43 protein-coding genes and 4 pseudogenes (1 of these 47 only partly in view) are annotated in these 57671 nt (G+C 58.9%); 15 read left to right on the top strand and 32 right to left on the bottom strand.

Annotated elements, in window-relative coordinates:
- A protein-coding gene (locus RBH10_RS04645; protein ID WP_281038691.1) for an alpha/beta fold hydrolase crosses the window boundary here: on the bottom strand, nucleotides 1–630 show its 5' portion. It extends 312 nt beyond the left edge of the window; only the first 630 of its 942 coding nucleotides appear in the window; its start codon is at nucleotides 628–630; its stop codon lies off the left edge, out of view.
- A 385-nt stretch (nucleotides 631–1015) separates the two neighbouring features.
- Between RBH10_RS04645 and hspL the strand changes: the two are divergent.
- Nucleotides 1016–1499, top strand: a pseudogene (hspL, locus tag RBH10_RS04640) (heat shock protein HspL).
- Between the two features lie 68 nt (nucleotides 1500–1567).
- On the opposite strand, the gene RBH10_RS04635 reads toward hspL, so the two are convergent.
- Nucleotides 1568–2587 carry a bile acid:sodium symporter family protein gene (locus RBH10_RS04635; RefSeq protein ID WP_281038690.1) on the bottom strand — a complete coding sequence of 340 codons (1020 nt, stop codon included), beginning with the start codon at nucleotides 2585–2587 and terminating at the stop codon, nucleotides 1568–1570.
- A gap of 99 nt (nucleotides 2588–2686) precedes the next feature.
- Here RBH10_RS04635 and RBH10_RS04630 point away from each other — a divergent pair, with 99 nt between their 5' ends.
- Complete coding sequence (locus RBH10_RS04630) at nucleotides 2687–3547, top strand: LysR family transcriptional regulator (protein WP_281038689.1); 861 nt, start codon at nucleotides 2687–2689, stop codon at nucleotides 3545–3547.
- A 55-nt stretch (nucleotides 3548–3602) separates the two neighbouring features.
- Here RBH10_RS04630 and glpK read toward each other — a convergent pair whose 3' ends face one another.
- From glpK to RBH10_RS04535, 19 genes and pseudogenes are all read right to left on the bottom strand, one after another.
- Nucleotides 3603–5102: a glycerol kinase GlpK gene (glpK, locus tag RBH10_RS04625; RefSeq protein WP_281038688.1), complete on the bottom strand. Its 1500-nt coding sequence runs from the start codon at nucleotides 5100–5102 to the stop codon at nucleotides 3603–3605.
- Between the two features lie 70 nt (nucleotides 5103–5172).
- Nucleotides 5173–6894: an ABC transporter substrate-binding protein gene (locus RBH10_RS04620; RefSeq protein WP_281038687.1), complete on the bottom strand. Its 1722-nt coding sequence runs from the start codon at nucleotides 6892–6894 to the stop codon at nucleotides 5173–5175.
- A gap of 76 nt (nucleotides 6895–6970) precedes the next feature.
- Nucleotides 6971–7264, bottom strand: coding sequence for a DUF2160 domain-containing protein (locus RBH10_RS04615; RefSeq protein ID WP_281038686.1), 294 nt, complete (start codon nucleotides 7262–7264; stop codon nucleotides 6971–6973).
- A gap of 2 nt (nucleotides 7265–7266) precedes the next feature.
- A complete protein-coding gene (locus RBH10_RS04610) occupies nucleotides 7267–8112 on the bottom strand; it encodes a carbohydrate ABC transporter permease (RefSeq protein ID WP_370953854.1) in 846 nt (281 codons plus the stop codon).
- Between the two features lie 81 nt (nucleotides 8113–8193).
- A complete protein-coding gene (locus tag RBH10_RS04605) occupies nucleotides 8194–9060 on the bottom strand; it encodes a carbohydrate ABC transporter permease (protein ID WP_045016205.1) in 867 nt (288 codons plus the stop codon).
- Between the two features lie 2 nt (nucleotides 9061–9062).
- Nucleotides 9063–10133 (bottom strand): ABC transporter ATP-binding protein, encoded by a 1071-nt coding sequence (locus RBH10_RS04600; protein WP_281038685.1) that lies wholly within the window; start codon nucleotides 10131–10133, stop codon nucleotides 9063–9065.
- A 12-nt stretch (nucleotides 10134–10145) separates the two neighbouring features.
- Nucleotides 10146–11216, bottom strand: a complete 1071-nt coding sequence (locus RBH10_RS04595; RefSeq protein ID WP_281038684.1) for an ABC transporter ATP-binding protein — start codon at nucleotides 11214–11216, stop codon at nucleotides 10146–10148.
- A 37-nt stretch (nucleotides 11217–11253) separates the two neighbouring features.
- The gene (gene glpD / locus RBH10_RS04590) at nucleotides 11254–12777 is read right to left on the bottom strand and encodes a glycerol-3-phosphate dehydrogenase (RefSeq protein ID WP_281038683.1); all 1524 of its coding nucleotides are present in this window, start codon (nucleotides 12775–12777) and stop codon (nucleotides 11254–11256) included.
- Nucleotides 12778–12885: 108 nt separating this feature from the next.
- Nucleotides 12886–13659 carry a DeoR/GlpR family DNA-binding transcription regulator gene (locus tag RBH10_RS04585; RefSeq protein ID WP_045019829.1) on the bottom strand — a complete coding sequence of 258 codons (774 nt, stop codon included), beginning with the start codon at nucleotides 13657–13659 and terminating at the stop codon, nucleotides 12886–12888.
- Nucleotides 13660–13801: 142 nt separating this feature from the next.
- A pseudogene (gene cysG / locus RBH10_RS04580) lies at nucleotides 13802–15281 on the bottom strand (siroheme synthase CysG).
- The gene (locus tag RBH10_RS04575; protein WP_281038681.1) at nucleotides 15253–17901 is read right to left on the bottom strand and encodes a nitrate reductase; all 2649 of its coding nucleotides are present in this window, start codon (nucleotides 17899–17901) and stop codon (nucleotides 15253–15255) included. The pseudogene cysG and the gene RBH10_RS04575 overlap by 29 nt, the downstream one beginning before the upstream one ends.
- Before the next feature lie 212 nt (nucleotides 17902–18113).
- Nucleotides 18114–18449 (bottom strand): nitrite reductase small subunit NirD, encoded by a 336-nt coding sequence (gene nirD, locus RBH10_RS04570; protein WP_003519747.1) that lies wholly within the window; start codon nucleotides 18447–18449, stop codon nucleotides 18114–18116.
- 5 nt (nucleotides 18450–18454) lie between these two features.
- Complete coding sequence (gene nirB, locus RBH10_RS04565) at nucleotides 18455–20902, bottom strand: nitrite reductase large subunit NirB (RefSeq protein WP_281038680.1); 2448 nt, start codon at nucleotides 20900–20902, stop codon at nucleotides 18455–18457.
- 5 nt (nucleotides 20903–20907) lie between these two features.
- On the bottom strand, nucleotides 20908–21705 hold the full coding sequence (locus tag RBH10_RS04560) for an ABC transporter ATP-binding protein (protein WP_281038679.1): 798 nt from the start codon (nucleotides 21703–21705) through the stop codon (nucleotides 20908–20910).
- A 13-nt stretch (nucleotides 21706–21718) separates the two neighbouring features.
- Entirely contained in the window at nucleotides 21719–22612 is an 894-nt protein-coding gene (gene ntrB, locus RBH10_RS04555) for a nitrate ABC transporter permease (RefSeq protein WP_281038678.1), read from the bottom strand.
- Nucleotides 22613–22727: 115 nt separating this feature from the next.
- Nucleotides 22728–24020 (bottom strand): CmpA/NrtA family ABC transporter substrate-binding protein, encoded by a 1293-nt coding sequence (locus tag RBH10_RS04550; protein WP_281038677.1) that lies wholly within the window; start codon nucleotides 24018–24020, stop codon nucleotides 22728–22730.
- Nucleotides 24021–24399: 379 nt separating this feature from the next.
- Nucleotides 24400–25695, bottom strand: a complete 1296-nt coding sequence (locus RBH10_RS04545) for a CmpA/NrtA family ABC transporter substrate-binding protein (protein ID WP_281038676.1) — start codon at nucleotides 25693–25695, stop codon at nucleotides 24400–24402.
- Between the two features lie 36 nt (nucleotides 25696–25731).
- Nucleotides 25732–26319, bottom strand: coding sequence for an ANTAR domain-containing response regulator (locus RBH10_RS04540; protein WP_045019816.1), 588 nt, complete (start codon nucleotides 26317–26319; stop codon nucleotides 25732–25734).
- Nucleotides 26320–26421: 102 nt separating this feature from the next.
- Nucleotides 26422–27076 (bottom strand): annotated as a pseudogene (locus tag RBH10_RS04535) (GntR family transcriptional regulator).
- 281 nt (nucleotides 27077–27357) lie between these two features.
- Here RBH10_RS04535 and RBH10_RS04530 point away from each other — a divergent pair.
- From RBH10_RS04530 to amyA, 6 genes are all read left to right on the top strand, one after another.
- Nucleotides 27358–28596, top strand: coding sequence for an NRAMP family divalent metal transporter (locus RBH10_RS04530; RefSeq protein ID WP_372339780.1), 1239 nt, complete (start codon nucleotides 27358–27360; stop codon nucleotides 28594–28596).
- A 20-nt stretch (nucleotides 28597–28616) separates the two neighbouring features.
- Nucleotides 28617–29384: a LamB/YcsF family protein gene (locus RBH10_RS04525; protein WP_281038673.1), complete on the top strand. Its 768-nt coding sequence runs from the start codon at nucleotides 28617–28619 to the stop codon at nucleotides 29382–29384.
- Nucleotides 29385–29396: 12 nt separating this feature from the next.
- Nucleotides 29397–30206, top strand: a complete 810-nt coding sequence (locus RBH10_RS04520; RefSeq protein ID WP_281038672.1) for a putative hydro-lyase — start codon at nucleotides 29397–29399, stop codon at nucleotides 30204–30206.
- A gap of 7 nt (nucleotides 30207–30213) precedes the next feature.
- Entirely contained in the window at nucleotides 30214–31812 is a 1599-nt protein-coding gene (locus RBH10_RS04515; RefSeq protein WP_281038671.1) for a 5-oxoprolinase/urea amidolyase family protein, read from the top strand.
- An 11-nt stretch (nucleotides 31813–31823) separates the two neighbouring features.
- A complete protein-coding gene (locus RBH10_RS04510) occupies nucleotides 31824–33554 on the top strand; it encodes a biotin carboxylase N-terminal domain-containing protein (protein WP_281038670.1) in 1731 nt (576 codons plus the stop codon).
- 132 nt (nucleotides 33555–33686) lie between these two features.
- Nucleotides 33687–35174: an alpha-amylase gene (gene amyA / locus RBH10_RS04505; RefSeq protein WP_281038669.1), complete on the top strand. Its 1488-nt coding sequence runs from the start codon at nucleotides 33687–33689 to the stop codon at nucleotides 35172–35174.
- Between the two features lie 39 nt (nucleotides 35175–35213).
- Here the strand turns inward: amyA and soxR are convergent, their stop codons facing one another.
- Nucleotides 35214–35669: a redox-sensitive transcriptional activator SoxR gene (gene soxR / locus RBH10_RS04500; protein WP_281038668.1), complete on the bottom strand. Its 456-nt coding sequence runs from the start codon at nucleotides 35667–35669 to the stop codon at nucleotides 35214–35216.
- 149 nt (nucleotides 35670–35818) lie between these two features.
- A complete protein-coding gene (locus RBH10_RS04495; RefSeq protein ID WP_281038667.1) occupies nucleotides 35819–37927 on the bottom strand; it encodes a TonB-dependent siderophore receptor in 2109 nt (702 codons plus the stop codon).
- 147 nt (nucleotides 37928–38074) lie between these two features.
- Between RBH10_RS04495 and RBH10_RS04490 the strand changes: the two genes are divergently transcribed.
- Nucleotides 38075–39544: a glycosyl transferase family protein gene (locus RBH10_RS04490; RefSeq protein ID WP_281038666.1), complete on the top strand. Its 1470-nt coding sequence runs from the start codon at nucleotides 38075–38077 to the stop codon at nucleotides 39542–39544.
- An 11-nt stretch (nucleotides 39545–39555) separates the two neighbouring features.
- On the opposite strand, the gene RBH10_RS04485 is transcribed toward RBH10_RS04490, so the two are convergent.
- The 4 genes from RBH10_RS04485 to repA all read right to left on the bottom strand — a co-directional run bounded on the left by RBH10_RS04485 (nucleotide 39556) and on the right by repA (nucleotide 43944).
- Nucleotides 39556–39768: a hypothetical protein gene (locus RBH10_RS04485; protein WP_281038665.1), complete on the bottom strand. Its 213-nt coding sequence runs from the start codon at nucleotides 39766–39768 to the stop codon at nucleotides 39556–39558.
- Between the two features lie 491 nt (nucleotides 39769–40259).
- Entirely contained in the window at nucleotides 40260–41537 is a 1278-nt protein-coding gene (repC, locus tag RBH10_RS04480) for a plasmid replication protein RepC (RefSeq protein ID WP_281038664.1), read from the bottom strand.
- Nucleotides 41538–41722: 185 nt separating this feature from the next.
- Entirely contained in the window at nucleotides 41723–42733 is a 1011-nt protein-coding gene (repB, locus tag RBH10_RS04475) for a plasmid partitioning protein RepB (protein ID WP_281038663.1), read from the bottom strand.
- Complete coding sequence (gene repA / locus RBH10_RS04470) at nucleotides 42730–43944, bottom strand: plasmid partitioning protein RepA (RefSeq protein ID WP_281038662.1); 1215 nt, start codon at nucleotides 43942–43944, stop codon at nucleotides 42730–42732. The genes repB and repA overlap by 4 nt, the downstream gene beginning before the upstream one ends.
- 437 nt (nucleotides 43945–44381) lie before the next feature.
- Here repA and RBH10_RS04465 point away from each other — a divergent pair, with 437 nt between their 5' ends.
- The 4 genes from RBH10_RS04465 (at nucleotide 44382) to RBH10_RS04450 (ending at nucleotide 49246) form a co-directional block, all read left to right on the top strand.
- A complete protein-coding gene (locus RBH10_RS04465; protein WP_281038661.1) occupies nucleotides 44382–45767 on the top strand; it encodes an FAD/NAD(P)-binding protein in 1386 nt (461 codons plus the stop codon).
- Between the two features lie 413 nt (nucleotides 45768–46180).
- Nucleotides 46181–46576 (top strand): RidA family protein, encoded by a 396-nt coding sequence (locus tag RBH10_RS04460; protein ID WP_045019779.1) that lies wholly within the window; start codon nucleotides 46181–46183, stop codon nucleotides 46574–46576.
- 31 nt (nucleotides 46577–46607) lie between these two features.
- The gene (locus RBH10_RS04455; RefSeq protein WP_281038660.1) at nucleotides 46608–47696 is read left to right on the top strand and encodes a D-TA family PLP-dependent enzyme; all 1089 of its coding nucleotides are present in this window, start codon (nucleotides 46608–46610) and stop codon (nucleotides 47694–47696) included.
- Nucleotides 47697–47767: 71 nt separating this feature from the next.
- A complete protein-coding gene (locus RBH10_RS04450; RefSeq protein WP_281038659.1) occupies nucleotides 47768–49246 on the top strand; it encodes a M81 family metallopeptidase in 1479 nt (492 codons plus the stop codon).
- 13 nt (nucleotides 49247–49259) lie between these two features.
- On the opposite strand, the gene RBH10_RS04445 is transcribed toward RBH10_RS04450, so the two are convergent.
- The 5 genes from RBH10_RS04445 to hutI form a co-directional block, all read right to left on the bottom strand.
- Nucleotides 49260–49829: a HutD family protein gene (locus RBH10_RS04445; RefSeq protein WP_281038658.1), complete on the bottom strand. Its 570-nt coding sequence runs from the start codon at nucleotides 49827–49829 to the stop codon at nucleotides 49260–49262.
- 61 nt (nucleotides 49830–49890) lie between these two features.
- On the bottom strand, nucleotides 49891–51564 hold the full coding sequence (gene hutU / locus RBH10_RS04440) for a urocanate hydratase (RefSeq protein WP_281038657.1): 1674 nt from the start codon (nucleotides 51562–51564) through the stop codon (nucleotides 49891–49893).
- The gene (hutG, locus tag RBH10_RS04435) at nucleotides 51561–52379 is read right to left on the bottom strand and encodes an N-formylglutamate deformylase (RefSeq protein WP_281038656.1); all 819 of its coding nucleotides are present in this window, start codon (nucleotides 52377–52379) and stop codon (nucleotides 51561–51563) included. Before hutG ends, hutU begins: the two co-directional genes overlap by 4 nt.
- Before the next feature lies 1 nt (nucleotide 52380).
- Complete coding sequence (gene hutH, locus RBH10_RS04430) at nucleotides 52381–53916, bottom strand: histidine ammonia-lyase (RefSeq protein ID WP_372339768.1); 1536 nt, start codon at nucleotides 53914–53916, stop codon at nucleotides 52381–52383.
- Nucleotides 53913–55172 (bottom strand): imidazolonepropionase, encoded by a 1260-nt coding sequence (hutI, locus tag RBH10_RS04425; protein ID WP_281038654.1) that lies wholly within the window; start codon nucleotides 55170–55172, stop codon nucleotides 53913–53915. Before hutI ends, hutH begins: the two co-directional genes overlap by 4 nt.
- 115 nt (nucleotides 55173–55287) lie before the next feature.
- On the opposite strand from hutI, the pseudogene RBH10_RS04420 reads away from it, so the two are divergent.
- Together RBH10_RS04420 and hutC are read left to right on the top strand one after the other, a co-directional pair.
- A pseudogene (locus RBH10_RS04420) lies at nucleotides 55288–56635 on the top strand (formimidoylglutamate deiminase).
- A gap of 48 nt (nucleotides 56636–56683) precedes the next feature.
- Nucleotides 56684–57409: a histidine utilization repressor gene (gene hutC, locus RBH10_RS04415; protein WP_281038652.1), complete on the top strand. Its 726-nt coding sequence runs from the start codon at nucleotides 56684–56686 to the stop codon at nucleotides 57407–57409.
- The last annotated feature ends 262 nt before the right edge of the window (nucleotides 57410–57671 follow it).

Below are 57671 nucleotides of genomic sequence, written 5' to 3'. Positions count from 1 at the left end.
ATTCCTTGCAAAGCGTCTGGCATCCGAGGTCAACGGGTTGCCGTCAAAATCCCGTTCACGCTGGTCCTTGCCGAGCTGGATACTTCCAAGGCCAATGAGACTTAAAACAGTCGCGACCAGCCGGATGACGGGCGAAGGAACGGATTGCTGGCTGTCCAACTCGATAAAGGGCGAACAAAGCGCCAGACGGTCGATCCTGTTCGACAGGCCGGGTGCTGCGGCAAGTGCCGCAAGCGCGCCGGTGGAATGCGCGATCATGAAGAATGGTAGCCGCGTATCCGGCAGCACCACCTGTTCGAGAAAAAGGCTAATATCCCGCTGATAATCGGAAAACCGCCGCACATGCCCGGCGCCCGGCTTCTTCAGCAGCCTCTCGGAACCGCCCTGCCCGCGTGTATCGAAGGTCGCAACCCAGAAACCTAGAGCCGTCAGATCGCTGATCGTTTCGAAATATTTCTCGATACATTCGTTCCGGCCGTGCAGCAGAACCACGGTTCCGCGCGCGATGTGCCGACCAGAGCGGAAGATCGCATATCGAAGCTGTTTGCCACCATGGCCGGTGAAATAACCGACGGTATGGTTGCCGGGAACCGGGTTGTCTTCGCTCTCGCGCAATGTGGCTTCGATCATCGGTCTTTTCCGGCTTCTCTGCCTTTTCGGGATAGGTCGGCGGCGAGCGAAGGTCAAAGAAAAAATTGCCGGAACCGTCGGTTAAAGCAGTCGCGGTTCCGGCGAATAGGACAGAAGAAGAAGGGACGTTATTGCTTCTGCCACGGAGCATGTCTCCGATGACCGATGTTTATGGCTCTCAAACTGAACGATGCTGGAACCGGATGTTCAGCCATGGTTCATGTTGCTCTCGCCTTTTCCGCCTTGATGCGCCCCCTTGACGCGGCATCAAGCCATTCCCATCTCATTCATGCGGTCGCCAGAACGGGACCGCGCCATATGTCCGGCCGTCGCCAGAACGGGACGCCGGATTAACCGCAAACAGTCGCTTCATAAGGAGGACACCATGCGTCACGTCGATTTTTCTCCCCTCTATCGCTCCACCGTCGGTTTCGACCGCCTTTTTTCGATGCTCGACGGCCTCGGCCAGCCCGAACAGGCCCAGTCCTATCCGCCCTACAATATCGAGCGGACCGGTGAAAACACCTATCGTATCACCATGGCCGTCGCCGGTTTTGATGAAACCGAACTCAGCATCGAGATCCCGCGCCAATACGCTGACGGTGAAAGCCGAGAAGTCCGCAGATGAGAAGTCGTCCGAAGGCGAATTCCTGTATCGTGGCATCGCCACACGCGCGTTCGAACGCCGCTTCCAGCTTGCCGACCACGTCGAAGTCCAGACCGCTTCCTTGAAGAACGGCCTGCTTCACATCGATCTCGTCCGCAATATTCCGGAAGCCATGAAACCGCGCCGCATTGCGATCTCGTCCGACAGTGCCGACGCGCCAAAGACGATCGAAGCCCAGATCACGCCGGCCCAGGTCAACTAAGCTTTTCTAGAATGCAAAAAGAAACGGCCCCTTGCGGGGCCGTTTTTTTGTCTGGTGAAAATCGCTCCTTAGCGGGCGGACGCTGCAGCAGCCTCCGCACCAGCCAGTTTCGCTATCGCGGCTTTTTCATGGGCCTTGCGGGCGTAACGCTGAGCCAGCACCGCACAGACCATCAGCTGAACCTGATGGAAAAGCATGATCGGCAGGACAATCGCGCCGATGCTCTGGCCAGCGAAGATCGCGCCCGCCATGGGTACACCGCTGGCAAGGCTCTTTTTCGATCCGCAGAAGGTGATGGTGATTTCATCCGCCTTGTCGAAACCAAGCGCCCGGCTGCCAAACATTGTCACGCAGAGGACCAGCGCCAGAAGAACCGTGTTGATGACGATGACCACGCCGATGTCGCGTACGGAGAACGTCTGCCATATGCCTTCGATAACCGCCTCGGAAAAGGCGAGATAAACCACCATCAGGATGGAGCCACGATCAACCGGGGACAGCAATTTCTTGCGTGCCCTGATCCAGTCTCCGATCCAGGGCTGCAGCACCTGGCCTGCGATGAAGGGCAAGAGCAGTTGCAGGAAGATTTGCAGGAACGCATCCAGCGAAAATCCGCCGCCATGGCCACCGACCGTAAACAGCAGACCGACCAGCAGCGGGGTCAGCACCATCCCAAAAATATTCGATGCGGAGGCCGAACAGATTGCGGCAGGCACGTTTCCGCCCGCCATGGATGTGAAGGCGATGGAGGATTGCACGGTTGACGGCAGAACGCAGAGAAACAGCACGCCCATATAAAGCGGTGCGGGCAGAATACTTTCGGGAATGAAACCGATGGCCACGCCCAGCAACGGGAAAAGGCCGAAGGTGACGAGAAGGATCGCCAGATGCAGGCGCCAGTGCAAGATGCCCGCAATCACCACATCCCGCGAAAGTCGCGCGCCGTGGAGAAAAAACAGCAATGCGATTGCCAGTTTCGTCGCAAGACCAAAATATTCCGCTGGCTGGCCGCTGATCGGCAAGAAGGAAGCCAAAATAACGGTGGCCACCAGCATCATGGTGAAACGGTCGGGCAGGAAGCGGGTCATGGAAGGTCTTTCCGGCATCGGTTTTGCTTGAAATATCCGCCACTATCGCTCATCATGAATTCGGATGCAAAGACTAACAGTTATCACAAAGTTAGATAAATGCTGAACCTTCAACATCTTGCCAGCTTCGTGATGCTTCAGCAAACCGGCAGCTTTACGCTGGCGGCCGAACGGCTGGGCGTTGGCCAATCCACTGTCAGCCAGCATATTCAAAGGCTGGAGGCAACACTTGGCCGCCGGTTGATCGCGCGCAGCACCCATCAGGTGAAGCTGACAGGCGAAGGCGAGGCGCTGCTTGGTTATGCCCGTAATATGCTGGAGATCGACAGCAAGGTCGCGTCATTGTTTAGCGAAACCCGTTTGCGCGGGCGGCTGAGGCTCGGCGTTTCCGAAGATTTCGTCGCCAGCCGGCTGACCGCCATTCTGGAGGAATTCATCCGTCTTTATCCGCTGGTGGATCTGGAACTGACGGTTTCGCTGAGCGGCGTGCTTTACCAGATGCAGGACAATGGCGAGTTGGATGTCGTGCTCGCCAAACGCCGGCTCGGCGACAAGCTTGGCCACTTCCTTTACCGCGAACCTCTCGTATGGCTGGCGCGCGACCCGGAGCGGATGCTGAACCAGCCGGACGCCTTGCCGCTGATTGCCTTCCCACCGCCGAGCATCACCCGAAAGGCGGCGCAGGAAGCGCTGGACCGGGCCGGGCTTGCATGGCGCATCGTCTGCACCTGCGGCAGCCTCTCTGGACTTACCGCCGCAGCAAGGGCAGGCATGGGTATTCTAGTGCAACCCCGCAGCATGGCGCCCGCCGGTCTCAAGGAGATTGCGGCGGACGTGCTGCCGGCACTCGAGGATGTGGAATTTGTGCTTCAGCCCAGCAAGGGTGCGGACACAAAACTGGTGCGCGCCCTTTCCGATCTGGTCTCCAGCAAGAGCATCGCACCGGGCAGTTTCGCGTAGCGCCCTTGGCGCATTTGCGACCGCAAATTCGCTCCGCACTTTTGCTGGAAATGCTTTAGCCTTCCCGTTTTGACAGGCAACGGCCGACGCTATCACGCCAGCCGGCGATGGCGCTTTTCCGCTCCGTCTCATCCATATCGGGATTGAAACGGCGGTCCCGTCTCCAATGGGCGGCAAACGCCTCGCGGTCTGGCCAGATGCCGGCGCGCGATGCTGCGAGCCAGGCGGCACCCAGAATGGTCGTTTCCAGGAATACCGGCCGGTCGACCGGTGCGGCGAGAACATCGGCCAGCCGCTGCATGGTCCAGTCGGAGGCGACCATGCCGCCATCAACCCGCAGAACCGTTTTACCGTTGTCGCCCGCCCAGTCCTTGCGCATGGCATCCAGCAGATCAAATGTCTGATAGGCCACGCTTTCCAGCGCCGCGCGCGCAAACTCCGCAGGTCCGGTGCCGCGCGTCAGGCCAAAAATCGCACCACGCGCTTCGGCATCCCAATAGGGCGCACCAAGGCCGGTGAAAGCCGGGACCAGATAGACGCGCTGATTGGGATCGGCCTTTTCGGCAAGCGCGCTGACTTCTGAGGCAACCGAAATAAAGCCCAGCTCGTCGCGCAGCCATTGCACCGCAGCACCTGCAATGAAGATCGATCCTTCCAGTGCATAGGTCGTCACGCCATCGAGACGGTAAGCGATCGTCGTCAGCAGCCGGTTGGTGGAGGCGACGCGATCCGTGCCGGTATTGAGAAGCGCAAAGCAGCCGGTGCCGTAAGTGGATTTCATCATGCCGGGCTCGAAGCAGGCATTACCGATGACGGCCGCCTGCTGATCGCCGGCCACGCCGAGGATCGGAATTTCCGCACCCAGCAGCGATTTGTCCGTCACGCCGAAATCGGCAGCGCAATCCAGCACTTCCGGCAGCATGGTGCGGGGAATGTTGAGGATCGACAACAGCTCGTCATCCCAGGCATTGTCCTCGATATTGTAAATCAGCGTTCGCGAGGCATTGGTGGCGTCGGTCACATGGCGGCGACCGCCGGTGAGGCGGTAGATCAGGAAACTGTCGACCGTACCGAAGCAGATTTCCCCTTTCTCCGCCCTTTCGCGAAGGCCGCTGACGCTATCCAGAAGCCATTTGAGCTTGGTGCCGGAAAAATAGGGATCGAGCAGCAATCCGGTCTTTTTTGAAAAGAGCGGCTCCAGCCCCCTTCGCTTCAGATCTTCGCAAATCGGCGCGGCGCGGCGATCCTGCCAGACCACGGCCCGGTGCACGGCCTCGCCCGTGTTGCGGTCCCACAGCACGGTCGTTTCGCGCTGGTTGGTGATGCCGATCGCCTCGATATCGGAAGCGGCGATGCCGGCATCGGCAAGCGCCAGCCGGATCGTTTCAAGCACGCTTTTCCAGATATCCTCCGCCTCATGTTCGACCCAGCCGGAGGCCGGGAAATGTTGCGGAAATTCTCGCTGTCCGACACCGATGACCCGCATGTCGCGATCAAAGACCATCGACCGCGTCGATGTCGTTCCCTGATCGATCGCCAGAATATAACCGCCCATTATGCTACTCCCTTTCAAACGCAATGACGGGGCGGCCAGAGCCGCCCCGGTTTAAGATTTCACGCAGACATTACTTCTGCCAGCTTTTGACCAGTTCGTCGTAATTGACGGTGACCGGCTTTTCCTTTTCGTTGGCAATCTTCAGCTGCGGCGCCAGATGACCCTTCGAAACGGCGTCCTTGTTCCAGTAGTCGATATCATGTTCTTCCGCCAGCTTCGGGCCGATATCGCCCTGCACGCCAGCGCGTTCCAGACGGCTCATGACCTTTTCCTGCTCGGCGCAGAGCGAGTCCATTGCCGCTTGAGCGGTCTTTGCACCCGAGGATGCATCACCGATCGCCTGCCACCAAAGCTGTGCCAGTTTCGGATAGTCAGGAACGTTGGTGCCGGTCGGAGACCACTGCACGCGAGCCGGCGAGCGATAGAACTCGATGAGGCCGCCGAGCTTGGAGGCCCGGTCCGTGAAGCTCTGGTGATGGATGGTACTGTCACGAATGAAGGTGAGACCTACATGGCTCTTCTTCACATCTACCGTTTTAGAGGTCACGAACTGCGCATAGAGCCATGCGGCCTTGGCACGGTCGTCGGGGGTCGATTTCATCAGCGTCCACGAACCCACGTCCTGATAACCGAGCTTCATGCCGTCCTTCCAGTAGACGCCATGCGGCGAAGGTGCCACACGCCATTTCGGCGAACCGTCCTCGCTCACGACTGGCAGGCCGGGCTTGGCCATATCGGCGGTAAACGCCGTGTACCAGAAGATCTGCTGGGCGATGTTGCCCTGCGCCGGCACCGGTCCGGATTCGGAGAAGGTCATGCCCTGTGCTTCCGGCGGCGCATATTTCTTCAGCCATTCGAGATATTTCTCGATGGAATAGACCGAAGCGGGACCATTGGTATCGCCGCCGCGTGCGACGCAGGAACCGACCGGCTGGGACTTGTCGTTGACCTTGATGCCCCATTCATCGACCGGCAGGCCGTTCGGCAGGCCCTTGTCACCGTTGCCGGCCATGGAAAGCCAGGCATCGGTGAAGCGCCAGCCGAGCGACGGATCCTTCTTGCCGTAGTCCATATGGCCGAAGACCTTCTTGCCACCGACATCGCGGCCGGTGAAGAATTCGGCAATGTCCTCATAGGCCGACCAGTTGACCGGAACGCCGAGGTCGTAACCGTACTTGGCCTTGAAATCGGCCTTGTTCTTGTCGTCGTTGAACCAGTCGTAACGGAACCAGTAAAGGTTGGCGAATTGCTGGTCGGGAAGCTGGTAGAGCTTCTTATCCGGTGCCGTCGTGAACGCACTGCCGATGAAGTCCTTGAGATCAAGGCCGGGGTTGGTAACGTCTTTACCCTCCTTGGCCATGAAATCGGTCAGGTTGCGCACCTGCTGGTAACGCCAGTGCGTGCCGATGAGGTCGCTGTCGTTGACCCAGCCGTCATAAAGGTTCTGACCGGTCTGCATCTGGGTCTGGATCTTTTCGACGACGTCACCTTCCTGGATGATGTCGTGCGTGACCTTGATGCCGGTAATGGCGGTAAAGGCCGGTGCCAGAACCTTGGATTCATATTCATGGGTGGTCAGAGATTCGGAAACGACCTTGATGTCCATGCCCGCGAAAGGTTTTGCGGCATCGACAAACCATTGCAGTTCCTTTTCCTGATCGCCGCGCGAAAGCGACGATAGATCGCCGATTTCCTTGTCCAGAAATTGCTTTGCCTCCTCCATTCCGGCGAAAGCGGAACCCGTCATTGCCAGCAGCATGGCTGCCGTCGTCGTCATCAGATGCCGTCGCATATCAGTCCTCCCAAGGGTTGCGATTGCACGAAGTCTCCCTGGTGCGGTTTTCCTCCGCCGCACCTTTCTTCCTGCTCTAGACGAAACGGAAAACGCCAATTGCGTAAACCGCCGACAGAGCGAGAGCCCACCACAGGTTCGGACCGACCAGCCCGAGCCATGCGAGATGAATGAAAGCGCTGCCAAGCAGCGAAATGAACAGCCGGTCGCCGCGCGTGGTCTCGAAACGCAGCAGGCCGAAGCGGGGGTTGCCGCCGGGTGAGAAATATTCCCAGAACCACATGCCGACCAGCAGCACGGCAATGGCGCCGAAAAACGCTGCCGTCTGCCAGGTCCACGCCATCCAGGTAAAATCGGGCATCTTCGTCATGGTCAAACCCTCCCCAGCGCAAAGCCCTTGGCGATGTAATTGCGGACGAACCAGATCACCAGCGCGCCCGGAATGAGCGTCAGCACGCCGGCGGCGGCAAGCAGGCCCCAGTCCATGCCGGCGGCGGAAACGGTTCGCGTCATGGTCGCAGCGATCGGCTTGGCGTCGGTCGTCGTCAGCGTGCGGGCGATCAGAAGCTCGACCCATGAGAACATGAAGCTGAAGAAGCAGGCGACACCGATACCGGAAGCGATGAGCGGCATGAAGATCTTCACGAAGAATTTCGGGAAGGAATAGCCGTCAATATAGGCGGTTTCGTCAATCTCCTTCGGCACGCCCGACATGAAGCCTTCGAGGATCCACACCGCCAGCGGTACGTTGAACAGGCAATGCGCCAGTGCCACGGCAATGTGCGTGTCGATCAGGCCGAAAGCCGAATAGAGCTGGAAGAAGGGAAGCGCGAAGACGGCGGGCGGCGCCATGCGGTTGGTCAGCAGCCAGAAGAACAGGTGCTTGTCGCCCAGAAAACGGTAACGGGAGAAGGCGTAAGCCGCTGGAAGCGCTGCCGAGACCGAAATCACCATGTTCATCACGACGTAAGTAATCGAGTTGATGTAACCCGAATACCAGGATGAATCGGTGAAGATCGTCCGGTAATTCTGCAGCGTTGGCTGATGCGGATAAAGCGTCATCGACGAGACGATTTCCGTGTTCGTCTTGAAGCTCATATTGATAAGCCAGTAGATCGGCACGAGCAGCAGGATGATGTAGATCGTCGGCACCAGCCATGAAAAACGCGACGGCCCATGGCGGCGGCGCGACCGTGAACTCGCGGCAATGCCCGCCATTCCCACCGAAGCGGCTCTCACCGGCGGATTGCCGATGCCGTTAAGTTCCACGCTTGTGGTGACATCAGAGGCGCTCATGTCTCAAGTCTCCGCGTCGTGGCTGGTCATCACGGTGTAGAACACCCAGGACAGCAGCAGGATGATGAGGAAGTAGATCAGCGACATGGCTGCCGCAGGCCCAAGGTCAAACTGGCCGAGCGCTACCTTCACGAGATCGATGGACAGGAAGGTTGTGGAATTGCCGGGGCCACCGCCTGTTACGACAAACGGCTCGGTATAGATCATGAAGCTGTCCATGAAGCGCAGCAGGAAGGCGATCAACAGCACCCGCTTCATCTTCGGCAGTTGAATGAACCGGAACACCGCAAAACGGGATGCGCCATCAATGCGTGCCGCCTGATAATAGGCATCCGGAATGGAGACCAGGCTGGCGTAACACAACAGCACGACAAGGCTCGTCCAGTGCCAGACATCCATGATGACGACCGTGATCCACGCGTCGACCGGATCATTGACGTAGTTGTAGTCGAGCCCAAGCTGATTGGCGTAATAACCAAGCAACCCGATATCGCTGCGGCCGAACACCTGCCAGATCGTGCCGACCACATTCCACGGCACCAGCAGCGGCAGTGCCATCGTGACGAGGCAGACCGGCACGCCGATGCCGGATTTCGGCATCTTGAGCGCGATGAATATGCCGAGCGGAATTTCAATCGCCAATATGATGCCGGAAAACACCAGATTGCGCCCCAGAGCGTTCCAGAAGCGGTCGGAGCTAAGGATTTCCTGGAACCATTGCGTTCCCGCCCAGAAGAACTGGTTGTTGCCGAAGGTGTCCTGCACCGAATAGTTCACGACCGTCATCAGTGGAATGACAGCGGAGAAGGCAACCAGCACCAGAACCGGCAGCACCATGAACCACGCTTTGTTGTTCCAGCTCTTTTCCATGGTCAGGCTCCCATCTTCACGCGCCAGGAATCGGCAAAGACACCGATGGCGGCCGGATCGAAGCGAACGCCCGCTTCCGCCGGAATTTCGTCCTCTTCCGGCACGACGATCGCAAGCTTCTGGCCGGCGAACCGGGCGCGAACGATCTTGCGGCGTCCGATATCCTCAACCTCATCCACGGTAATCGGCATGCCGCCCCGTTCCAGCCGGACGAATTCCGGGCGGATGCCGATCTCGATCCGCTGCTTTCCGTCAACCTTCGGCACACCGGCAAGCGGCACACCAAGACCACCGATCATTGCGGTCGCGCCGTCGATGCTGGCAGGCAGCACGTTCATGCCGGGCGAGCCGATGAAATAACCGACGAAAGTGTGTCCCGGCCGCTCGAAAAGTTCGGCGGGCGTGCCGATCTGAACGATCTGTCCGTCATACATGACCACGACCTTGTCGGCGAAAGTCAGCGCTTCGGTCTGGTCGTGGGTGACATAGACCATGGTGAAACCGGACTGGCGGTGCAGCCGCTTCAACTGCGAACGCAGCACCCATTTCATATGCGGATCGATCACCGTCAGCGGTTCGTCGAAGAGGATGGCATTGACATCGGAACGTACCAGCCCGCGGGCCAGCGAAATCTTCTGCTTCTGGTCAGCCGTCAGTCCGCGGGCGTGGCGTTTGGCCATGCCGGAAAGATCGGTCATTTCGAGGATTTCGCGTACGCGGCGGTCTACGTCCGCCTCTGGCACTTGTCGGTTGCGCAGCGGAAAAGCCAGATTGTCGTAAACCGTCATCGTGTCGTAAACGACCGGGAACTGGAACACCTGGGCGATGTTGCGGTCTTCGGTGGCAAGATCGGTGACATCGGTTCCGTCAAAGGCAATGCGGCCTTCGGAAGGGCGCAGCAGCCCGGAAATAATGTTGAGCAGCGTGGTCTTGCCGCAACCGGAAGGGCCAAGCAGCGCATAGGCGCCGCCGTCTTCCCATTCGTGATGCACTTCCTTCAGCGCATAATCACCGGCAGCCTGCGCCTTGGCGTTATAAGCGTGGCGAATGTGATCGAGCGTGATGCGTGCCATGATCGATCTCCCTTAAGCCGCTTCGCCGATGGCGTGGCCGTGTGCATCGAAAGCCATCAGGTGCCGCGTATCGAGAAAAAGCTCGATCTCCGTGTCCGGCTCGATGTCGTGAATGCCCTGCGCCAGCATGACCCAGCGCTGGCCTGAAAATTCGACATGGACGAAGCTCTCCGATCCGGCGATCTCCGAAATCAGCGTTCGCGCCCGGATGGATTGCGCCGCCTGCCCCTTTTGGTGCGGGAACAGATGATGCGGCTGGAAAGCGATGGTCACGGGACCATCCGGCATGGCGGCAAGATGCGCCGGAACCGTCACGACCGCGTGGTCGGCGCGGGTGAAAGCGCCACCTGTCTTGATGACATCGATGGTGTTGAGCGGCGGATCGGCAAAGATTTTCGCAGTCACTATATCCACCGGACGCCGGTAAACCTCGATCGTACGGCTGAATTGCGTCACCTTTCCCTCGTTCAGGGTCGCGGTATTGCCACCGAGAAGCAGGGCTTCGGAGGGTTCGGTCGTGGCATAAACGAAGATAGCGCCGGATTCCGCAAAGATGCGCGGCAATTCCTCGCGCAACTCCTCGCGCAGTTTGTAATCGAGATTTGCCAACGGCTCGTCGAGCAGCACCAGAGTGGCGTTTTTGACGATGGCGCGCGCAAGTGCCGTGCGCTGTTGCTGGCCACCGGAAAGGTTGAGCGGCGTGCGATCTAGATAGGGCGTCAACCTCAGAAGCTCGGCGGCCTTCCTGACCTCCCTGTCGATCGTCGCCTTATCCTTGCCAGCAACACGCATCGGCGAGGCGATGTTTTCGTAAACGCTGAGCGCCGGATAATTGATGAACTGCTGATAGACCATGGCGACGTTGCGCTTTTGCACCGGCCACCCCGTCACGTCCTCCCCGTTGAAAAGGATCGTGCCGCCGCTTGGCTTGTCCAGCCCGGCCATCAGCCGCATGAGCGTCGTCTTGCCCGAAAGTGTCGGTCCAAGCAGGACGTTCAGGCTTCCGCGCTGCAACGTCAGATCGGTCGGGTGAATATGATATTCACCGCCGACCATCTTCGAGACGTTTCGCAATTCAAGCATGGTGATCCAAAGCCTCCTCCGCTTTTCGATCGGATCGTCAGATTGCCTTCAAGCGTCCACCCGCAATGTCTTCGATATAATTCTCCAGCCCGCACACCTCTTCGGGGGCAAAGAAAAGCCCCTGCTTGGTGCGGCGCCACAGAATGTCCTCCGCCGTTAGCGCCCACTCCCGCGCCATCAGCCAGCGAACCTCGACCTCGTAAAGCGTGCCGCCGAAATGCCGTCCCAGCGCTGCGATCTCCCCCGCATTGCCGATTATCGACACCGCATCCGTTCCATAGCAGCGGACAAGCCGCTTGGCATGACGCTCATCAAGGAAAGGATAACGCGACCGCAAGGCCGCAACCTCTCCCGCATAGGCCTCGGCACCGAAATTTCCACCCGGCAAATGCGAACCCGCCGTCCATGGCGTACCCTTTTCACCCAGCGCATCGCCGATTTTTTCAAGAGCATGTTCGGCAAGCCGCCGATAGGTTGTGAGCTTGCCGCCGAAGATATTGAGAAGCAGCGCTTCGCCTTCAGCCCCTTCCGTTTTCAGCACGTAATCGCGGGTCGCTTCCTGCGCCTTCGACGCGCCGTCATCGAACAGTGGTCGCACGCCGGAATAGGTCCAGACGATATCGTCAGACGTCACCGGTTCGGCGAAATATTCGCTCGCCGCGCTACAAAGATAGCTGATCTCCTCGTCGCTGATCTTAACAGCACGGGGATCGGCGGTATAGTCGCGATCCGTCGTTCCGATCAGCGTAAAGTCCTGTTCGTAAGGGATGGCGAAGATGATGCGCCCGTCCGGATTCTGGAAAAAATAGGCGCGCGGATCAGAAAACTTCTTGCGCACGATGATGTGGCTGCCCTGCACGAGGCGGACATTGTGGACGTTGTTTTTGCCCAATGTCGAAGACAGAACCTTGTCCACCCAGGGGCCAGCGGCATTCACCAGCATGCGCGCCCGATAGGTCGCGGTTTCTCCGGCAGCACTTTTCGTTTCCACCCTCCAGAACGCGCCTTCGCGCCGAGCCGAAACGACCTGAGTGCGGTTGAGGATCAGGGCGCCACGATCAGCGGCATCGCGGGCGTTAAGCACCACGAGGCGGGCATCGTCCACCCAGCCGTCGGAATATTCAAATGCCTTGGCAAAAACCGGCTTCAGCGGTTTTCCGGCTGGATCACGGCGCAAATCGAGTGAGCGGGTGGCAGGCAAAAGTTTGCGACCACCGAGATGGTCGTAAAGGAAGAGCCCAAGACGCACGAGCCAGGCCGGGCGCACGCCGCCCTTCTGGAACGGCAGGACGAACCGCATGGGCCAGATGATATGCGGGGCCATGGCCCACAGCACCTCGCGTTCCATCAGCGCTTCGCGAACCAGACGAAACTCGTAATGCTCGAGATAACGCAAGCCGCCATGGATGAGCTTGGTAGCAGCAGACGAGGTGCCGGAGGCAAAATCGTTCATTTCCGCAAGTGCGACGGAATAGCCCCTGCCAACGGCGTCACGCGCAATGCCGCAGCCGTTGATGCCGCCGCCGATCACGAAAACATCGTGGATTGCCTCGTCAGACATGGACCCTCCCGTGCTTTCATCGACGCTCTCCTCATCGATATATTGAAAGCACAGACATCTAATTTGAAGACAAAACGAATGTCAAACGAAATTCCGGCACGGTGCAGATCAGGGTTCTCGCGCCTCGGTTTCGATCAGCCGGACGTCATGATCGGCACAGATGGAACGGATTGAATCGACCGGACAATGATCTGTGATGAAGGTGTGAACCTGCGAAAGATGGCCGATGCGCACCGGTGCTGTGCGCTCGAATTTCAGCGAATCCGACACGAGAATGACATGGCGCGCATTAGACATGATTGCCTGCGCAACCTTGACCTCACGAAAGTCGAAGTCCAGCAAGGCGCCGTCCTCATCGATCGCCGAAACGCCGATGACAGCAAAATCGACCTTGAACTGCCGGATGAAATCCACCGCCGCCTCGCCGACAATGCCGCCATCGGAACCGCGCACGACGCCGCCCGCAATCACCACCTCGATGCCGGGAAAAACTCGTAATCTATTGGCAACATTGATGTTGTTGGTAATGACCATCAGCTCGTGATGATCCGCCAGCGCTTCACCCACCGCCTCGGTCGTCGTGCCTATATTGATGAACAGGGAAGAGTTGTTGGGGATGAGGGCAGCGGCAGCGGCCCCGATCGCCTGCTTTTCGGAAGAGGCGATCGCGCGCCTCGCCTCGTATTTGACGTTCTCATTGCCGCTCGGGAAAAGCGCGCCACCATGGATGCGCGTCAGCACTCGCGTATCACAGAGATCGTTCAGGTCCTTGCGGATCGTTTGGGGGGTCACGGAAAACCGCGAGGCCAGCTCATCGACGAGCACCCGACCGTTCGCTTTCGCCAGCGCAACGATTTCATCCTGACGCGGTGTGAGCAGCATTTCACCCTCCCTCCTCTTTCAATTTTTTCGTTTTATTGAAGAGCGAACGAAAAACCAATGTCAAGGGACGGTTTTATGGCGGTGATAGCAGCCGACTTGCGGACATGCGCAAAAGACGCGCCTGTACCGCCCAGCAAACTTATTAGCCGGCTTTTTGAATTGGTGTAAGAGATGCCTCCTGCGTGCCGGCACCGGAAAGCGCCGAGGATGCGGCACCAAATGCATCACCGATGCCGATCAGCACGGGTTCGTTTACCCCCAGCCTCTCAATTGCCGCAGCCAGTTGCGCGAGCGAACCGCACCAGCGCTGTTCGTTTAAACGGCTGACGGAAATCATGACGGCAACGGGTGTCGAGGCAGGCATGCCATGGGCGAGCAGCGACGACTGTATCTCGGCGGCGGTCCGTCCACCCATATAAAAAACGGTGGTCAAACCCGGGTTGGAAAGCGATTTCCAGTCGATATTCTCCGGCAACTTTCCCTGCCTCGAATGGCCGGTTACGAAGCGAACCGACTGAGCGTGGTCGCGATGCGTGAGGGAGACACCGAGGCGCGAGGCCATGGCGCTTGCGGCGGTGATGCCCGGAACGACTTCGACCGGGATATTTTCGGCTTCCAGCGCCGCGATCTCCTCGCCGGCACGCCCGAAAATCATCGGATCGCCGGATTTCAGCCGCACCACCCGTTTTCCGGCCTTGGCGAGGCGGATCATCATCTCGTTGATGTCTTCCTGCCTGCAGCTTTCCCGGCCACCACGCTTACCGACCAGCATTCGCTTCGCTTCGCGGCGCGCCAGTTCCAGCACTTCCGCTGAAACGAGATCGTCGAACAGGATAACGTCAGCCGCCTGCAGGGCGCGCACCGCTTTCAGTGTCAACAGTTCGGCATCGCCCGGTCCGGCACCAACAAGCGTCACAAGGCCGCGACCCGATCCCCCCTCGCCCGGCCTGCGTTCCGATATCCGTAAGCAGCCGTTCTTCACTTCCCTCATCCAGCCTTTCGGTAAACGCCCGATCGACAAATTTTTCCCAGAAAGACCGCCGCGCGGCACCGGGAGCGAGCCGCAGATTGACGCGCTCGCGGATCGTCTGGGCAAGCGCGCCCCAATCCTTCAGCGCCAGCGGCAGCAATGTCTCGATGCGACGGCGAATGGCCTGCGCCAGAATGGGTGCGGCGCCATCGGTGGAAATCGACACCATCACCGGCGAGCGATTGACGATGGAGCCGAACTGGAACTGGCAGAATTCCGGCTTGTCGATGACATTGACGGGAACGCTGGCCGCGCGCGCGGCATTGTAAAATCTTTCGGCTTCCTCATCGGTTTCGCAATCCGCCAGCGCCAGTTCAGCGCCCTTGAAAATATCCGGACCCCACGAACGGTCATGCCATTTCAGCATCGGGCTTTTTGCGACGAGCGCCGCAAAGCTTTCCGAAAGCTCGCTTTCTTCACAATAGAGATGAAGCTGCGCCCCGCAGGCCAGCAGCAATTCCGCCTTCCATGCGGCTCCATCCGATCCGCTCACTAGCACCACGCGCTTGCCCTCGAGCCCCCAGAAGACCGGCAACTTGGCGAGCTTTTCCATACGGGCCGGTTCATTCCGCTGCGGTTTTAAGGCATCCATCGATGATCCCCCTGATTTCAGCGCGGCAGGAGCCGCAATTGGTTCCGGCATTCAACGCCTTGCCGATGGCTTCGACGCTGTGGCAGCCATCGCGGATGGCGGCCGTGATCTGGTTCACGCCTACATTGAAGCAGGAGCAGACCGTCGCGCCCGGATCAGCTCGCCCCGCCCCCGGCCGCCCGGCGACCAGCGCAAAACGCATGCGCAAATCCTCGTGGCGCTCGGAAAGCTGCGATATCGCCCAGTTGCGGGCAACGGCCACCGGCTCCTTGGCGATGAACAGCGCCGCCAGCAGGGTTTCGCCGTCGAAGAAAGCGAGACGCAGATCGCCCGTCTGCCGGTCGCTGTAACCCAGCGGCTCGATCCTGATATCGATGCCGAAAACCTGCCGCGCCCAGAGCGTCCAGTCCTGCGGCTCTTCCGCAAAGGCAAGCTCCATGCGATAGCCGCCATCCGCTTTGGCGATGGCCCAGTAGGCGCAATCCGGCGCGTTGGGCCGTACGCGGGAGATGGCAAATCCATAAGTCTTTGCCTCAAAACGCCTTGCCTTCACCGCCACATTTTTCGAGGCAGGCTGACCGGAATGCGGATCCGTGACCGGCGCGACAACCACATCGATGCGCGCCCGCGAGGCGAATTGATCGTTCCAGTGCATCGGCGCGAAGACCGATCCGCGTGCCTGCCTTTCGCTGACCAGCGCCCGCAACAGAACCTTGCCATGGGGGCTTTCCAACTCCACCAAATCGGCACTTTCGATTCCCAGCGCCTGCGCATCGCGCGGGTGAAGTTCGGCGAAAGGCTCGGCGATATGGGCGGTGAGCCGCGCGCTTTTGCCGGTGCGGGTCATGGTGTGCCATTGATCACGGATGCGGCCGGTATTCAGCGTCAGCGGATAATCGGGCGATGTCCTGTCGGTCTGCGGCAAAGCGGTGACGATGAACCGCGCCTTTCCATCCGCATGGTAAAAACGGCCATCCGCGAAAAACCGGGTAACGGCGGTCTCGCCGGGCCGGGCTTTCGGCCATTGAAAGGGCGGCATCGTTTCGTAGGAAGCCCGTTCGATCCCGCTTATATCGAAATCACGGCTTCCGGCATTCTCGAAACCGGAAAGAGCAGCATGCTCGGCGAAAATCTCCGATGCCTGGCCATAAGCGAAGGCGGCATCAAAACCCATGCGCCGACCCACTTCCGCCATCTGCCACCAGTCGGCCTTTGCTTCACCCGGAGCATCGAGAAAGCCGCGCTGGCGGGAAATGCGCCGTTCGGAATTGGTGACGGTGCCATCTTTTTCACCCCAACCGAGCGAGGGCAAGAGGACATGGGCATGGCGTGCGGTATCGGTACTGGCCATGACATCGGAGACGACGACAAAAGGACAGGCCTTGATCGCCGCCTCGACGGCACCGGCATCCGGCATGGAAACGACGGGGTTGGTGGCCATGATCCACAGCGCCTTGACGCGGCCATCGGCCACCGCCCTGAACATATCCACCGCCTTCAGGCCAGGCTTTTGCGCAATGGCAGGCGAGGCCCAGAAGCGCTGGACGCGGTCGCGGTCCTCGGCGCTTTCGATGGCCATATGGGCGGCCAGCATGTTTGACAGCCCGCCAACTTCGCGCCCACCCATGGCGTTCGGCTGGCCGGTCAGCGAAAACGGTCCCATACCCGGCCGGCCGATGCGGCCGGTGGAAATATGGCAATTGATAATGGCGTTGACCTTGTCGGTGCCGCTCTGCGACTGGTTGACGCCCTGGCTGTAACAGGTGACGGTCTTTTCCGTGCGTTCGAACAATTCGTAAAAGGAAATCAGTTCTGCAATCGTCAGGCCAGTCGCTTCGACAATCTCCGGCAGGCTGTATTCGGTTGCTGCCAGCATCGCAGCGCCAAAGCTGACCGTATGGTTTTCCACATAGCCGTGATCGATTGCGGGACTATCGGAAAGATGCGCCAGCAAGCCGACAAAAAGCGCCACATCTCCATCCGGGCGAATGGCGAGATGCATATCGGCAATATCGGCGCTCATCGTCCGGCGCGGATCGATGACGACGACCTTCATTTCCGGCCTTGCTGTTTTTGCGGCAGCGAGTCGCTGGTAGAGAACAGGGTGGCACCAGGCGAGATTGGAGCCGGTGAGGATAACCAGATCGGCAAGCTCCATATCCTCATAAGTGCCCGGCACCGTGTCAGCACCGAAAGCGCGACGATGGCCGGCGACCGAAGACGACATGCAAAGCCTTGAATTGGTATCGATATTGGCCGAGCCGATAAAACCCTTCATCAGCTTGTTGGCGAGGTAATAATCTTCCGTCAACAATTGGCCGGAGACGTAAAAGGCAACTGAATCCGGGCCATGCTCGGTAATGGCCTGCGAGAACCGGGAAGCAACTAGATCGAGCGCTTTGTCCCACGTCGCCCGCCTGCCATCGATTTCGGGATGGAGAAGGCGGCCATCGAGATCGATGGTCTCGGCCAGAGCCGAACCCTTGGAGCACAGCCTTCCGAAATTGGCAGGGTGATCCGGATCGCCCTTTACGGAAACGACGCCATTGTCGTTGATAGTGGCGATAACGCCGCAACCGACGCCGCAATAGGGACAGGTGGTTTTTGTTTCAACGGGCATGGGTTTGCCTTCTCTGTGCGCGGCGTTTACCCCCCTCTGTCCTGCCGGACATCTCCCCCCTCAAGGGGGGAGATCAATTGCGGCACCGCCCTCCATTCACAGCGTACACCGCCGCCCGTAGAGATGCTGGGAGCATTCACCTTGTCGATCTCCCCCCTTGAGGGGGAGATGCCCCGCAGGGCAGAGGGGGGTACCATCGCCGCCATCGCAATTCACTCCGCCGCAATCATCAGAGTTTCAAGCGCTATCGAAAGCCGCCCGTCGAGATTACGGACAGGGATAGTCCTCACCTCACCCTCATCCGCACCCAACGCCTTCCCCGTCTCCAGCGAAATGACCCAATTGTGCAAAGGACACGTCACCGAAGCCCCATGCACGATGCCCTGAGACAGCGGCCCGCCCTTGTGCGGGCAATGATCCTCTATCGCGAAGACCTGATTTTCCGCCGTGCGGAACACGGCGATCTTGCCCATTGGCGTTTTCACGCAACGCGCACCACGCAGCGGGATGTCAGAAATGTCGCCAATATCGATCCAGTTGCTGTCCATCGTTCTCACTCCGCCGCCTCACTGAAACCGATTGCCGCCATGGGCCTGAACTCATGCTTGTCATGGCCGGACACACGTTCCGACCACGGATCGATCTGCGCGAATTTCTGGCTAAAGACGAAGCGGTCGAAATAAGCTTTGCGCTTGTCGGCATCGTCCATGATCTGGCGGCGTACTTCGTCGTAGCCGATACGCTTGGCCCATTTGTAGATCCGCTCGAGATACCGCGCCTGTTCGCGGTACATCTGCGTCAAAGCGACGATATGCTCCAGCGCGTCGTCCTCGGTATGGACGAGACCGAGCACTTCCGTGCCCTTGATATCGAGACCGGCGGCACCGGCGAAATGGATTTCAAAACCGGAATCGACGCAGATGACGCCAATATCCTTGCACGTCGCCTCCGCGCAGTTGCGCGGACAGCCGGAAACCGCGAGTTTCAGCTTGGCTGGCGTCCACGAGCCCCACATGAATTTTTCGATGCGGATGCCAAGGCCGGTGGAATCCTGCGTGCCGAAGCGGCACCATTGTTCGCCCACACAGGTCTTCACCGTGCGCAGCCCCTTTGCATAGGCCTGACCGGAAATGAAACCGGCCTTGCCGAGATCGGCCCAGACCGCCGGCAGATCCTCCTTCTCGATGCCGAGAAGATCGATGCGCTGGCCACCGGTCACCTTCACCATCGGGATTTCGAATTTGTCGACCACATCCGCAATTGCCCGGAGCTCGGAGGACGATGTGACGCCGCCCCACATGCGCGGCACGACGGAATAGGTACCGTCCTTCTGGATATTGGCGTGGACACGCTCATTAATGTAACGCGACTGATAATCGTCGGCATATTCATCCGGAAAATCGCAGACGAGATAATAATTGAGCGCCGGGCGGCACTTGGCGCAGCCGCAGGAGGTTTTCCATTCCAGCTCCTGCATCACGGCGGGAATGGTCTTCAAGCCCTTGGCCTTGATGAGGCGGCGCACATCGTCATGACCGAGATCGGTGCATTTGCACATCGGCTGCACGGCAGCGGGGTTGTAGCTGTCGCCCAACGTCAGCGTCATCAGCTGTTCGACAAGGCCGGTGCAATTGCCGCAGGAGGCGGACGCTTTTGTGTGAGCGCGCACATCATCCAGAGAGCTCAGCCCCTTGGAGGTGATGACCGAGGTGATCTTGCCCTTGCAGACGCCGTTGCAGCCGCAGATTTCCGCATCATCCGGCAAGGCTGCAACGGCCGCCATAGGGTCCAGCGGAGACCCTCCCTGATAGGCCTGGCCGAAGATCAGGGTTTCGCGCATGGCGGAAATATCGGTCGATTTCTTCATCAGATCGAAGAACCACGAACCATCCGCCGTTTCGCCGTAGAGAACCGCACCGATGATGCGGTTTTCCTTGAGGATGAGCCGCTTGTAGACGCCGGCGGTGGCATCGCGCAGCACGATTTCCTCGCGGTCGTCACCTTCCGCGAAATCACCAGCGGAAAACAGATTGATGCCCGTCACCTTCAGCTTCGTATTGGTGACGGAGCCGTGATATTCGGCCGAACCGCCGCAAAGCCGGTCGGCGAGCACGCGGGCCGATTCATAAAGCGGCGCAACGAGGCCATAGCACATGCCGCGATGCTCGGCGCATTCGCCGAGCGCATAGATTGAGGCGTCCGACGTCATCATACCGTCATCCACCACGATACCGCGATTGACGGCGATGCCGGCTTCCCTGGCGAGACCCGAGGCCGGACGGATACCGACCGCCATCACAACCATATCGCCTTTGATGATCCGGCCGTCCTCGAGCTCGATGCCCTCGACCTTGTCCTCGCCGAGAATGCACTTGGTGTTGGCCTTGGTGATGATGTCGATGCCGCGCTCGTTCAGCGCCTTTTCCAGAAGATAGGCCGCTGCCGGGTCGAGCTGGCGCTCCATGATCGTCGGCATCAGGTGGATGACGGTGACATCCATGCCCTGACGCTTGAGGCCGTAAGCCGCTTCCAGCCCAAGAAGACCCGCGCCGATGACGATAGCGCGGCCTTTGCCTTCAGCGATTTCCAGCATCTTCGTCACATCGTCGAGATCGCGATAAGCGAGTACACCGGGCAATTGATGGCCGGGAACGGGAATGATGAAGGGCAGGGAACCGGTGGCGATCACCAGCCTGTCGTAAGAGGCCGTGATGCCGTTTTCACTGGTCACGGTTTTCTTGTCACGGTCGATGCCGGTGACCTTTGCGCCCTTGTGCAGCGTCACATTGTTAGCCGCATACCATTCGTCACCATGGATGACGATGTCTTCATAGCTCTTTTCGCCTGAAAGCACTGGCGAGAGCATGATGCGGTCGTAATTGACGCGCGGCTCGGCGTTGAAAATCGTGACGTCGTAGAGGCCGGGGGCGGTTTCGAACAGGTTTTCCAGCATGCGCCCCGGCGCCATGCCATTGCCGATGATGACGAGTTTTTGCGTCATGGTCGTTACTCCGCGGCTTCGACGAAGCGGTGACGTTCGTAAAGGAACTTCAGCACGGCCTCGCGGCATTTGAGGTAGGTTTTGTCGGATGCAAGCTCGATGCGGTTGCGCGGGCGCGGCAGCGGCACATCAAGCACTTCGCCGATATGGGCGGCGGGACCGTTGGTCATCATCACGATACGGTCGGAAAGCAGCACCGCCTCATCCACATCGTGGGTGATCATGACCATGGTGTTGCCGAGCCGGGCGTGGATTTCCATTACCGCATCCTGAAGGTGAGCGCGGGTCAGCGCGTCCAGCGCGCCGAAGGGCTCGTCCAGCAGCAGGATTTTCGGCTCCATGGCGAGCGCGCGGGCAATGCCGACGCGCTGTTTCATACCGCCGGAAATTTCGGAGGGTTTTTTGTCTTTCGCATGGGCCATTTGCACGAGATCGAGATTGCGCATGACCCAATCATGCCGCTCGGCCCGCGTCTTCGTGTTGCGGAAGACCTTCTCGACGGCGAGGTTGACGTTTTCATAGACCGAAAGCCAGGGCAGCAGGCTGTGGTTCTGGAACACGACGGCGCGTTCCGGGCCGGGCTCGTTGACCTCCCGGTTTTCGAGCAGCACCGCACCTGCGGAGACTTTTGTCAGCCCGGCGATGAGGTTGAGCATGGTGGATTTGCCGCAGCCGGAATGGCCGATGACGGAGACGAATTCGCCTTTTTCGATAGTGAGGTTGATACCTTTCAGCACCTCGGCGCGCGAACCGCCCTTGTCGAAATATTTGTCGATATGATCGAGCTTCAAATAAGCGTTCATGATTGTTGCCCTCTCAATTTGCCGCAGCGCCGCGGGTGATGACCTTGCCGAGCGCCGCCACCAGCTTGTCGAGCATGAAGCCGACAACGCCGATGTAGGCGAGCGCCACGATGATGTCGGGCAGGCGCGAGGAGTTCCACGCATCCCAGATGAAGAAGCCGATGCCGACACCGCCGGTCAGCATTTCCGCCGCAACGATGGCGAGCCAGGAAAGGCCGATGCCGATGCGCAGGCCGGTGAAGATGTAAGGCGCAGCGGAAGGCAGCATGATCTTGAAGAAAAATTCGATCTGGTTGAGCCGCAGCACCTTTGCGACGTTGCGGTAATCCTGCGGAATGTTGCGCACGCCGACCGCCGTATTGATGATGACCGGCCAAATGGAGGTGATGAAGATCACGAAAATGGCCGACGGATTGCTGTCCTGAAAGGCGGCGAGCGATAGCGGCAGCCAGGCGAGCGGCGGCACGGTGCGCAGAACCTGAAAGATCGGGTCGAGGCCGCGCATCGCCCAGATCGACTGACCGATCACCGCACCGAGAATGATGCCGGCAATGGCCGCAAGGCCGAAACCGTAAGCCACTCGCTCCAGCGAGACCAGTACACGCAAGCCGAGGCCGATATCCTGCGAGCCATTGTGGAAGAACGGCGAGACAATGAGATCGTAGCTTTCCTCAAAAACCTGGCTCGGCGGCGGCAGCGAGGAGCCTGGGGCGGAACAGAGCACCTGCCAGACACCCAGCAGGACAGCGAGGACGATAAATGGCGGTATGATGTTGCGGGCCGCTGCCGCACCCCATTTACGCAGATCAATCCGCGGCGACTGTTTGGGCGAAAGGGTCACCACGTTTGCCTTTTGCGCCGCCGGTTGCTGCGGCTGTTCCTTGAATTTTCGGGCCAATGCGGACATGGGCATTTCCTCTTGATGTCGGTTGCGGTCAGGGTCTCGCCCCTCATCCGGTCTTCAGTCGCGACCGTTCAAAGGCCGGAACTGGCGGACGAGGGGCGACACCCTTGTCTCCTCCTCAGGAGGCCGCTTTGATGGAAAGGCTTTCGAGATAGGCGGACGGGTTTTCGGGGTCGAAGACCTTGCCGTCGAAGAAGGTTTCCTTGCCGCGTGACGCGGAAGCTGGAATGTCGGAAACGCCGAGATCCTTGGCCGCCTCGCGCCAGATATCCTCGCGGTTGACCTTCGCAACCAGCGCCTTCACATCGGTATCAGGCGCGAATTTGCCCCAGCGGATGTTTTCCGTGATGAACCAGCTGTCATGGCTACGGAAGGGGTAGGACGCGTGATCCTGCCAGAACTTCATCTGCAGGCCGGTATTTTCCAGCACGCGGCCGTTGCCGTAATTGATATTGCCCTTGAGGCGGCCGAGGATATCCTTCGGCGGCACATTGAACCATTGGCGTTTGCCGAGAATGGTGGACATCTCTTCCTTGTTGTCCATGCCGTCGCACCATTGTTGAGCTTCCATCACAGCCATCAGCAGCGCCTTGGCGGCATTGGGGTTCTTCTCTACCCAGTCGGCGCGCATGCCGAGTGCCTTTTCGGGATGCCCCTTCCAGAGTTCACCGGTGGTACAGGCGGTAAAGCCGATGCCCTGATTGACGAGTTGCTCGTTCCAGGGTTCGCCCACACAGAAGACGTCCATATTGCCGACCTTCATGTTGGCAACCATCTGCGGCGGCGGAACGACGATGGTGGAGACGTCCTTGTCCGGGTCGATGCCACCGGCGGCGAGCCAATAGCGAATCCATAGATCATGCGTGCCGCCGGGGAAGGTCATCGCGGCCTTGATTTCCTTGCCTTCAGCCTTCTTCTTCTCGAAAGCCGCCTTCAGCTTGGCAGCATCGAGCTGAACGCCGGTTTCGGCATATTCCTTGGCGACTGAAATGCCCTGGCTATCGAGGTTGAGGCGGGCGATGAGCGCCATCGGCACCGGCACATTGTTCTGGGTCACCTTGCCGGTATGCATGAGGTAAGGCATCGGCGTCAGAATATGCGCGCCGTCAATGCCGTTCGATGCGCCACCGAGCACGAGATTGTCGCGCGTCGCACCCCAGGATGCCTGTTTGAGAACCTCGACGTCAGGCATGCCATGCTTGGCGAACAGTCCCTTTTCAGCCGCGATGATGAGCGGCGCGGCATCGGTCAGCGCGATAAAGCCGATTTTCGCACCCTTCACTTCCGGCTCAGCGGTGGCTGCAAAAGCGCCTGACGGAAAGGCGGTGCGTACGGCGGTGACGAGGGCTGCGGTGGCTGTCGTCCTCAGTATCGTGCGGCGGCTGACATCGCCCGAGAATATCTTTTTCATTCGCATCTTCCCCTTATTGGGTCACCTTTTGAGGTGACGCTTTCGCTTGCGAAAAAACCTGAAAATAAAAAAACGCCGCTCGGTGTTTGCGCCTTCGGAACGGGAGGTGTTCCGAGCAGCAAAACCTTGCGACGTCTATGTCTCTGAAAGCGCCTATGCCGCGCCCTGCTTGCCCCGATCGCCGTTGACCGGTGCAAACAGGAAGAAGCAAGAGGCGTGCCAGTTTGTTATACGGAAGCTATACTATTGGAAATAAAACTGAATTTCAGAAATTCCGTCAGGCGATTAAATTTCAACCAGCCGCAATTTTGTCTATCGTTTGCGCAACTGGAAAAATTCCGCGCTTGAAATTTGCGCAGCTGGCCCGGCTGAGCTGCTCTCAGGCCTCGCCTTGAGAGGTGGAAACAGCGGCAGAACTGCGCACGGAAAAGCCATTCACATACCCTGTAATGTCAGCGGGATCGAAGACGAAGCCGTCCACAAAACGGTCGCCCTCGTCCTGTCCTTCGATACGAATATCGGCATCATCAGGCGCATTGGCATCGCCCAGCGCCGCCCGATAAATATCCGGCCGGTAAGCGGACAGGGCGGCTTCCACGCCACTTTGCGAAAACTCCGCCTGCCCCCAGCGGATCATCTGGCTGTAAATCCACAATGCCTGGCTCTGGCGCGGATAATTGGCGTGGCCGCCGTGGAAGAGGAAATATTTGTCGATGACCCGGCGGTTGCCCTGGCTGTCGATGTTGAATTCACCGGCAAGCACATGACGGATGATGCTTTCCGGCGCACCGATATAGCGGGGATCAGCAAGCACCCGGCTCAGGTCGTCGTGATTTTCCGCAACATCACACCAACGTGCGGCAGCATCGAGCGCCGTCAGCAGCCGGCCGACCGTTTCCTGCTGGCTTTCAGCCCATTCCGGCCGCATGCCGATGACTTTTTCGGGTGCGGAAGGCCACAAATCCTGCTTGGCGGCGACGATCCTGCCAACGCCCCGTTCTGCGGCAACGATGTTCCATGGCGCGCCGACGCAGAAACCGTCGATGGCGCCCGCCGCCAGCGCATCCGAGGTCAATGGCGGCGGCACGACCACCAGCTTGACGTCGTGATCGGGATGAATGCCGCCGGCCGCGAGCCAGTAGCGAAATTCGTAATTATGCGACGAAAACGGATAGGTCATGCCGAGCGTCGGCGGAGCCTCGCCCCGCGCCCGCATATCATCGAGCACCCGCTTCAAGGCCTTCGCGTTTTCAAGCGCTCCCGCCGTTTCGGAAAGCCCCGTCAACGCCTTCATCCGGGTAAAAAGCCGCGTCGAAAGCGTGATGGCATTGCCGCCGCGCCCGAGAGAAAATGGCGTTATCGTCGGTGAGGGGTTGGAGCCTAGCCCGAGCATGGAGGCGACGGGCATCGGCGACAGCATATGGGCGATGTCGAATTGGCGGAACGCCAGCCGGTCGCGCACATTCGCCCAGGACACATCCTTGACGAGATCGAGCGACAGGCCCTCCCGTTCGGCAAAGCCAAATTCAGCCGCCGCGATCAGGACGGAGGCGTCAACAAGCGGGATGAAACCTGCACGCAGGATTTTCTGCCGGTCGCTGCCCACGATTGTCGGCGCACCCGCAGCTTGCGTCATCCCACCTTTTGACCCGGCCGTTTTTTCCTGTGCCGCCATATCATACACTCCTCGACTGTCCCGCCGGCGGGTTTGTCACATCAACAGACCGGCCGCGGTGACCACGCTTTGCGCGATCTCGGATATTTTCTTTTTCTCGTTCATTGCCGTTTGCCGCAAAAGCGCAAAGGCCTCCTCTTCGGAAAGGCCGCGCATCTTCATCAAAATGCCCTTGGCGCGCTCGATCACCTTGCGCTCCTCCAGCGCGGATTTGGCTTCGGCAAGTTCCTGTCGCAAACGGCTGAAAGCGTTGAAGCGGCTGACCGCCATATCGAGAATGGGTTTGACCCGCTCTTTCTTCAGCCCGTCGACGACATAGGCGGAAACCCCCGCCTCGACGGCCGCCTCGATGGAGGCCGTGTCGGAGCGGTCAACAAACATGGCGATCGGCCGGCCGACCGTGCGCGTCAGCTGGAACAGATGCTCCATCATGTCGCGGTTGGGATTTTCAAGATCGATGAAGATGACATCCGGCTGCAGCGTCTCGATTGTCCGCGCCACACCGTGCACCTCATGGATGACCGTCACCCGTTGATATCCAGCCTCGCGCAGCCCCTCCTCGATGATCGAGGCGCGGATCGCGTTTTCGTCTATAACGAGAATGGTGAGGTCGCGAAGCGTCATGTCAGCATTGATGACGCACCGCAACAAACTTGGCAATCAGCCGCCGATACAAAAATGGGGCGGATGTGAAAGGGACGTTTTCGTCCCGCTCCGCCTGATATCTCAGGATGCGCGTTCGAGCGCCTTCAAAACCGTTCTTTCGGAGAGATTGAGGTAGAGTTCCATCTCGTCGCCGGCTTCAGTCGCCTTGCCTTCTTCCATCAGCGACAGGATCTTGCTGTTCATGTCCACAAAGGGGGAATGCAGTTGCTCCGGGTCTTTCAGCAGGCCGAAACAAAGCCCTCAGCTCGGCGGCAATGCGCTCGTAAAAATCGCTGAGACGGGCGCTGTCGAGAAGATCGACCACGGCGGCATGGAACTTCATGTTGGCGCTGCCAACACCCAGCCAATCCGCCTCTTCGCGCTTTATCTTCGCGTCATCGACCGCCACTTGCATTGCCCTTATGGCCGGGTGCTTGTGCCAGGCCTGACGCAACGCGCCGCATTCCACCATGCGTCGTACCCGATAAATGTCGATCACCGAAGCCATGGTCGGAACCGCGACAAAAACGCCGCGATTGGCCTCGTGGCGCAACAGGCCGTCCTTGGTCAAAAGACGGAAGGCTTCGCGCAGCGAATTGCGGGAGACGTCGAAACGCTCGCTGAAGGCTGCTTCCGAAAGGCGCTGCCCCGGCATCAGCTCGCCGGAAATCAGCAGGGTGCGGATATCCTTCGCCAATCGATCCGCAAGCGGCAGACCCTCTATCGTTTCCGTCATGGCGCTTTCCTTAAGAGCAATGCAGCATTGGGAATTCCGTGACAGGCATGTTCGGGCACGGCATGATTGCCCATAGCACAAAGCTTCAGCAAATCGCCAAAAAAACGTGACTAAATCATGCTCATAACGTCCAACAAATAGACAATATAAAAGAACGATACCTTTATATTGTTGAACAATGTTGACAATTTCATGGAACAAGACAAGATCGGCGGAATAAAGCATCCGCGAGGGGCGGATTGCGACAGAAGCGGAGAAAATCCATGGAGCAGAAAGAGCCCATGCTTGCCGACCCGAACGAGGTTGCGCAGAAGGCAAGGAACAAGCGTTACGCCCTACTTTCGGCAATGTTCTTGATGTCGATGTCCGCCGTGGGGCCGGGCTTCATCACCCAGACGGCGAATTTCACGGTGAAACTGGGCGCCGCGTTCGCGTTCGCCATTCTCATTTCCATCCTGATCGACTTCGTCGTGCAGGCCAATATCTGGCGTATCGTCACCATCACCCGCATGCGGGCACCGGCCATCGCCAATGCCGCCATTCCGGGTTCGGGTTATCTGCTCGCCATCCTCGTCATCATCGGCGGCCTGTTCTTTAATGTCGGCAATATCGGCGGCGCCGGCCTCGGCTTCAACGCCATGATCGATCTCGATCCGAAGATCGGCGGCGCGATCGGCGCGCTGGCGGCCATCGGCATCTTCCTGTCCCGCCGGGCGGGCATCGCCATGGACCGTGTCGTTTTCGTGGCCGCTTTCGTCAAGCTCGCGCTGATCGTTTATGCGGCTTATGTCTCCGGCCCGCCGGTTGCGGAAGCCTTCCGCCAGACCTTCCTGCCAGACACCATCGATTTCGTCACCATCACCACCATCGTCGGTGGCACGGTCGGCGGTTACATCACCTATGCCGGCGCACACCGCCTGCTGGACAAGGGAATGGTCGGCGTTGAAAACATCAGCGCTGTCAATCGCGCCGCACTCAGCGGCATCGCCATTACCGGCGTGCTGCGCTACGTGCTCTTTCTCGCCATTCTCGGCGTCGTCGCAAGCGGCGTAGTCATCGATCTCTCGGGCAAGGCAGCAAACCCGGCAGGCCAGGCTTTCCATGCCGCAGCCGGCGGCGTCGGCTTCCGCCTGTTCGGCGCGGTCTTCCTTGCCTCGGCCATGACCAGCATCATCGGCGCGGCCTATACCTCCGTCTCGTTCCTCACCGCTTTCAAGCCTGATATGACGGAACGCCAGCGCAATTTGGCCACCGTCGGCTTCATCGCCATTTCGCTGATCGCCTACGTCATTATCACCACACCGCCCGCAGCCATGCTCGTCTTTGTCGGCGGCCTGAACGGTCTCGTTCTGCCGATCGGCCTTTCGATCTTCATGTATGCCGCATGGAAACGCGCCGATCTGATGCACGGCTACCGCTACCCGCGCTGGCTGCTCGTGCTTGGCGTGCTGACCTGCGTACTCACCTGGTATATGGCCTATAAGTCGGCAGGCGCGATCTTTGCCCTGCTCGGCTACTGATAAATTAAAGGGAGGCAAACATGGCCGCTATCGATCTCAACAGCGATCTTGGCGAAAGTTACGGCGCGTGGAGCATGGGGGACGATGAGGCGATGCTCGCCATCGTTTCCAGCGCCAACATCGCCTGCGGATTTCACGCAGGCGACCCGGCCGGCATCTACCGCACCGTCAAGGCCGCTGCCGAAAAAGGCGTGGTTGTCGGCGCCCATGTCTCCTACCCGGATCGCGTCGGCTTTGGCCGCCGCGATCTGGACGTGACCTCGGATGAGCTGATCGCCGATGTCATCTACCAGATCGGCGCGCTGAAGGGCGTCGCAACTGCGGCCGGAACAACGGTGCGCTACGTGAAGCCGCATGGCGCGCTTTACAACCGTATTGCCAATGACGCGAAACAGGGCCAGGCGGTCATCGACGGCATCAAGGCCGTCGATCCTTCGCTGGTGCTGATGGGTCTTGCCAATGCGCCCATCCTCAATCTCGCCCGTAAGGCAGGTATTGCCGTTGTCGCCGAAGCCTTCGCGGATCGCGCCTACACACCGCAAGGCCAGCTCGTCTCGCGCCGTGAAGCCGGTGCCGTTCTGCACGACGCCGCAAAAATCGCTGACCGTATGGTGCGGCTTGCCCGTGAAGGCACACTCGAGGCCATCGACGGCAGCATCATAAAAATCGAGGCGCAATCCATCTGCGTGCATGGTGACAGCCCCGGCGCGGTCGCAATCGCCCAGGAAATCCGTCGCCGTTTCGAAGCCGAAGGCATCGAAATTCGCTCTTTCGCACCTACTCTTTAAAAGGGGCGGCCAATGACGATACCCACATCCTTTCTAAACCACACGGACGCGGAAGCCGCACGAAAAGCCCGCGCCACCTATCGCGACGGTCTTATTGCGCCGACCTCCGGCATCGCTCCCGGCTTCACGCAGGCCAACATGATCGTGCTTCCGCGCGACTGGGCCTTCGATTTCCTGCTTTATGCGCAGCGCAATCCCAAGCCCTGCCCGGTGCTCGATGTTTCCGATCCCGGCTCACCCACCACACTTCTCGCCCCCGGTGCCGATCTCAGGACCGACCTACCGCTTTACCGCATCTGGCGGGACGGCAAGCTTGCCGAGGAAACGGCGGATGCAACGGCAGCCTGGGCAGAGCGTGACGATCTCGTCGCATTTCTGATCGGCTGCAGCTTCACCTTCGAAACGCCGATGGTCGAAGCGGGCATCGAAATCCGTCACATGACCGACAAGAGCAACGTTCCGATGTACCTGACCAACCGGCCCTGCCGCCCGGCCGGACGTTTTAAGGGCAACATGGTCGTTTCCATGCGGCCGATCCCCGCGTCACGGGTGGCAGATGCCGCAACCATTTCCGGGCGTTTCCCGGCGGTTCACGGCGCGCCCGTGCATGTCGGTGCGCCGGAAGAAATCGGCATAGCCGATCTAGCAAAACCGGATTTCGGCGATGCGGTGCGGATCGAGCCCGGTGAGGTTCCGGTGTTCTGGGCCTGCGGCGTGACGCCTCAGGCTGCCGTCATGGCATCCGGCGTACCCTTTGCGATCACCCATGCGCCCGGACACATGTTCATCACCGACATTCCCGATTCCGCCTATCACGCGTGAGGATATGATGCGCTTTCTCCCCGTCAGCCTCACCACCATTCTTGTCGAACTTGCCGATCTTGACGAAACGCTGGCGCTTTTCGCTTCGCTTCAGAACGATCCGGTCGAAGGCATCGAAGAGACGGTTCCGGCCGCCCGAACATTGATGATCCGCTTCCGTCCAGAAAAGATTGGCGCGGAAGCGCTGGTCGCCCGGCTTGCAAGCCGTGATCTTTCGGCAAAAATCGCGCCTTCGGACAATCTGGTGGAAATCCCCGTCCATTATAACGGTGAAGACCTGGCCGACGTTGCCGCGTTGACCGGCATGAGCGTCGACGAGGTCATTCGCCGCCACACCGAAAGCGAATTCACCGTGGCCTTTTGCGGTTTCGCTCCCGGTTTCGGTTATCTGGTCGGCGGCGATCCGGCACTACATGTGCCGCGCCGTCAAAGCCCGCGCACCCGCATTCCGGCGGGTTCGGTAGCACTGGCCGGCGCCTTCAGCGGCGTCTATCCGCAAAACAGCCCCGGCGGCTGGCAGATCATCGGCACCACGCCGGAAAAGATGTGGGATATCGACCGCGATCCCGGCGCGCTTTTCCAACCGGGTTATCGTGTACGTTTCTTCGATATGGACAAGGCCGGAAGAACGGTTGATGTCCCTGCCCCGGCACCGCGCACCTCCCGGCCGGAGACCACAAAAGAAGGCCCGCATTTCGAGGTGCTCGCAGCACCCATGCCCGCCATTTTTCAGGATCTCGGACGCTTCGGCCAGACCGGACAGGGCGTATCGGCTTCCGGCGCGCTGGATCGCGGCGCTTTTAATGCCGCCAACCGTATCGTCGGCAACCCCGTCAACACGCCGTGCCTCGAACTGACGCTCGGCGGGTTTTCCTTCAAAAGCACAAGCCGCGCCGTCATCGGCATTGCCGGCGCGCCCTGCCCCGTCACGATCACGACGGCGGATCGCAGTTTGTCCGCGCAAAGCTATGTTCCCGTCTCCCTCGAACCCGGCGATGTGGTCACCTTGGGCCAACCGCCAAAAGGCATGCGCTGTTATCTTGCCGTGCGCGGTGGGTTCGATGTAGAGCCCGTGCTGGGCAGTTTTGCGACGGATACACTTGCCGTGGTCGGCCCCGAAAGCGTGACCGCAGGTACGATCCTGCTGCTGAAGGGTGAAAAGAACAATCTCTCCAGCGTGTCGATCGATGAGGCTCCAGCCTTTGATCCGCCCGTAACCGGTGATGTCGTGACACTCGACGTCGTTCTCGGGCCGCGTACCGACTGGTTCACGCAAAAGGGCCTCGATACGCTGACCGGCCAGCTCTGGCAGGTCACGCCGCAATCGAACCGGGTCGGCATCCGTCTTGCAGGCGAGGTGCCTATGGAGCGCAGGGACAGCGCCGAATTGCCGAGCGAAGGCACGGCCACCGGGGCAATCCAGATTCCCCATAGTGGCCAGCCCGTACTGTTCCTCGCCGATCATCCGCTGACCGGCGGTTATCCCGTCATCGGCGCGGTCGCCGAATATCATCTCGATCTTGCGGGGCAAATCCCCGTCAACGCCAAAATCCAGTTCCGCCCGATCGGCCCCTTCGCCGAAATCGCCGCGGCCAAAAGTCTGTAGGGAGAATAGCGATGAAAAAAGTGCTGATTGCCAATCGCGGCGAGATCGCGATGCGGATCATCCGTGCATGCCGCGATTACGGCCTGCAATCGGTCGCCGTTTATGCCGACCCCGATCAGGATGCTCTTTTCGTCCGGCTGGCGGATGAGGCCTATGCGCTGGAGGGCATACGCCCCGCCGAGACCTATCTCGATATCGCCAAGCTGATCGCGATTGCCAAACGTGCCGGTGCGGACGCCGTGCATCCCGGTTACGGTTTTCTGTCCGAGCGCGCCGAATTTGCGCAGTCGGTTATCGACGCCGGCCTGAGCTGGATCGGTCCGGACCCACATGTCATCGAAGCCTTGGGTGACAAGGTCGAAGCACGCCGCATCGCCACCGGCGTTGGCGCGCCGCTTGTCGCCGGAAGCGACGGCCCGGTCTCCACCGCCGCCGAAGTGACCGCCTTTGCCGAAGAACACGGCCTGCCCGTCGCCATCAAGGCGGCGCATGGCGGTGGCGGTCGCGGCCTGAAGGTTGCGTGGAAGATGGAAGAGATCGCCGATCTCTACGAATCTGCCGTTCGCGAAGCGACGGCCGCTTTTGGTCGCGGTGAATGTTTTCTCGAACGTTTCCTCGACCGGCCCCGCCACATCGAGGCGCAGGTTCTGGCCGACAAGCACGGCAATGTGCTCGTGCTCGGCACCCGCGATTGTTCGCTGCAACGCCGGAACCAAAAGCTGATCGAAGAGGCCCCGGCTCCATTCCTGTCTGCCGAGCAGCGACAGAAAATCCACGATGCGGCAAAGGCGATCTGCGCTGCTGCCGGTTATTCCGGTGCTGGCACCGTCGAATTCCTGCTCGGCGTCGATGGCACGATTTCATTCCTGGAGGTCAATACGCGCCTGCAGGTGGAACATCCCGTCACCGAGGAGACGACCGGCATCGATCTCGTCATCGAACAGTTCCGTATTGCCGAAGGCCACGAGCTGCGGGTGCTTGAAACGCCGGAACCGCGCGGCCACTCGATGGAATTCCGCATCAATGCCGAAGATCCCGGTCGGGGGTTCCTGCCGACACCTGGCTCAATCTCGGTTTTCGATGCGCCTTCCGGCCCCGGCATCCGCGTGGATAGCGGCGTTGTCAGCGGCTCCAGTGTGCCGGGTGTGTTCGACTCGCTGATGGCAAAACTCATCGTCACGGGCGCGGACCGCGATCAGGTTCTGCGCCGCGCCCGCCGCGCGCTGAAGGAATTCCGCATCGAAGGTATCGCCACGGTCCTGCCGTTCCATCGCGCCGCAATCGAGACTGATGACTTCATCGGCACTGACGGATTCAAGGTTCACACCCGCTGGATCGAGACCGATTTCGCCGCCATGCCGGATGCCATGGAACGACCGGCACCGGCTGAGGATCCTTCCATTACCCGCACTTTTCTCGAAATCGACGGCAAGCGTGTCTCGGTCGGCCTGCCCAACCTGCTGCTCTCCGGCCTCGGTGCTGTCAGCGGCGGCAATGCAACGGCCCCCGGTGCAACGGTCAAAGAGAAGGAAGGCGAAATCACTGCGCCCGTTTCCGGCACCTTGCAATCCTTCAAGGTCAAGGATGGCGAAGCCGTTTCCAAAGGCGATCTTCTGGCCGTCATGGAAGCCATGAAGATGGAAACACAAATCGTCGCGACGAAGGCCGGCAAGGTCCGCCTGATCGTCAAGGAAGGCGATTATCTGCAGGCCGGCGCGGCACTTCTGGAAATTGCCGACTAGCACATAGACGAGGCCACCGCCCCATCCGGGAAGCCGCCTCCCCCACAATCGAAGCTCGGTCGATACCGGCGGCGGAACCCTTTCGCCGCCGGTCCGTTTATGGCGCGACCTGCTAACCAACGTGAGGGAAATATGGCCGGACGCACCTTGCTTCAGTTCTTCCATTGGTATTATCCAGACGGAGGGAAATTATGGAGCGAGGTGGCCGAAAAGGCCGAAAGCCTTGCCCGCATGGGCATCACCGATGTCTGGCTGCCACCAGCCTACAAGGGTGCCGCCGGCGGTTATTCGGTGGGTTACGACACCTATGATCTCTTTGACCTCGGCGAATTCGACCAAAAGGGCACCATAGCGACCAAATATGGTGATCGCGCCGCTCTCGAACAGGCTGGCCGAACGCTGAAGGAAAACGGCATTCGCGTCATTCATGACGTGGTTCTCAATCACAAGATGGGTGCGGATGAAAAGGAGAAGGTGCGGGTTCGCCGCGTCAATCCCGAAGACCGCACCGAGATAGACGACGAGGATTTCGAAGCGCTCGCCTATACGCGCTTCACCTTTCCGGGCCGCAACGGCACACATTCCAAATTCATCTGGGACCTCAAGTGCTTCAGCGGTGTCGACCACATCGAGGAGCCAAACGAGGACGGCATTTTCCGCCTCGTCAACGAGTACGGCGATGGCGAGTGGAATGAAGAGGTCGATGAGGAAAACGGCAACTTCGACTATCTGATGGGCGCGGATGTCGAATTCCGAAACAGGGCCGTTTACGAGGAACTGAAATATTGGGGCCGTTGGCTTGCCGGGCAGGTGCAGGTGGATGGCTTCCGTCTGGATGCCGCCAAACATATTCCAGCCTGGTTCTTCCGCGACTGGGTCGGCCATATGCGCGACACGGTCGATCCCGGTCTTTTCGTCGTCGCTGAATATTGGCACCCCGACATAGAGGCGCTGAAAAGCTATCTCGATCTGGTCGACAAACAGCTCATGCTGTTTGATGTCGCCCTTCACCACCGCTTCCACGACGCCTCCAAACAGGGCGGCGATTTTGACATGCGCACCATCTTCGACGGATCGCTGGTTTCGGCTGTTCCCGACCACGCTGTCACGCTTGTCGACAACCATGACACACAGCCGCTGCAATCTCTGGAAGCGCCGGTGGAGCCGTGGTTCAAGCCTCTGGCCTATGCGATCATCCTGCTGCGCGAACAGGGCGTTCCGTGCGTCTTTTATCCCGATCTGTTCGGCACCCGTTACACCGACACCGGCAATGACGGCAACGAGTATGAGATCGACATGCCGGCTATCGAATGCCTGCCGAAACTCATCGAGGCGCGCAGCGGCTTTGCCAACGGCGCCCAGACGGATATTCTCGACGATCCGAGCTGCATTGCCTTTATTCGCCACGGCACTGCCGATGAGCCGGGCTGCGTGGTGGTGATGTCAAACGGCGAGCCGGCGGAAAAACAGATCTATCTCGGCTCCGAACAGGCAGGGGCGGTGTGGCGCGACTTTCTCGGTCACCGTGACGAGCAGATCGCCCTTGATGATCAAGGCAAGGGTCTGTTCCCCACCAATGGCGGCAGCGTCAGCGTCTGGGTTCCGGCCGACGCGGAGTGAGGACAATAGCTTTTAAAACAGCAAGCCAAGAAACCTCGTTCATTCAGCCGGTACAAGGCGACGCGGACCTGCCCCGTCGCCACCCAGAATATCGCCGGGATTGCGCAAGGGACAGTCGTCCAGAGAGAGGCAACCGCAGCCGATGCAGCCGGTAAGCTGGTCGCGCAACTGAAGCAGGCTGTCGATGCGAAGCTGGAGCATCTCGCGCCAGGACTCGGAGAACCTGCGCCAGTCCTCCGCCGTCGGTACGTGGTCGTGCGGCAAATCCGCCATGGCATCCCGGATGATGCTGAGCTGGATACCGGCCCGCTGGGCGATGCGGATGATGGCGATACGCCGCAGGACGGCGCGATGATAACGGCGCTGGTTTCCGGCGGTACGCCATCCCTCGATCAACCCCTTCGCCTCATAAAAATGAATGGTCGAAACGGCGATGCCACAGCGACGGGCCACATCGCCAACCGTCAGGCTGCGTTTGAATGCGGTATTTTCCATTCCACGGCTCCTGTTTAAAGACCAGCCGATATAATTCCTCAACCATGCTTGAGGTCAATGGGCATTGGCTGTTCGACAAAGAGGAAGCAACAAAAAAGAGGCGCTGAATGGGCGCCTCTTCAATGTCATAAAAACGGACGATGCCCGGATCAGAATTTCGCTGTCATGCTGATCCAGAAACGGCGGCCTTCCATGACCGTGTTGAAATCGTCGGTGCCGACATCCTTGTCGAAGACATTGTAGACGGCAGCATTGAGATCGACATTTTCAGCCAGCGCATATTTCGCCCCGATATCGAGGGTGGTGTAGGCGTCATATTTGCGCCCGGCCTTGCCGTTGATCGTGACCGGCTTGCCATTCGTGCCGATGCGCGGGCCGGCATTGATTTCCGATCCGTGGTAATTCACCGATACCCAGGCTTCCAGCCCCTCAACCGGGGTGACCCATTCACCCCTCAGATTGGCCATGTGCTCCGGTGTACGCGCCAGCGGAAAACCTTCGTAATCGCCGGTCTTCTGTTCGGAATGCGTGTAGGTGTAGTTACCGCGCAGCGTCAGTTCCGGCGTCGCATACCATGCCGCCGTCAGCTCCACCCCCTGAATGACCGCATCGTCGATATTGTAGTTATACCAGAGGCGATAGTTGCGGTCTTCGCTCCAGCGGGCCGGCGTTCCATCCGGATTGAGCACCAGCGCGTTGGAAATCTTGTCCTTGAAATCGGTGTAGAAATAGGTGGCGCCAAGGGCGACATCGCCATTGTCCCAGAGCGCTGCCAATTCATAACTCGTGCTCTTTTCCGCTTCCAGACCCGGATCGCCGATGATCACGCCGCAGGTGCCGGCAGGGCCATAGGTGCACCCGCCGCCGCCCGTCGTATAGGCATAACCCGGTGCGATCTGGCGGATTTCAGGCGCGCGGAAACCGGTGGAAATACCACCCTTGACCGTCAACTCATCCGTCGCGCTCCAGACGCCATAAAGGCGCGGGCTGAAATGATTGCCGTATTTTTCGTGATTATCGAGACGAAGACCGCCCGTCAGCGCAAAATTATCGACAATGCGCCATTCATCCTCGACAAACAGCGCCCATTGCGTCGCCGAGAAAGTTTCGTCGCGCCCGGTGCGGCGTCCCGGATTCTGGTCGTTCAGCCGGGCCTCGAAATATTGACCGCCCGTGACAAGCGTATGGCCGCCGAACAACTCGAAGGGCGTGGTGAACTTGCCGTCGAGAACGGTGTTGCGAACCTCCGGCGAGCGCGGGTTTTCAGTAACGCGTCCCGTGCGGACGTTTCTGGTGAAGTTGGTGCGCTCGGCCCATTCCTGCTGGAAGGAGAATTCGGATGTGGTCGGCCCCCACCGGCCGGTATGCGACAATGACCAATGGTCGCGCGTATTGGTGTTGTAGGTGCCGTTGGCATCAGTCGCCGCCAGCGAATCACCGGGTTCGGCACTGCGGCGCAACCGCGCCTTGCCGCCCTCGAGATAAATGTCGTGATCTTCGTTCGGCGTGAAGGTCAGACGGCCGTTGAAATCATATTCCTTCGCGGCGGTTGTTCCGTTCAGAATACGGTCTTCGCCGCGGGTAAAGCCCCTGCCCCAGATCTGCAGGCCCAGCCGATCCTTCAGGATCGGCCCATTGGCATACCAGGAGACCTGACCGCTATTGCCGAATTTGGAATGCTGCTGAACCGTGCCCTCGGTGGTGACGGAGCCTGACCAGACGTCACCGACCTTGCGGGTGATGATGTTGATGACGCCGCCCATGGCATCGGAACCGTAAAGCGAGGACATCGGGCCGCGCACGACCTCTATGCGCTCGATTGCCGACACCGGCGGCACGAAACTCTGTTCGAAGCCGGAGTTTCCATTGGTGCGGGCATCGCGGGTGCTCTGTCGTTTGCCGTCAACGAGGATCAGCGTGTAAGCGCCAGGCAATCCACGAATGAAAATGTCCTTTTCGTTGGCGATGCCGGTGACTGACACGCCTTGAACTTCGCGTAAGGCATCGGTCAGATCGCGATAAGAGCCCTTTTCGAGATCCTCCCGCGTCACAACCGTGATGCTGGCGGGAGCGTCCTTCACATTCTGCTCGAAGCCCGACGCGGTTACCACAATCTGCTGAAGAACGGTGGTTCCTTGGGTCGCCTGCTGTGCGAAAGCAGGCAAGGCAACGCTGAGAGCCGTTCCCGCCATCGCGGCCGAAAGTCCGGCCTTCATGATCGTCGCGGCCCTATCCTGACCGCGGTACTTCAATTCCATGTTATGCCCCCGCATTTAACTTGAGAAATTAACCCCACTTATTTAGGAGGGGGATCAGGTGCAATGCGTTTGTTTTCGAACGGTTCTAAATTCCATAAATTGCAAAAAGGGCTCCCAGATTGGGAGCGGAGTTAAAAAAACCGCAAGATGACAACCGAAAAGAGAAAAGAAGAACCAGCCTCCCCAACCAAACCTGACCGGCTTGGGCAGCTGAAATTACTTGTCGCTTTTGATGCGTTGCTTCGGGAAGGAAGTGTCAGCCGCGCTGCGGCCGGCATGGGACTGCCAATCTCGTCGATGAGCCGAATATTGCAGCAGCTGCGGGAGAAATACGACGACCAGTTATTTGTGCGTACCGGCCAGGGTTTGCGCCCTACCCCCTTTGCAGAAAACATGCGGCTGCGCATCCGCTCGCTGGCGGCGGAGGCGGAAAACCTGATCGATTATTCACAGGAAAAACCGGCAGCCTCCGCCGCTGCCAATGTTAGCGGCTGGGAACGGCCGGTGCTGATGAAGGCGCCGCCTCTTTCGCTACGCCCAAGCGTTCTTCTGGAAGGGCAGCCGACACCGGAAAATATAGCGGACCGCCTTGCCCGCATCGGCCACAATGCCGATCCGCAGCACAGGCTCGCCAAATATATCGCAACCTCGGCGATGGGTATCGGCAATAGCCGTCCGCTTGCCCAGGAGGAGGCGATGGATGCGCTCTCGATCATTCTCGATGGCGATGCCGACCCCATACAGATCGGGGCGCTGCTCGCGACCATGCATTATCGCGGCGTGACCGCGGCGGAACTTGCCGGTTTCATAAAAGCCATGTGGCGGCATATCGAAAGGGACCGGCAGCAGCCCGCGTCGGTGGATCTGGACTGGCCTGCCTATATGTCGCCGAAACATCGCGACGCGCCGTGGTTCCTGCATTCCGCCCGCCTCGTTGCCATGGCGGGATATAGCGTCCTGCTGCATGGGCACGTGGGCCAGGGAGAAAACGGCGGCAAGCTCGAACTCGCGGCGCAGGCATGCGGAATTCCGCTTTGCCAGTCTCTTTCGCAGGCTGCAAAAGCGACGGCCACGGAAGGCATCGCCTATCTGCCGATCGGCGGGCTGTCTTTACAATTTCAGAGCCTGCTTGGCCTGCACGGTATTCTGGAGATGCGCCTGCCACTGAATACCGTCGTGCATCTTCTCAATCCGCTTCGCGCCAGAAACGTCATCATCGGTGTCGCCCGTCCCTCCTATCAGGAGCTTCATCGCGACACGGCGCGGCTGCTTTCCGTCGAGAACCTTGCCATTCTCGGCAATACGCGGGATTTCGCGCAATTCACGCCGTTCCGCAGCACTCGTATTTTCGGTCTTTCCAAGGGCAGGGATGTAGAGGTCGTCGTTCCCGCCCACGAAACGCCACCGGCTGAAATGCCGACCATGTTCACTACCTTCGAATATTGGCGGGCGGTCTGGACGGGAGCGGCCAGAGATGAGCGGGCGGAAACCATCATCATCTCCACGGCGGCCACCGCCCTGATGCTGGTCAACGATATGGCCCTGCCCTTTGAAGAGGCCTATGCCCGTAGCCTTCGGTTGTGGCACGACAGGACGCGCAATTTGATCAGTGCTTGACACCGAAATCCTTAAGTGTCCCCGTCGAGATAAGTGCCATACTGCACATAATCTGCGCTTGATTGCCCATCGATGATTTCCCTCGGCCGGCCCGCGCCGCCGGTCAGGTGGCCGCTCCCTTCAAGCCCCGCCTGCAAAAGCTTCTTAATGGCCGTCTGCCGGGGCAGGGCGTTATCCGCCATGTAGAGAGCGACGGCCAGCTCCATATCATCTGAAAAAATCATGTGGTCAGCAATCCGTTGCAGCAATAGAGCGGAAACGCGGAACCCTGGTGAAGGTTCAATTTCAGCGCATGGCCTTACCAAATTACCTGTGCGCATGCTGGGCAGTTTGCCAGTTGCAACGGATCGTTCTTCTCGGGAAAGCAGGACGCCTCCGGCTGGTGCAGCATTATCATTTCTGCTTCCTCCAGACCCGGTTCGCCAGACTTTGAAGCGCGTAAAAGTCACACTTTCCGGCCCTCGGTGGCAAGTTTCCGCTAAAAACGCCTCAGACTCAAGCGATTGAAACCAATCACGGAAAAACGCAAACGAAAGCTAATCGGCACTTAACTTTCATTACCTTGCATTAACCATAGGAGCCCCTCCGGCCACTATCTGTGTGTAAACACCAGCAGCCTTGCAACGAATCTCAGGGGTCTTGCGGAAACAAGATTAATGTAGCTCCAGATGGGGAGCTTCGCAAGCCGCTGCCGTTTTCCCTCGCCTGAACGAACTTACCCTACCATGCCTTTCTCCATCGTGTCCGTTCGCCCGCGTAACTGCGCCAGAAGCATGGCCTGAAGATCAAATCCACCCTCATGGGCCTTACGGGTCAGATTACGCAGATACCCGCCAAGCGAGCTGATCTGGTCAGCCTTTTGCAGCAGGCAAGCAAGGATAGCTGCTGTTCCCTGTCGGCCGAAGGCGGTGAGGGCCTCCTGGTAAGCCGAATGGCTGATGTTGAACATGGTTTTGATCACGGATGTTGCCACTTCCAGATCGCGCCAGCCGGTTACCGCTCCTCCGGGGGCATAGAGGGAAATATCCGGGCATGCCTTCAAAACCAAAACAATATCAGGAACAAAAAATTGCTTATGAGGAACTGGCTTTGGCTGCTGCGGGGAAGGTCTTGCACTGATGGGTGCAGCATATGCTGGCTGTACGACTGCCGTGTCGGTAGGTGCAACGATTGCCGGTTCACGCAAATCTTGCGGTTTAGATATGGATTCGGATTCTGAATTCTTTATGTGGCGCTCATTTTGGCAGTCATTGCCGCCCGATTTCTCCAATTTTTCAATATTTTCCAGATAGTTGGTCACTTCTGCGCGCAAAGAGACCAAGAAACCGGCGATTTCCTTGAGTTCAGCAGGCTTTGAGTTGCGGCCGAGGGATTGGGCAATGGCATTGTAGCGCGTCTGGAATCCTTCGGATGTCTCAACTTCACCGCTCTCGGCGATCATTTCGCAAAGCTTCTGGATATCCCGGCGGCAAAGGCTGATGTTTTCACGAAGGCGCTGAAGATCGAGCCGCTCGCGAACGATGCGTTCGGCGAGTTCTTCAATTTCCGATTTGCGGGCAAGAAGCGGCGCCAGTGAAAACCCGTAGGCTTCGCTGATTTCCCCTCCCCTATGTTTACGGGCGTAACGTTTTCCGTTCGGGCTATCCTTGCGGATGATGAGACCCGCCTCGACAAGAGCCGAGAGATGCCGGCGCAATGTCTGTTCCGCCATGCCGTGGGCACGCAGCGACAATTGCGTATTCGACGGAAAGACAACCAATCCGGCTTCGCTGGAGAGTTCGTTTTTCGGATAGAAACTCAAAAGCGCGTTCAATACCGCGAGAGAACGATCGGTCACACCGAGCAATGGCCTGGCTTCACAGACCGAACGATAGAGTTTCCATTTATCGACCGTTTCGGTCTTTTTGTTTTTCTGTGCGGCAAACTGCGTTGCGAGAACGCCAAATGACATCGCTCGCCGCCCAAAGGGCGTCGTTACACATGTGCTGTCCATGTCTTTCACCTTTCACAAGGCAAAAGAAAATCGCTCACCGAAAAATTCGATGCCAAGACTCTTGACTATGATTCGCGGAAATGAGATTCTTTGGTTGCTTAGATCAAAGAAAGGCTTCCGTGCGGCAACGTTCGGGGGCTTTTTTCTTTTGTGATGCGTCTCCTGTTAGTCGTAAGTGTTAGAAATCACTGCTTGGACCGGTATTCGGCAAACAGCGTCTGAAGATGTTCCAGAACGAAATCGGCAAATTCCGGTGCCTCGTTCTTGTCGATCGATATATCCAGCTTGCGGTCGCTCTCGACCACTTTCGCCAGTCTGCTGCCCGTTTCCGAAGACCAGACACCGGCTTTCTTCGCCTGTGCCTTAGGCTTCAGAAAATCCAGAAGCGATTTGAAACGATCTTCGGACAGAAGAGCGGCAACGGAAGGTTCCCTGACATAGGCGCGCGCTGCTTCCTTGACCTGTGACGAGGAAAGTTGATCTGCGAGATCCATCCAGTTACGGCGGCCGACAGTTGGCGCCGGACCGATAAGATCGACCAGATCCTCTGGAATGCGCCCGACAACCGACAGCATGTTGGAAAGATCGCCCTTGTGTAGCGACATCGCTGCCATGATGGTGTCACGTGGAAATCGTATCTGTAGTTTCTGGGCGAAACGCGCCTTTTCGATATAGGTAAGGTCGCGACGCTCGTTGTTTTCCTGTCCCTGGGCGACGACCAGCTGTTCATCGCTGAGATCGCGAACGACAGCCTTGACCGGAATACCCAGGTTGGAAACAGCGCGCAGACGGCGATGGCCGAAGGCAACCTGATAACGGCCGGGGAAATCGGGATGCGGGCGCACCAGAATGGGAACCTGTTGACCCTGATCGCGAATGGCTTCCACCAGGCCCGCATCCGCCTCTTCAGAGGCTGGCATGCGATCCGGTATGAAAGACGGGTCTATATCGCCAGGATTGAGCGAAACGATCGTCAGACCCTCTGCGAGCCGCTTTTCGATCTCTTCAGCACGCTTGGAGCGTTCCGATACTTCATTCAACGACTGGCCGATCATTCCGACCGGCGAGTTCAGGACATCCGTCACCAGTTCGGGAGAACCGAGGATGGGTCTGACACGTGGGCGGGACCGCTCGGGAGCGGCGTCGTTGTCTGTACCCGGCGTACCGAGATTTGCAAAAATCTGTTTTCTGCTCATGCTGCCCTACCCCACGCTTTTTTAATCAGTCCTTCGATTTCAGCGTTTACGTTGTTCATGGCTTCCAGCGCGCGATCATAAGTCGAGCGAGTGAACTGGGTTCTTTCCACCTCGAAAAGCGTCTGGTTGGTCAATCCGGCATCCGAAACGGCCGTGCTCTTCAGCATCGGGTGGATGAGGACATTTTCACCAAAGATCGAGCGCAGGAAAGCGACCATCTGGTTTTGCGGCCCATCGCTCGGTTCGAAGCGGGTGATCAGGTAACGCATCCAGTTATAGTCGGATCGAGCACCGGCCCGGCCGATTTCAGCGAGAAGATCGCCGGTCATGGCAAGGAACTGGTTCATGGACATCACATCCAGCATTTGCGGATGAACGGTAACGAGAACCGATGTCGCTGCCGTCAACGCCGAGAGCGTCAGATAGCCGAGTTGCGGTGGGCAATCGATGACGACAACGTCGTAGAAGTTCTGCGCCTGGGCGATTGCCTGACCGATACGGGCGAAAAATAACGTGTCGCCGGGTGCGCGGCGCATCAGTGCGCGCGGCGTGTCGTGTTCGAACTCCATAAGTTCCAGATTGCCCGGAACGATGTGAAGGTTGGGAATATAGGTGCCGCGAACGATCTCGGCGATCGGCCGGCGTTCGTCGTCGTAGCGGATCGCACCATAGAGCGTTTCATTCGGGCCGACATCCATTTCCGGCTGATGGCCGAAGAGAGCGGACAGACTGGCCTGCGGATCGAGATCGATGGCAAGAACCCGGTAGCCGCGCAGCGCCAGGTATTGAGCAAGATGCGCTGACGTCGTGGTCTTTCCCGAACCGCCTTTGAAGTTCATGACCGCGATGACCTGCAATTCCTCACCTTCACGACGGTGGGGCAGATAGCGGCGTGTACCGCGCGCGCCCTGATCGAGAAACCTTCTGATCTCGTCCATATCTTCAACCGAATAGGAACGACGGCCGGAGGCCTGCGCCGCATCCAGCTCCGGACGCTCGGCGGCGATCTGGCGAAGATAGGCTTCGCCGATACCGATCAACCGGGCGGTTTCCGCAGGAGAGAAGTGGCGCATGCTCTTTTCAGTATGCGGCGAAAACGTATTTGCATTATGCGCCTGCAATTGGGCTGACAACGCAGCCGAATGCTGTTGTATAAGGCTCGTCAGGTCGGGTGCCCCTGCAGCAAGTCTTGAGTCGGCACTCTGTGTCATGGATCTTCTTTCGCTCGAAATTGCAGTTGCGGTTTTTTTCGAAAAAGACGGTTTTTTCCGCAACTGAGATATAAGCGCCGATTCTCTTTTTGGCGCAATAGGCTTTTTTCCCAGATGCAAAAGTGCCGCTAAGGCATTGTGGAAGAATCAGATTTGCTTTTTGTGACAGCTTGTCGGTTAGCCGCGGCTAATTTCACTTTTGTCTTCTCTATGATGCAGTGCTCGAGCCCCTTTTTTGTCTGTTCCGATAGCGAGCGGGATGAAAGTTTGCCGCGGCTAACTTTGGTAGCCACCTGCCAATGCGTAATGGCTGATCCGATAGCGGAAAGTGAAGGGTGGACATTCGGAGGTGTTTAATCTCTACTCATTGACTAGAGTATCAATGGGTCCGGCGCCCACCGCCTGACTGTTCGTGCTGTCGAAGGTTGGAGGAATGAATGTCCTATGATGTCGCTATCGTCGGGTCGGGATTCTCGGCCATCTGTACCGCTGCTCATCTTTTGTCATCTCTGTCTGCCGAAGCCTCGATTGCTATTGTCGGTGACGAATCGGATTTCGGACGCGGTACGGCTTATCGCACCGAGTTGCCCTATCATCGGCTCAATGTACCGGCCGGGCGGATGAGCGTCTTCCCGGATCGCCCGGATGACTTTCTTAATTGGCTGACGGAAAACCGGCTTGGGGACGATCCTTTGTCATTCGCCTCGCGCGGGGATTATGGTCTCTATCTCAGGGACAGGCTAGCCACTCTGCTTAGAAGTCGTGATCAACGGGCGAGAGTGGACTTCGTCCGGGCGAAGGCGTCAGCCTGCAGGCCGGATAGCGACGACGGATTCTCCTTTGCTTTGGAGAATGGTGAGACGTTGCGCGCGCAGAACGTTGTTTTGTGTCTGGGTGTGGGGGTGGCGAGTTTGCCGGTGCAAACTCTGGTGAAAGAGGAGAGCAGGGCGCAGCGTGTGATCGGACACTGCTGGCAGCCCGGATGGCTGTCGCGCGTGAAGGCGGGAGACCGTATCTGTATTCTGGGTTCGGGCCTGACGATGATCGATCAGGTTTTGACCCTGAGAGGAAAAGGTCACCGAGGACCGATCCACGTCCTGTCTCGACGTGGGTTGGTGCCGCATCCGCATATCAGTCCACCATTGCCACCTGCCGATCCGCGCATGCCCGAAGGGTCGATCGAGATCAGCCGCCGGCTACAGGCTCTGCGCAAGCAGGTGAGTGATGGAACGCCATGGCGGGCGGTAATGGATGGTCTGCGACCGAAGACCCAGTCGCTTTGGCAGAGCCTGACGACCGAGCAGCGTGCCCGGTTCCTTCGGCACGCCTTGCCCTGGTGGAACATCCACCGGCACCGGATCGCACCTGAGGTACACAGAGCTTTCGAGACACTTCTTTCTGAAGGTGTTCTGGAGATTCATGCCGGTTATCTTCGTTCTCTCGACGAGCAGGATGACGGGATCGCCGTGCTCTATCGCCGCCGGCATACGCAGACGCTCAAGGAGCTTCAGGTCGATTGGGTCATCAACTGTACCGGCATGGAGAGGGCGGGCATTGGCCATTCACGTCTTCTGGAAACCATGCGCGATGATGGCGTTATTCTGCTCGACGCTTTTGGTCTTGGCGTCGAGGTTGATGGCCAGTCGCGTTTATTATGCGCAGATGGGAAAATCTGGCCCGGCCTGTTTGCCGCTGGAGCGCTGACGGCAGGCCGCTTCTGGGAAATAACCGCAGTGCCGGATATTCGCGTACAGGCGCAAAAAATCGCGCAAGCCGTTACGGATAGAGTACAGTCGAGCGGCCGGGTGGCGGCGCACGGTTGAATTGGCGGAAGGAGCGGTCATGTGGACTTCGCTCCTAACAATTTTGCCAGTCGCGACTTTTCTCGGGCTCTTAGGAATCTGGAGTTAGCCGCGGCAAACTTCTCTATCCTATGGCTGAGGGATCATCCGTAATGCGGTGGCTCATCTGTCCGGCAGGATGCAGATCCTGAAAACCTTGCGTGGACAAATTACGCGATGACGGCAGAGAGTATCCTGTAAACACGGCGTGTGATTGTGCGCGTCGCATCGTTTACCGAAACAATGCAGTCAACGCGACAGCTCCGACGCGATCGGAATACGCTTAAGATTCGTTCATTTGCTAAATAATTTACATCGCTTATGGAATATCGCCGCTAAACCGGCTATAAAACCCGAAAATTATGAAGCTAATGAAAATTATTTGCGAGGCGTCAATGGAAAAGCAGAAGCTGGTGCGGTTCGAAACGGCTGACACCCAGGCTGGTGGTCAGCGTCGGCCTTTCGCCAAAGCCGTCCGGGCCGGCGATTTTGTCTATGTGTCCGGACAGGTACCAACCGTCGACGGCGAAGTTGTGACCGGTGGCATCGTGGCCCAGACCGAGCAGGTTGTCGCCAATATCAAGGATGTTCTGGCACTTGCCGATTGTACGCTTGCTGATGTGGTCAAGGTCAATGTCTGGCTGGACGATGCGCGGGACTTTTCGAGTTTCAACGCGGTTTTCCAGAAACATTTCATCGATCATCCGCCAGCTCGCTCGACCGTGCAATCGCCGCTAATGGTGGATGCGAAGGTAGAAATGGACGTTATCGCCTACAAACCACTGGTTTAATTACCATGTTTTCTGATTTCGAGAGTGTATAATGACCTATCCCTGGCCCGATGAAGGCACTCCAATCGACGCGATTTCGACGCCAATGCCGGTGATCGATGAAGATCGGCTTGCCGCCAATATTTTGCGGGCGCAATCTTATCTCGATGGTCATGGCAAGGCTTTCCGCCCCCATATCAAGACGCACAAGATACCGGCTATTGCGAGACAGCAGCTTCAGGCAGGCGCCATCGGCATCAATTGCCAGAAGGTCAGCGAGGCCGAAGTTTTCGCGGATGCCGGTTTCGACGATATCTTGATCACCTATAATATCCTCGGTGCGGCAAAACTTTCGCGCCTGAAGGCGCTGAATGCGCGCATTGGCCGGCTGAGCGTTGTTGCCGACAGCGCCGTGACCATTGCCGGCCTTGCGAGCACGTTCAATGCGGGGAGACCGCTTTCCGTACTGGTCGAATGCGATACAGGCGGAAAACGCTGCGGCGTACAGACCCCCGAAGCCGTATTGGAGCTTGCAGAGAAGATCGTTGCGGCACCGGGCCTCCACTTCAAGGGCATTTTGACCTATCCGGCACCGGGTGGTGCTGAAAAGGTGGAGAGTTTCATTCGCGAGACCATGGCGTTGCTTGCGGAGAAAGGCATTGATTGCCCGGTTCGTTCCAGCGGCGGTTCGCCGGATTTCTTCTCCGCTCATCTCGTTCCCTCCGCGACCGAACACCGCGCGGGCACCTATGTCTATAATGACCGTTCGATGCTGCGCGCCGGGCATTGCACCGCCGGTGATCTGGCCATGCATGTTCTCGCCACCGTGGTGTCTAAGCCAACGGCGGACCGCGTCGTGCTCGATAGCGGCTCCAAGGCCCTGACCTCCGATCTCCTTGGTTTCAGTGATTACGGGCTGATCGAAGATTATGAGGGTGCAAAAATCATATCACTTTCGGAAGAACATGCGGTCGTCGATCTGTCCGGTTGCGTCTCCGGCCGGCCTGAAATCGGCGATGTGGTCAAAGTTGTGCCGAACCACACCTGCGTCGTCAGCAATCTTTTCGACAGGATGGTGTTCCATCGGAACGGCATCGTGACGCGGGTGGAGGACGTCGCGGCACGCGGTACCGTCTGGTAATATTACCCGGCTAATTAAATTGCGAAAAGAATGCCGCCGAAAGGCGGGTACCGGCAACGAGAATCACAGTCATGCGCATATTCACGGCGTCGCTCGCCACCGAAACCAACACGTTTTCGCCCGTTCCGACGGATATGGATGCTTTTCGCGCGGCTTTTTATGCCGGGCCGGGTGAACATCCGGAAACACCGACGCTCTGCTCGTCGCCGGTGCCAATTCTGCGTCGTCGCGGCAAGGCGGAAGGGTTTACGGTGATCGAGGGTACCTCCTGCTGGGCGGAACCGGCGGGGCTTATTCAGCGCCAGACTTATGAAACATTACGCGATACCATTCTTGCCGAGCTTGTTGCCGCGCTGCCGGTCGATGCCGTGGTTCTTGGCCTGCATGGCGCCATGGTGGCGCAGGGATATGACGATCCGGAAGGCGATTTCCTGTCGCGTATCCGCGCTCTGGTTGGCCCCGACGTGCTGGTCGCGGCGGAATTTGATCCGCATAGCCATCTGACCGCGCTACGGGTTGAGAATCTCGATATCATGGCGACGTTTCTGGAATTCCCGCATACGGATTTCGAGGAGCGTGGGGAGCACGTCGTGGAATTGGCGCTGCGCACCCTGCGAGGTGAGATCAAGCCGGTCATCTCCACATTCGATTGCCGCATGATCACCATTTATCCCACCAGCCGCGAGCCGATGCGCTCCTATGTCGACCGGTTGAAGGCGTTGGAGGGCAAGGAGGGTATCCTGTCCATTTCCGTTATTCACGGTTTCATGGCGGGCGATGTACCGGATATGGGCACGCGAATCGTCGTCGTTACGGACGGCGACAGGGAAAAAGGCGACGCGCTGGCCGAAAAACTCGGCCATGAGCTTTACGCCATGCGCAGGCTGACCGCGATGCCGATGTTCGATACGGAAGCGGGTCTCGACAAGGCTCGCGCCATTCGCGCCGAAAATCCGGATATGCCGGTCGTGGTGTCAGATATATGGGACAATCCGGGCGGCGGTGTCGCGGGTGATGCCACCCATATTTTGCGGCGCATGGTGGAGCGCGGCATGGATAATATCGGCGTTGCGACGATATGGGATCCGATAGCCGTGTCCTTCTGCCATGCGGCGGGCGAGGGGGCGGAGATCGATTTGCGCATCGGCGGCAAATCAAGCCCGGAGGGTGGCGAGCCGCTCGACTTCCGGATCAGGGTCATGCGCACCGCCGAAGCGGGTTGGCAAAGTTTCCGCAACAGCCGCGTCACGCTTGGCCGCGCCGCGGTTGTCCGGCCGGTCGGAACGGAGATCGATATCATCCTCATTACCAGCCGCACCCAAACTTATGAGCCGGATATCTTTTCCAATCTCGGCATCGATTTCACCAGGAAAGATGTACTTCTGGTGAAGTCAACTAACCACTTCCATGCCGGTTTCGCGCCAATCGCGTCAGAGATCGTTTATATCGCCGCCCCGACATCCTATCCGACCGACCCGGCAAAAACGGCCTATCGCAAGGCAAGCCTGCAGCTTTGGCCGCGGGTGGCCGATCCGTTGGGGCTGGATTGAAGTTCCAGCTGTTTCAGATGCGCTCGAGCGCGATCAGGAAAAACGCGCCTGCACTGTGATCGGCCTCGACAGTGAATGGCAGACCGCTTTCGATCAGCACGCTGTCCAGTCTTTCCAGACGATCCTTGCCGTTCTTGGTGGAGATCGTCAGTGGATCGAGCGCAAGAACGAGCGTCGTGCCCTCGCTTGGTTCCGCGAAAACCGTGCCGGATTGTCTCTGCACGGTGTGGCGAAAGGTCGAACGACGGGTCATGACATTCAGATCGACGATTGGACCATTGTGTAGGGTCGCATTCACGGGCACATCCGCCGGAAAGGGCAGGGGGGTGCTTTCGATCGTCAAGAGCAGTGGATCATTTGCCGCGATCGCCAGCGCCATGCCGTTTCCCTCAAGGATCGACAGGGTGCGATCTATGCCGGGAAAGATGGAGAAGGGGCCGTCGCTGGCAACTGTCGCCATGCTGATGCGCCAGTCGAAGTCATCCACGGAAGCGCCTTGCGGAAAGACGGCGATTTCCACCGTCTCGCCGCCACCGTTTTTCCATGGCATGCGTTTGTAGCTGCTTGCGCGCATCAGGGTCATGTTTCTACTCTCGCAAGGTGTTGGCCGGAAACCGTTTTTACGTATTCCCGGCCGAACAGGATCAATTGCCGAGAATGCCGGGCAGTCGCAGGCCCTGCTCTTTCGCACAGTCCACGGCGATCTCGTAACCGGCATCGGCATGGCGCATCACGCCGGTTGCCGGGTCGTTCCAAAGCACGCGCTCGATGCGGCGGGCCGCATCATCGGTGCCATCGCAGCAGATGACCATGCCGGAATGCTGGGAGAAGCCCATGCCGACGCCGCCGCCGTGATGCAGGGAAACCCAGGTCGCGCCAGACGCGGTGTTAAGCAGCGCATTCAACAGCGGCCAGTCGGATACGGCATCCGAACCGTCCTTCATGGCTTCGGTCTCGCGGTTGGGCGAGGCGACGGAGCCGCTGTCGAGATGGTCGCGGCCGATGACGATCGGGGCGCTGAGTTCGCCGGTCCTGACCATTTCGTTGAAGGCAAGTCCGAGGCGGTGACGGTCGCCAAGACCGACCCAGCAAATACGCGCCGGTAGACCCTGGAAGGCGATACGTTCGGCGGCCATGTCGAGCCAGTTGTGCAGGTGTTTGTTGTCGGGAAGCAGTTTCTTCACCTTGGCGTCGGTCTTGCGGATATCCTCCGGATCACCCGAGAGGGCAGCCCAGCGGAACGGGCCGACGCCGCGGCAGAACAGCGGGCGGATATAGGCCGGAACGAAGCCCGGGAAGGCGAAAGCGTTTTCCAGCCCCTCTTCTTTCGCCACCTGGCGGATGTTGTTGCCGTAGTCAAAGGTCGGGATGCCCATGTCCTGGAAGGCGATCATCGCCTCGACATGTTCGCGCATCGAGGCGCGCGCGGCCTTTTCGACAGCTTTCGGATCGCTTTCGCGCTTTTCCTTCCACTTGGCCATCGTCCAGCCCTTCGGCAGGTAGCCATTGATAGGGTCATGTGCCGAGGTCTGGTCGGTTACCATGTCCGGCCGGATGCCGCGGCGGACCATTTCCGGCAGGATTTCGGCGGCGTTGCCGAGCAGGCCGACTGACTTCGCCTCGCCGGCGGCGGTCCAGCGCTCGATCATTTCCATCGCCTCATCGAGTGTTTCGGCGCGGGCATCGACGTAACGGGTGCGCAGGCGGAAATCGATCGAGTCGGGATTGCATTCGATGGCAAGGCAGCAGGCACCGGCCATGACGGCGGCGAGAGGCTGGGCGCCGCCCATGCCGCCTAGGCCGCCGGTCAGAACCCACTTGCCCTTGAGATCACCGCCATAATGCTGGCGGCCGGCCTCGACGAAGGTTTCGTAGGTGCCCTGTACAATGCCCTGGCTGCCGATATAGATCCACGAACCGGCGGTCATCTGGCCATACATGGCGAGACCCTTCTTATCCAGCTCGTTGAAATGATCCCAGGTTGCCCAGTGAGGCACGAGGTTGGAGTTGGCAATCAATACGCGCGGCGCATCCTTGTGGGTGCGGAACACACCGACCGGCTTGCCGGACTGGACCATCAGGGTTTCGTCTTCGTTGAGATCGCGCAGGGTTGCGACGATCTTGTCGAAGTCAGCCCAGGTACGGGCAGCGCGACCGATGCCGCCATAAACCACCAGTTCGTGCGGATTTTCGGCCACTTCAGGGTCGAGATTGTTCATCAGCATGCGAAGCGGCGCTTCGGTCATCCAGGATTTCGCCGTCAGTTCGGTTCCACGCGCAGCGCGGACGTCACGGATGTTATGACGAGGATTGGTCATTTGGTTCCCCTTTTTGTGTGTGCCAGTGTCAGCGCGGTCGTTTCGATGCGCGTGAGAATGTTTTTCAGGTGGATGCGAAGTTTGGCTGCCTTGGCTTCGTCATAGGCGAAGGGCGGTGTCTCCGTTGTCAGATGGGTGGATTGCGCCAGCTCCATCTGAATGGCGTGCACGCTGGTTTCGGGCTTTCCGTAGTGGCGCGTCGTCCAGCCACCCTTGAAACGGCCGTTGAGGATGCTGGTGTAACCTTCCGCGGCAGCGGCTGCTTCGACCGTTATTTTCTCAATGGCAGGATCGCAGGTCTTGCCCATATCCGTGCCGATGTTGAAATCCGGCAGCTTGCCTTCGAACAGGAACGGGATATGCGAGCGGATCGAATGGCAATCATAGAGAATGGCGATGCCGTGGATCGCCTTTACCCGTTCGATTTCCGTCACCAGCGCTGTGTGATAGGGCGCATGAAAATTTTCCAGCCGATAGGCGATATCGTCTTGATCAGGTTCCTGCCCCTCATTCCAGATCGGCTTGCCGTCGAAATCGGTTTCGGGAATGAGCCCCGTGGTGTTTTGCCCCGGATAAAGGCTGACACCTTCCGGGTCACGGTTGGCGTCGATCACGTAACGATGAAAGGTCGCGCGCACCGTCGTCGCATCGTCCAGAAGATCCGCATAGAGATCATGAATATGCCAATCGGTGTCGGCGAGTATCCTGCCGTTGTCGTTCAGGCGCTGCCAGATTTCCGCCGGCACATTGGTGCCGGTATGGGGCAGGCCAAGAATGACGGGCGATGAGCCTTGCCTGATGTCGAAGACGCGCATCTTAAACCTCCAGCTTCGGCAAAATGCCTTCCGAAATCACGGAGACCAGAGCACCGGTGGCGATCAATTCTGCCGCTGCCTTCAAATCCGGAGCCATGTAACGGTCTTCTTCCAGCGAAGGGATAGCCTGACGCAGCACGGCGATTGCCTTTTGCAGCTCCGGGCTGGTTTTCAGCGGCCCGCGAAGTTCCACGCCCTGAACCGCCGAAAGCGCCTCGATGCCGAGGATGGCAAAGAGATTTTCCGTCATTGCCAGAAGGCGGCGTGCACCATGGCAGGCCATGGAGACGTGGTCTTCCTGATTGGCGGAGGTTGGAGTGGAATCGACCGAGGCCGGATGCGCCATCTGTTTGTTCTCGCTCATCAGAGCGGCGGAGGTGACTTCGGCAATCATCAGGCCGGAATTCAACCCTGGTTTCTTGGAAAGAAAGGCCGGAAGACCGTAGGAGAGGGCGGGATCGACAAGCAGCGCCACGCGACGCTGCGCAATCGCGCCGATCTCGCAAATGGCGAGCGCCGTTTGGTCCGCTGCAAATGCCACAGGCTCGGCGTGGAAATTGCCGCCGGAAACGACGGAATTGTCAGATAGTACCAGCGGATTGTCCGTCACCGCATTGGCTTCGATTTCAAGCGTGCGGGCCACCTGTCGCAGAAGATCAAGGCAGGCGCCGTCCACCTGCGGCTGGCAGCGGATGCAATAGGGATCCTGTACCCGCTCGTCGCCTTCGATATGGCTGACGCGGATTTCGGATCCTTCCAGCAACCCGCGAAGTGCGGCTCCCGCATCGATCTGGCCCTTGTGGCCGCGCAATGTGTGAATATCCGGGTGGAAGGGAGCGGAAGAACCCATGGCGGCATCGGTGGAAAGCGCGCCGGTAATCAGCGCGGCCTGTGCCGCACGGTGGGCGCGGAAAAGACCGGCGAGCGCCAGCGCGGTCGAGGTTTGCGTGCCGTTGATCAGCGCCAGCCCTTCCTTGGCGGCAAGAATCACTGGGGTCAGCCCAGCTTTTCTGAGCGCCTCGCCGGCAGGCAGAAGCGCGCCTGCATAAAAAGCCTCACCTTCGCCCATCATCACGGCGGCCATATGGGCAAGCGGCGCGAGATCACCGGATGCGCCGACCGAACCCTTTTCGGGAATGGCCGGGATAACGCCTTTTTCCAGCATGTCTTCAATCAAGCGGATAAGTTCCAGCCGCACGCCGGATGCGCCGCGACCGAGCGAAATCAGCTTCAGCGCCATGATCAGGCGTACGACATTTTCCGGAAGCGCCGCACCAACGCCGCAGCAATGTGAAAGAATGAGATTACGCTGCAACGTCGCTACATCGGCCGCATCGATCTTGATCGAGGCGAGTTTGCCGAAACCGGTATTGATGCCATAGACTGGCGCATTGCCGGCGGCGATCTCGGCGATGCGTGCCGCCGCCTTTTTTATGCCGGCATCGAATGAAGGGTCGAGTTTGGCTGTGCCATTGTTCCAGTAGATCGCGGCGAGATCGGCAAGGGTCACGTTGCCGGGGTGAAGCATGATTGTCATTGGCAAACCTTCTGTCCCTTAAAAATACGGGCGTGGAGCGGATTAAAACCGATGCGGTAGACGAGCTCGGCCGGGCGTTCGATATCCCAAATAGTGAAATCGGCGGATTTTCCGGCTTCCAGCGTGCCGGTTTCGGCAAGCAGGCCAAGCGCCTTTGCGGCATTGCGCGTCGTCGCCGTCAGGCACTCTTCCACCGTCATGCGGAAAAGCGTGGCACCCATGTTCATGGTCAGAAGCAGGGAGGTGAGCGGCGAAGTGCCGGGATTGCAATCGGTCGCGAGCGCAATGTCGGCGCCTGCGTCGCGCAGGGCCTGAACCGGCGGAAGCTGTTTTTCCCGAAGTGCGTAAAATGCGCCAGGCAGCAGCACGGCCACCGTTCCGGCTTTCGCCAACGCCCTTGTGCCCACTGCGTTCAGATATTCCAGATGATCGGCGGAAAGCGCGCCATAGGATGCGGCAAGCTCCGTGCCACCGAGGTTGGAAAGCTGTTCGGCGTGTAGCTTGACGGGAAGTCCGAGCTGTTTTGCCGCCTCGAAAACCCGGGTTATTTCCTCGACGGAAAAGGCGATGCCTTCGCAAAAACCGTCGACCGCATCCGCAAGCCCTTCCGCATGGGCTTTTTCCAGCCCCGGCAGAACCACTTCAGAGATGTAATCGGCGTTACGACCCTTATATTCGGCGGGTGTCGCATGTGCGGCCAGATAGCTGGTGACGATCCGCACCGGCCGCAACGTTTCAAGCTTGCGGGCAACGCGCAGCATTTTCAGTTCGGTCTCGATATCAAGACCGTAACCGGATTTGATTTCGATGGTTGAGACGCCCTCGGCCAGAAGTGTGTCGAGGCGGGGCAATGCCTGCGCAACCAGCGCGTCTTCCGAAAGAGCGCGCGTGTCGCGCACCGAAGAAACGATGCCGCCGCCCGCTTTGGCGATCTCCTCATAGGTCGCACCGTTGAGCCGCATCTCGAATTCCATGGCGCGATTGCCACCGAAGACCAGATGTGTGTGGCAGTCGATCAAAGCAGGGGTGATCCACCGTCCACCGCAATCGGTGATCTCATTGGCCGCTGCCAGATCGGCGGGCAGATCGCTTTCAGGGCCGGCAAAGGCAATGCGGCCATCGCGCACGGCAATGGCGGCGTTTTCGATTGCGCCGATGCCTTCCATCAAGGGGTTTAAGGTTGCCAGCCGGGCGTTGCGCCACAATGCTGTGGCGTTTCCCGTCGCCATTTCCTTTGCAGATTTGTTCCCTGGCATTTGCTTTTCGCCTTTCCTTTATGGCTCAAATGTATATACATAATAATTGCCTTGGCAAGCCGGAATTTCGTGTTCGAAGTGACCTTGCCTGAAGAGAACAAGAGGAGAGGGTGGCATGACGGCAATTCACGCGGACGCAGCACTTCTGGCTGAGGGGTGGGCGAAGGATGTCCGCATCCTTTGTGAGGATGGTATTGTCTTATCCGTCGAAACCGGTGTTTCTCCGCAGCCGCTGGATGAGCGCCATGCTGTCATCGTGCCGGCCATGCCCAATCTCCACAGCCATGCCTTTCAGCGAGCCATGGCCGGACTAGCCGAAATTCGCGGGCCTGCCGATGACAGCTTCTGGAGCTGGCGCACGGTCATGTACAAGTTCGCGCTGTCCATGACGCCTGACCACGTCGAGGCGGTTGCCGCCCAGCTTTATATGGAAATGCTGGAAGCCGGTTTCGGACGGGTCGGGGAATTTCATTATCTGCACAATGACAGGGACGGCTCGCATTACGGCAATATCGCTGAAATGGCCGAACGTATCGGCGCTGCCGCCGCGCAAACGGGTATCGGTCTGACTTTACTGCCGGTATTTTACGCGCATTCCGGTTTCGGTGGTCAGCCGCCGATCGACGGGCAGAAACGGTTTATCCATTCGCTCGACAGTTATGAAAGGCTGATGCAGGGTGCACAGTCCGTAGTGGACCGGCTTCCCGGCGCTACGCTCGGCATCGCGCCACACAGCCTGCGCGCCGTGACCGGCAATGAGCTGGCGGCCATCGTGCCTTTGGCAAAAGGTGGGCCGATCCACATTCATGTGGCGGAACAGGTCAAGGAAATCGAGGATCTCGCTCGCTTTTTCCGGTGCACGGCCGGTTGAATGGCTTTTGGAGAATGCGCCGGTCGATGATCGCTGGTGCCTTATCCATGCGACACATATGACGGAAGCGGAAACGCGCCGCATGGCCAGAAGCGGCGCCGTCGCCGGTCTCTGCCCGATCACGGAAGCCAATCTCGGCGACGGCATTTTCCCGGCGCCTGATTTTCTCGCGGAAGGTGGCCATTATGGCGTAGGTTCGGATTCCAACATTCTCATTTCCGTACCGGAAGAATTGCGGACGCTTGAATATTCGCAGCGCCTGTCGCTTCGGGCACGCAATGTCATCGCCGATGCCGGCCACTCTACGGGTGAAAAGCTGTTCCGGCGGGCGCTTGAAGGCGGTGGCAGGGCGCTGGCATCACAAAATGGCATCGAACAGGGAAAAAGTGCAGATTTCGTCGCGCTTGATATCGCTGCCGTTTCCTATCTCCCGGTCTCCCAGATGCTTGACCAGTGGATTTTTGCGGGCGGCGTCAATGTCGATTCTGTCTGGGTGCGCGGTAAAAAGCTGGTGCAAGCCGGCCAACACGTCCATCGCCGCGAAATATCGGATCGTTTCAACAAGGTCATGGCCGAACTTGTCGATAGCTGATATGCGCTCGATAGGAACGAGATCGAGCCGTTGGAAGGCATTGCGGACGTGACGAAAGCATCGGCCGGGCAAACCCTGCACCAGCGTATCCTCAGCGATATCGAGGGCCGGATCGTATCGGGCGAATGGCCGCCGGGTCACCGGTTGCCTTTTGAGGTCGATCTTGCCGACCATTATGATTGCTCGCGCATGACCGTCAACAAGGTCATGGGTCAGCTCGTGAAGGCTGGCCTGATCGAGCGCCGCAAGAAATCCGGCAGTTTTGTTCGCCAACCCCAGATCCAGTCTGCGGTCCTCGAAATTCACGACATCAGGGCCGAGGTCGAATCTCTTGGTCTCGACTATGACTTCAAAGTCCTCGAGAGCGCTTCGCGTGCGGCAAAGCGCGAGGATCGTGCAAGTCTCGACGTTGCCATCGGCGCGTCGCTGCTCGATATCGTCTGCATCCATTTTGCGGGCACGCGGGAATTCTGCGTCGAACAGCGTCTCGTCAATCTGGCCGCCGTACCGGAGGCTGCGGGAGTCGATTTTAGCGAGATTGCGCCCGGACCCTGGCTGCTCGGCCATGTTCCATGGAGTACTGCCGAACACCGGATCAGCGCCGAAACGCCCTCGAAGGAGATTGCGCGCCTGCTGGGTATCTCCGACAGGCAGGCCTGCCTCGTCGTGGAGCGGCGCACATGGAGCAATTCGGGTGCCGTCACCTATGTACGCTTCACCTATCCAGGCAACGCGCACGCTCTGGTCGCCCGTTTCAGCCCGTCTTCCGACTGAGGTCTGGTCAGGCACGATCCCTACAGTACCCATGGAAAGGGCCGATGTGCTTAGAGGGAATGCACCAGCTTCCGCTATTCGGCCGGAAAAGCGTTAAAATCCGTTAATCTGTATGACTAATTTCAAATAGCCGTTTTAAATCAGTTAGATGATCATTTTTTCCAGAATTTGTATTTTGGTGTGTTGACTTGTTTGGTTGGGTTCTCTTATAAGTCCGCTCACTGAACGAGGGCGGCGGCGCTGCTGGCGACGAAGTCTTTCG

The sequence above is a fragment of the Rhizobium sp. AN73 genome, assembly GCF_030757975.1.
Lineage (GTDB): Bacteria > Pseudomonadota > Alphaproteobacteria > Rhizobiales > Rhizobiaceae > Agrobacterium > Agrobacterium arsenijevicii.
The sequence above is the reverse complement of the archived record's forward strand: the minus strand, read 5'-3'. Positions and strand labels throughout refer to the sequence as shown.

Bases quoted from the DNA above. Each gene is read 5' to 3' on its own strand.
- RBH10_RS04635 (WP_281038690.1), bottom strand. From the start codon at position 2,587: ATGACCCGCTTCCTGCCCGACCGTTTCACCATGATGCTGGTGGCCACC.
- RBH10_RS04630 (WP_281038689.1), top strand. From the start codon at position 2,687: ATGCTGAACCTTCAACATCTTGCCAGCTTCGTGATGCTTCAGCAAACC.
- glpK (WP_281038688.1), bottom strand. From the start codon at position 5,102: ATGGGCGGTTATATTCTGGCGATCGATCAGGGAACGACATCGACGCGG.
- RBH10_RS04620 (WP_281038687.1), bottom strand. From the start codon at position 6,894: ATGCGACGGCATCTGATGACGACGACGGCAGCCATGCTGCTGGCAATG.
- RBH10_RS04615 (WP_281038686.1), bottom strand. From the start codon at position 7,264: ATGACGAAGATGCCCGATTTTACCTGGATGGCGTGGACCTGGCAGACG.
- RBH10_RS04610 (WP_370953854.1), bottom strand. From the start codon at position 8,112: ATGGCGGGCATTGCCGCGAGTTCACGGTCGCGCCGCCGCCATGGGCCG.
- RBH10_RS04605 (WP_045016205.1), bottom strand. From the start codon at position 9,060: ATGGAAAAGAGCTGGAACAACAAAGCGTGGTTCATGGTGCTGCCGGTT.
- RBH10_RS04600 (WP_281038685.1), bottom strand. From the start codon at position 10,133: ATGGCACGCATCACGCTCGATCACATTCGCCACGCTTATAACGCCAAG.
- RBH10_RS04595 (WP_281038684.1), bottom strand. From the start codon at position 11,216: ATGCTTGAATTGCGAAACGTCTCGAAGATGGTCGGCGGTGAATATCAT.
- glpD (WP_281038683.1), bottom strand. From the start codon at position 12,777: ATGTCTGACGAGGCAATCCACGATGTTTTCGTGATCGGCGGCGGCATC.
- RBH10_RS04585 (WP_045019829.1), bottom strand. From the start codon at position 13,659: ATGCTGCTCACACCGCGTCAGGATGAAATCGTTGCGCTGGCGAAAGCG.
- RBH10_RS04575 (WP_281038681.1), bottom strand. From the start codon at position 17,901: ATGCCCGTTGAAACAAAAACCACCTGTCCCTATTGCGGCGTCGGTTGC.
- nirD (WP_003519747.1), bottom strand. From the start codon at position 18,449: ATGGACAGCAACTGGATCGATATTGGCGACATTTCTGACATCCCGCTG.
- nirB (WP_281038680.1), bottom strand. From the start codon at position 20,902: ATGACGCAAAAACTCGTCATCATCGGCAATGGCATGGCGCCGGGGCGC.
- RBH10_RS04560 (WP_281038679.1), bottom strand. From the start codon at position 21,705: ATGAACGCTTATTTGAAGCTCGATCATATCGACAAATATTTCGACAAG.
- ntrB (WP_281038678.1), bottom strand. From the start codon at position 22,612: ATGTCCGCATTGGCCCGAAAATTCAAGGAACAGCCGCAGCAACCGGCG.
- RBH10_RS04550 (WP_281038677.1), bottom strand. From the start codon at position 24,020: ATGAAAAAGATATTCTCGGGCGATGTCAGCCGCCGCACGATACTGAGG.
- RBH10_RS04545 (WP_281038676.1), bottom strand. From the start codon at position 25,695: ATGGCGGCACAGGAAAAAACGGCCGGGTCAAAAGGTGGGATGACGCAA.
- RBH10_RS04540 (WP_045019816.1), bottom strand. From the start codon at position 26,319: ATGACGCTTCGCGACCTCACCATTCTCGTTATAGACGAAAACGCGATC.
- RBH10_RS04530 (WP_372339780.1), top strand. From the start codon at position 27,358: ATGCTTGCCGACCCGAACGAGGTTGCGCAGAAGGCAAGGAACAAGCGT.
- RBH10_RS04525 (WP_281038673.1), top strand. From the start codon at position 28,617: ATGGCCGCTATCGATCTCAACAGCGATCTTGGCGAAAGTTACGGCGCG.
- RBH10_RS04520 (WP_281038672.1), top strand. From the start codon at position 29,397: ATGACGATACCCACATCCTTTCTAAACCACACGGACGCGGAAGCCGCA.
- RBH10_RS04515 (WP_281038671.1), top strand. From the start codon at position 30,214: ATGCGCTTTCTCCCCGTCAGCCTCACCACCATTCTTGTCGAACTTGCC.
- RBH10_RS04510 (WP_281038670.1), top strand. From the start codon at position 31,824: ATGAAAAAAGTGCTGATTGCCAATCGCGGCGAGATCGCGATGCGGATC.
- amyA (WP_281038669.1), top strand. From the start codon at position 33,687: ATGGCCGGACGCACCTTGCTTCAGTTCTTCCATTGGTATTATCCAGAC.
- soxR (WP_281038668.1), bottom strand. From the start codon at position 35,669: ATGGAAAATACCGCATTCAAACGCAGCCTGACGGTTGGCGATGTGGCC.
- RBH10_RS04495 (WP_281038667.1), bottom strand. From the start codon at position 37,927: ATGGAATTGAAGTACCGCGGTCAGGATAGGGCCGCGACGATCATGAAG.
- RBH10_RS04490 (WP_281038666.1), top strand. From the start codon at position 38,075: ATGACAACCGAAAAGAGAAAAGAAGAACCAGCCTCCCCAACCAAACCT.
- RBH10_RS04485 (WP_281038665.1), bottom strand. From the start codon at position 39,768: ATGATTTTTTCAGATGATATGGAGCTGGCCGTCGCTCTCTACATGGCG.
- repC (WP_281038664.1), bottom strand. From the start codon at position 41,537: ATGGACAGCACATGTGTAACGACGCCCTTTGGGCGGCGAGCGATGTCA.
- repB (WP_281038663.1), bottom strand. From the start codon at position 42,733: ATGAGCAGAAAACAGATTTTTGCAAATCTCGGTACGCCGGGTACAGAC.
- repA (WP_281038662.1), bottom strand. From the start codon at position 43,944: ATGACACAGAGTGCCGACTCAAGACTTGCTGCAGGGGCACCCGACCTG.
- RBH10_RS04465 (WP_281038661.1), top strand. From the start codon at position 44,382: ATGTCCTATGATGTCGCTATCGTCGGGTCGGGATTCTCGGCCATCTGT.
- RBH10_RS04460 (WP_045019779.1), top strand. From the start codon at position 46,181: ATGGAAAAGCAGAAGCTGGTGCGGTTCGAAACGGCTGACACCCAGGCT.
- RBH10_RS04455 (WP_281038660.1), top strand. From the start codon at position 46,608: ATGACCTATCCCTGGCCCGATGAAGGCACTCCAATCGACGCGATTTCG.
- RBH10_RS04450 (WP_281038659.1), top strand. From the start codon at position 47,768: ATGCGCATATTCACGGCGTCGCTCGCCACCGAAACCAACACGTTTTCG.
- RBH10_RS04445 (WP_281038658.1), bottom strand. From the start codon at position 49,829: ATGACCCTGATGCGCGCAAGCAGCTACAAACGCATGCCATGGAAAAAC.
- hutU (WP_281038657.1), bottom strand. From the start codon at position 51,564: ATGACCAATCCTCGTCATAACATCCGTGACGTCCGCGCTGCGCGTGGA.
- hutG (WP_281038656.1), bottom strand. From the start codon at position 52,379: ATGCGCGTCTTCGACATCAGGCAAGGCTCATCGCCCGTCATTCTTGGC.
- hutH (WP_372339768.1), bottom strand. From the start codon at position 53,916: ATGACAATCATGCTTCACCCCGGCAACGTGACCCTTGCCGATCTCGCC.
- hutI (WP_281038654.1), bottom strand. From the start codon at position 55,172: ATGCCAGGGAACAAATCTGCAAAGGAAATGGCGACGGGAAACGCCACA.